Origin of the sequence: Sediminimonas qiaohouensis DSM 21189, from assembly GCF_000423645.1 — a bacterium.
Lineage (GTDB): Bacteria > Pseudomonadota > Alphaproteobacteria > Rhodobacterales > Rhodobacteraceae > Sediminimonas > Sediminimonas qiaohouensis.
Genome location: NZ_AUIJ01000004.1, coordinates 55,786 through 109,109, shown reverse-complemented (window position 1 = coordinate 109,109; position 53,324 = coordinate 55,786). Strand labels below are relative to the sequence as shown.

Annotated in this window: 65 protein-coding genes (2 of these 65 only partly in view); 50 read left to right on the top strand and 15 right to left on the bottom strand. The window is 62.9% G+C overall.

Annotation, left to right across the window (positions count from 1 at the left end; genetic code table 11):
* Nucleotides 1-1,539: the 3' portion of a TIGR02302 family protein gene (locus G568_RS0105625; protein WP_026757110.1), read on the top strand. 1,038 nt of this gene lie to the left of the window's left edge; 1,539 of the gene's 2,577 nt are visible here — the last part of the coding sequence; its start codon lies off the left edge, out of view; its stop codon occupies nucleotides 1,537-1,539.
* A gap of 69 nt (nucleotides 1,540-1,608) precedes the next feature.
* Here G568_RS0105625 and G568_RS18350 read toward each other — a convergent pair whose 3' ends face one another.
* Entirely contained in the window at nucleotides 1,609-2,445 is an 837-nt protein-coding gene (locus G568_RS18350; RefSeq protein WP_037373738.1) for a zinc-ribbon domain-containing protein, read from the bottom strand.
* A 166-nt stretch (nucleotides 2,446-2,611) separates the two neighbouring features.
* Here G568_RS18350 and G568_RS0105615 point away from each other — a divergent pair, with 166 nt between their 5' ends.
* From G568_RS0105615 to G568_RS0105605, 3 genes are read left to right on the top strand one after another with little or no spacing between them, the layout of a single operon-like run.
* Entirely contained in the window at nucleotides 2,612-3,289 is a 678-nt protein-coding gene (locus G568_RS0105615) for a cell division ATP-binding protein FtsE (RefSeq protein WP_026757109.1), read from the top strand.
* Nucleotides 3,289-4,197, top strand: a complete 909-nt coding sequence (locus G568_RS0105610; RefSeq protein WP_026757108.1) for a cell division protein FtsX — start codon at nucleotides 3,289-3,291, stop codon at nucleotides 4,195-4,197. The genes G568_RS0105615 and G568_RS0105610 overlap by 1 nt, the downstream gene beginning before the upstream one ends.
* Complete coding sequence (locus tag G568_RS0105605; RefSeq protein WP_026757107.1) at nucleotides 4,197-4,934, top strand: lysophospholipid acyltransferase family protein; 738 nt, start codon at nucleotides 4,197-4,199, stop codon at nucleotides 4,932-4,934. Before G568_RS0105610 ends, G568_RS0105605 begins: the two co-directional genes overlap by 1 nt.
* A 51-nt stretch (nucleotides 4,935-4,985) precedes the next feature.
* Here the strand turns inward: G568_RS0105605 and lpdA are convergent, their stop codons facing one another.
* From lpdA to mdh, 9 genes are all read right to left on the bottom strand, one after another.
* Nucleotides 4,986-6,374, bottom strand: a complete 1,389-nt coding sequence (lpdA, locus tag G568_RS0105600; RefSeq protein ID WP_026757106.1) for a dihydrolipoyl dehydrogenase — start codon at nucleotides 6,372-6,374, stop codon at nucleotides 4,986-4,988.
* Nucleotides 6,375-6,505: 131 nt separating this feature from the next.
* A complete protein-coding gene (locus G568_RS0105595; RefSeq protein WP_026757105.1) occupies nucleotides 6,506-6,901 on the bottom strand; it encodes an MAPEG family protein in 396 nt (131 codons plus the stop codon).
* A 3-nt stretch (nucleotides 6,902-6,904) separates the two neighbouring features.
* Nucleotides 6,905-7,468 carry a hypothetical protein gene (locus G568_RS20215; protein ID WP_157084305.1) on the bottom strand — a complete coding sequence of 188 codons (564 nt, stop codon included), beginning with the start codon at nucleotides 7,466-7,468 and terminating at the stop codon, nucleotides 6,905-6,907.
* Complete coding sequence (gene odhB, locus G568_RS0105590; RefSeq protein WP_026757104.1) at nucleotides 7,468-9,012, bottom strand: 2-oxoglutarate dehydrogenase complex dihydrolipoyllysine-residue succinyltransferase; 1,545 nt, start codon at nucleotides 9,010-9,012, stop codon at nucleotides 7,468-7,470. Before odhB ends, G568_RS20215 begins: the two co-directional genes overlap by 1 nt.
* Before the next feature lie 3 nt (nucleotides 9,013-9,015).
* Entirely contained in the window at nucleotides 9,016-11,976 is a 2,961-nt protein-coding gene (locus tag G568_RS0105585; RefSeq protein WP_026757103.1) for a 2-oxoglutarate dehydrogenase E1 component, read from the bottom strand.
* Nucleotides 11,977-12,034: 58 nt separating this feature from the next.
* Nucleotides 12,035-12,916 carry a succinate--CoA ligase subunit alpha gene (sucD, locus tag G568_RS0105580; protein WP_026757102.1) on the bottom strand — a complete coding sequence of 294 codons (882 nt, stop codon included), beginning with the start codon at nucleotides 12,914-12,916 and terminating at the stop codon, nucleotides 12,035-12,037.
* Between the two features lie 3 nt (nucleotides 12,917-12,919).
* A complete protein-coding gene (sucC, locus tag G568_RS0105575; RefSeq protein ID WP_026757101.1) occupies nucleotides 12,920-14,113 on the bottom strand; it encodes an ADP-forming succinate--CoA ligase subunit beta in 1,194 nt (397 codons plus the stop codon).
* 344 nt (nucleotides 14,114-14,457) lie between these two features.
* Entirely contained in the window at nucleotides 14,458-15,087 is a 630-nt protein-coding gene (locus G568_RS0105570; RefSeq protein WP_026757100.1) for a LysE family translocator, read from the bottom strand.
* A 241-nt stretch (nucleotides 15,088-15,328) separates the two neighbouring features.
* Nucleotides 15,329-16,291, bottom strand: coding sequence for a malate dehydrogenase (gene mdh, locus G568_RS0105565; protein ID WP_026757099.1), 963 nt, complete (start codon nucleotides 16,289-16,291; stop codon nucleotides 15,329-15,331).
* Between the two features lie 157 nt (nucleotides 16,292-16,448).
* Between mdh and G568_RS0105560 the strand changes: the two genes are divergently transcribed.
* Nucleotides 16,449-17,204, top strand: a complete 756-nt coding sequence (locus tag G568_RS0105560) for a sulfite exporter TauE/SafE family protein (protein WP_026757098.1) — start codon at nucleotides 16,449-16,451, stop codon at nucleotides 17,202-17,204.
* Nucleotides 17,205-17,211: 7 nt separating this feature from the next.
* On the opposite strand, the gene G568_RS0105555 is transcribed toward G568_RS0105560, so the two are convergent.
* The gene (locus tag G568_RS0105555; RefSeq protein ID WP_037373736.1) at nucleotides 17,212-17,514 is read right to left on the bottom strand and encodes a hypothetical protein; all 303 of its coding nucleotides are present in this window, start codon (nucleotides 17,512-17,514) and stop codon (nucleotides 17,212-17,214) included.
* Nucleotides 17,515-17,768: 254 nt separating this feature from the next.
* On the opposite strand from G568_RS0105555, the gene G568_RS0105550 reads away from it, so the two are divergent.
* From G568_RS0105550 to G568_RS0105505, 10 genes are all read left to right on the top strand, one after another.
* Nucleotides 17,769-18,617, top strand: coding sequence for an HpcH/HpaI aldolase/citrate lyase family protein (locus tag G568_RS0105550; protein ID WP_026757096.1), 849 nt, complete (start codon nucleotides 17,769-17,771; stop codon nucleotides 18,615-18,617).
* Between the two features lie 33 nt (nucleotides 18,618-18,650).
* Nucleotides 18,651-19,196, top strand: a complete 546-nt coding sequence (locus tag G568_RS0105545; RefSeq protein WP_026757095.1) for an NnrU family protein — start codon at nucleotides 18,651-18,653, stop codon at nucleotides 19,194-19,196.
* A 5-nt stretch (nucleotides 19,197-19,201) separates the two neighbouring features.
* Nucleotides 19,202-19,405, top strand: a complete 204-nt coding sequence (locus tag G568_RS0105540; RefSeq protein WP_026757094.1) for a DUF1737 domain-containing protein — start codon at nucleotides 19,202-19,204, stop codon at nucleotides 19,403-19,405.
* A 2-nt stretch (nucleotides 19,406-19,407) separates the two neighbouring features.
* The gene (locus G568_RS0105535) at nucleotides 19,408-20,439 is read left to right on the top strand and encodes a MaoC family dehydratase (protein ID WP_026757093.1); all 1,032 of its coding nucleotides are present in this window, start codon (nucleotides 19,408-19,410) and stop codon (nucleotides 20,437-20,439) included.
* A 176-nt stretch (nucleotides 20,440-20,615) separates the two neighbouring features.
* Nucleotides 20,616-20,999: a succinate dehydrogenase, cytochrome b556 subunit gene (gene sdhC / locus G568_RS0105530; protein ID WP_026757092.1), complete on the top strand. Its 384-nt coding sequence runs from the start codon at nucleotides 20,616-20,618 to the stop codon at nucleotides 20,997-20,999.
* An 11-nt stretch (nucleotides 21,000-21,010) separates the two neighbouring features.
* Nucleotides 21,011-21,382 carry a succinate dehydrogenase, hydrophobic membrane anchor protein gene (gene sdhD, locus G568_RS0105525; protein WP_026757091.1) on the top strand — a complete coding sequence of 124 codons (372 nt, stop codon included), beginning with the start codon at nucleotides 21,011-21,013 and terminating at the stop codon, nucleotides 21,380-21,382.
* Between the two features lie 11 nt (nucleotides 21,383-21,393).
* The gene (gene sdhA / locus G568_RS0105520) at nucleotides 21,394-23,199 is read left to right on the top strand and encodes a succinate dehydrogenase flavoprotein subunit (RefSeq protein ID WP_026757090.1); all 1,806 of its coding nucleotides are present in this window, start codon (nucleotides 21,394-21,396) and stop codon (nucleotides 23,197-23,199) included.
* Between the two features lie 11 nt (nucleotides 23,200-23,210).
* Nucleotides 23,211-23,990, top strand: coding sequence for a succinate dehydrogenase iron-sulfur subunit (locus tag G568_RS0105515; RefSeq protein WP_026757089.1), 780 nt, complete (start codon nucleotides 23,211-23,213; stop codon nucleotides 23,988-23,990).
* Nucleotides 23,991-24,102: 112 nt separating this feature from the next.
* Nucleotides 24,103-24,303 (top strand): hypothetical protein, encoded by a 201-nt coding sequence (locus G568_RS0105510; RefSeq protein ID WP_026757088.1) that lies wholly within the window; start codon nucleotides 24,103-24,105, stop codon nucleotides 24,301-24,303.
* A 207-nt stretch (nucleotides 24,304-24,510) separates the two neighbouring features.
* Complete coding sequence (locus tag G568_RS0105505) at nucleotides 24,511-25,683, top strand: type III PLP-dependent enzyme (RefSeq protein WP_026757087.1); 1,173 nt, start codon at nucleotides 24,511-24,513, stop codon at nucleotides 25,681-25,683.
* Nucleotides 25,684-25,794: 111 nt separating this feature from the next.
* Here the strand turns inward: G568_RS0105505 and G568_RS0105500 are convergent, their stop codons facing one another.
* The 3 genes from G568_RS0105500 to G568_RS0105490 form a co-directional block, all read right to left on the bottom strand.
* Entirely contained in the window at nucleotides 25,795-26,367 is a 573-nt protein-coding gene (locus G568_RS0105500) for a cob(I)yrinic acid a,c-diamide adenosyltransferase (protein WP_026757086.1), read from the bottom strand.
* A gap of 2 nt (nucleotides 26,368-26,369) precedes the next feature.
* Nucleotides 26,370-26,573, bottom strand: coding sequence for a twin transmembrane helix small protein (locus G568_RS0105495; protein WP_026757085.1), 204 nt, complete (start codon nucleotides 26,571-26,573; stop codon nucleotides 26,370-26,372).
* A gap of 84 nt (nucleotides 26,574-26,657) precedes the next feature.
* Nucleotides 26,658-27,488, bottom strand: a complete 831-nt coding sequence (locus tag G568_RS0105490; RefSeq protein WP_026757084.1) for an SDR family NAD(P)-dependent oxidoreductase — start codon at nucleotides 27,486-27,488, stop codon at nucleotides 26,658-26,660.
* 126 nt (nucleotides 27,489-27,614) lie between these two features.
* Between G568_RS0105490 and G568_RS0105485 the strand changes: the two genes are divergently transcribed.
* Nucleotides 27,615-29,924: a DNA topoisomerase IV subunit A gene (locus G568_RS0105485; protein WP_026757083.1), complete on the top strand. Its 2,310-nt coding sequence runs from the start codon at nucleotides 27,615-27,617 to the stop codon at nucleotides 29,922-29,924.
* Between the two features lie 108 nt (nucleotides 29,925-30,032).
* Here the strand turns inward: G568_RS0105485 and G568_RS0105480 are convergent, their stop codons facing one another.
* Nucleotides 30,033-31,385, bottom strand: a complete 1,353-nt coding sequence (locus G568_RS0105480; protein ID WP_026757082.1) for a cytochrome P450 — start codon at nucleotides 31,383-31,385, stop codon at nucleotides 30,033-30,035.
* 120 nt (nucleotides 31,386-31,505) lie between these two features.
* On the opposite strand from G568_RS0105480, the gene G568_RS18345 reads away from it, so the two are divergent.
* The 34 genes from G568_RS18345 to G568_RS0105310 form a co-directional block, all read left to right on the top strand.
* Complete coding sequence (locus G568_RS18345; protein WP_211222238.1) at nucleotides 31,506-32,186, top strand: hypothetical protein; 681 nt, start codon at nucleotides 31,506-31,508, stop codon at nucleotides 32,184-32,186.
* A 113-nt stretch (nucleotides 32,187-32,299) separates the two neighbouring features.
* Entirely contained in the window at nucleotides 32,300-33,475 is a 1,176-nt protein-coding gene (tuf, locus tag G568_RS0105470; protein ID WP_026757081.1) for an elongation factor Tu, read from the top strand.
* Nucleotides 33,476-33,552: 77 nt separating this feature from the next.
* Complete coding sequence (rpsJ, locus tag G568_RS0105465; RefSeq protein WP_026757080.1) at nucleotides 33,553-33,861, top strand: 30S ribosomal protein S10; 309 nt, start codon at nucleotides 33,553-33,555, stop codon at nucleotides 33,859-33,861.
* A gap of 14 nt (nucleotides 33,862-33,875) precedes the next feature.
* Nucleotides 33,876-34,718: a 50S ribosomal protein L3 gene (gene rplC / locus G568_RS0105460; protein WP_037373732.1), complete on the top strand. Its 843-nt coding sequence runs from the start codon at nucleotides 33,876-33,878 to the stop codon at nucleotides 34,716-34,718.
* Entirely contained in the window at nucleotides 34,715-35,332 is a 618-nt protein-coding gene (rplD, locus tag G568_RS0105455; protein WP_026757078.1) for a 50S ribosomal protein L4, read from the top strand. Before rplC ends, rplD begins: the two co-directional genes overlap by 4 nt.
* Nucleotides 35,329-35,625, top strand: a complete 297-nt coding sequence (locus G568_RS0105450; RefSeq protein ID WP_026757077.1) for a 50S ribosomal protein L23 — start codon at nucleotides 35,329-35,331, stop codon at nucleotides 35,623-35,625. Before rplD ends, G568_RS0105450 begins: the two co-directional genes overlap by 4 nt.
* 150 nt (nucleotides 35,626-35,775) lie before the next feature.
* Nucleotides 35,776-36,618, top strand: coding sequence for a 50S ribosomal protein L2 (gene rplB, locus G568_RS0105445; protein ID WP_026757076.1), 843 nt, complete (start codon nucleotides 35,776-35,778; stop codon nucleotides 36,616-36,618).
* A 3-nt stretch (nucleotides 36,619-36,621) separates the two neighbouring features.
* Entirely contained in the window at nucleotides 36,622-36,900 is a 279-nt protein-coding gene (rpsS, locus tag G568_RS0105440; protein ID WP_026757075.1) for a 30S ribosomal protein S19, read from the top strand.
* Between the two features lie 3 nt (nucleotides 36,901-36,903).
* The gene (gene rplV / locus G568_RS0105435; protein ID WP_037373731.1) at nucleotides 36,904-37,284 is read left to right on the top strand and encodes a 50S ribosomal protein L22; all 381 of its coding nucleotides are present in this window, start codon (nucleotides 36,904-36,906) and stop codon (nucleotides 37,282-37,284) included.
* Nucleotides 37,284-37,991 (top strand): 30S ribosomal protein S3, encoded by a 708-nt coding sequence (gene rpsC / locus G568_RS0105430; protein WP_026757073.1) that lies wholly within the window; start codon nucleotides 37,284-37,286, stop codon nucleotides 37,989-37,991. Before rplV ends, rpsC begins: the two co-directional genes overlap by 1 nt.
* Before the next feature lie 13 nt (nucleotides 37,992-38,004).
* Complete coding sequence (gene rplP, locus G568_RS0105425; protein ID WP_026757072.1) at nucleotides 38,005-38,418, top strand: 50S ribosomal protein L16; 414 nt, start codon at nucleotides 38,005-38,007, stop codon at nucleotides 38,416-38,418.
* A gap of 90 nt (nucleotides 38,419-38,508) precedes the next feature.
* Nucleotides 38,509-38,721, top strand: a complete 213-nt coding sequence (gene rpmC, locus G568_RS0105420) for a 50S ribosomal protein L29 (protein WP_026757071.1) — start codon at nucleotides 38,509-38,511, stop codon at nucleotides 38,719-38,721.
* Nucleotides 38,722-38,724: 3 nt separating this feature from the next.
* The gene (gene rpsQ / locus G568_RS0105415) at nucleotides 38,725-38,955 is read left to right on the top strand and encodes a 30S ribosomal protein S17 (RefSeq protein WP_026757070.1); all 231 of its coding nucleotides are present in this window, start codon (nucleotides 38,725-38,727) and stop codon (nucleotides 38,953-38,955) included.
* A 99-nt stretch (nucleotides 38,956-39,054) separates the two neighbouring features.
* Nucleotides 39,055-39,423 carry a 50S ribosomal protein L14 gene (gene rplN, locus G568_RS0105410; protein ID WP_009574016.1) on the top strand — a complete coding sequence of 123 codons (369 nt, stop codon included), beginning with the start codon at nucleotides 39,055-39,057 and terminating at the stop codon, nucleotides 39,421-39,423.
* 1 nt (nucleotide 39,424) lies between these two features.
* Entirely contained in the window at nucleotides 39,425-39,736 is a 312-nt protein-coding gene (rplX, locus tag G568_RS0105405) for a 50S ribosomal protein L24 (RefSeq protein WP_026757069.1), read from the top strand.
* Nucleotides 39,729-40,292, top strand: coding sequence for a 50S ribosomal protein L5 (gene rplE, locus G568_RS0105400; RefSeq protein ID WP_037373730.1), 564 nt, complete (start codon nucleotides 39,729-39,731; stop codon nucleotides 40,290-40,292). The genes rplX and rplE overlap by 8 nt, the downstream gene beginning before the upstream one ends.
* A gap of 19 nt (nucleotides 40,293-40,311) precedes the next feature.
* Nucleotides 40,312-40,617, top strand: a complete 306-nt coding sequence (gene rpsN, locus G568_RS0105395; protein WP_026757067.1) for a 30S ribosomal protein S14 — start codon at nucleotides 40,312-40,314, stop codon at nucleotides 40,615-40,617.
* 13 nt (nucleotides 40,618-40,630) lie between these two features.
* The gene (gene rpsH / locus G568_RS0105390) at nucleotides 40,631-41,023 is read left to right on the top strand and encodes a 30S ribosomal protein S8 (protein WP_026757066.1); all 393 of its coding nucleotides are present in this window, start codon (nucleotides 40,631-40,633) and stop codon (nucleotides 41,021-41,023) included.
* Nucleotides 41,024-41,034: 11 nt separating this feature from the next.
* A complete protein-coding gene (gene rplF, locus G568_RS0105385) occupies nucleotides 41,035-41,568 on the top strand; it encodes a 50S ribosomal protein L6 (RefSeq protein WP_026757065.1) in 534 nt (177 codons plus the stop codon).
* An 11-nt stretch (nucleotides 41,569-41,579) separates the two neighbouring features.
* Complete coding sequence (gene rplR / locus G568_RS0105380; protein WP_026757064.1) at nucleotides 41,580-41,939, top strand: 50S ribosomal protein L18; 360 nt, start codon at nucleotides 41,580-41,582, stop codon at nucleotides 41,937-41,939.
* A gap of 12 nt (nucleotides 41,940-41,951) precedes the next feature.
* Complete coding sequence (rpsE, locus tag G568_RS0105375; RefSeq protein WP_026757063.1) at nucleotides 41,952-42,524, top strand: 30S ribosomal protein S5; 573 nt, start codon at nucleotides 41,952-41,954, stop codon at nucleotides 42,522-42,524.
* A 12-nt stretch (nucleotides 42,525-42,536) separates the two neighbouring features.
* Nucleotides 42,537-42,725, top strand: coding sequence for a 50S ribosomal protein L30 (rpmD, locus tag G568_RS0105370; RefSeq protein WP_026757062.1), 189 nt, complete (start codon nucleotides 42,537-42,539; stop codon nucleotides 42,723-42,725).
* Between the two features lie 267 nt (nucleotides 42,726-42,992).
* Nucleotides 42,993-43,466 carry a 50S ribosomal protein L15 gene (rplO, locus tag G568_RS0105365; RefSeq protein WP_026757061.1) on the top strand — a complete coding sequence of 158 codons (474 nt, stop codon included), beginning with the start codon at nucleotides 42,993-42,995 and terminating at the stop codon, nucleotides 43,464-43,466.
* 110 nt (nucleotides 43,467-43,576) lie between these two features.
* Nucleotides 43,577-44,947: a preprotein translocase subunit SecY gene (gene secY, locus G568_RS0105360; protein ID WP_026757060.1), complete on the top strand. Its 1,371-nt coding sequence runs from the start codon at nucleotides 43,577-43,579 to the stop codon at nucleotides 44,945-44,947.
* On the top strand, nucleotides 44,944-45,585 hold the full coding sequence (locus G568_RS0105355) for an adenylate kinase (protein WP_026757059.1): 642 nt from the start codon (nucleotides 44,944-44,946) through the stop codon (nucleotides 45,583-45,585). The genes secY and G568_RS0105355 overlap by 4 nt, the downstream gene beginning before the upstream one ends.
* A gap of 253 nt (nucleotides 45,586-45,838) precedes the next feature.
* A complete protein-coding gene (gene rpsM / locus G568_RS0105350; protein ID WP_026757058.1) occupies nucleotides 45,839-46,207 on the top strand; it encodes a 30S ribosomal protein S13 in 369 nt (122 codons plus the stop codon).
* 15 nt (nucleotides 46,208-46,222) lie between these two features.
* Nucleotides 46,223-46,615 carry a 30S ribosomal protein S11 gene (rpsK, locus tag G568_RS0105345; protein ID WP_026757057.1) on the top strand — a complete coding sequence of 131 codons (393 nt, stop codon included), beginning with the start codon at nucleotides 46,223-46,225 and terminating at the stop codon, nucleotides 46,613-46,615.
* Nucleotides 46,616-46,727: 112 nt separating this feature from the next.
* Nucleotides 46,728-47,744, top strand: a complete 1,017-nt coding sequence (locus tag G568_RS0105340; protein ID WP_026757056.1) for a DNA-directed RNA polymerase subunit alpha — start codon at nucleotides 46,728-46,730, stop codon at nucleotides 47,742-47,744.
* A gap of 127 nt (nucleotides 47,745-47,871) precedes the next feature.
* Nucleotides 47,872-48,291: a 50S ribosomal protein L17 gene (gene rplQ / locus G568_RS0105335; protein ID WP_026757055.1), complete on the top strand. Its 420-nt coding sequence runs from the start codon at nucleotides 47,872-47,874 to the stop codon at nucleotides 48,289-48,291.
* Nucleotides 48,292-48,433: 142 nt separating this feature from the next.
* Nucleotides 48,434-49,822: a trypsin-like peptidase domain-containing protein gene (locus G568_RS0105330; protein ID WP_026757054.1), complete on the top strand. Its 1,389-nt coding sequence runs from the start codon at nucleotides 48,434-48,436 to the stop codon at nucleotides 49,820-49,822.
* A gap of 3 nt (nucleotides 49,823-49,825) precedes the next feature.
* On the top strand, nucleotides 49,826-51,157 hold the full coding sequence (locus tag G568_RS0105325) for a replication-associated recombination protein A (protein ID WP_026757053.1): 1,332 nt from the start codon (nucleotides 49,826-49,828) through the stop codon (nucleotides 51,155-51,157).
* An 83-nt stretch (nucleotides 51,158-51,240) separates the two neighbouring features.
* A complete protein-coding gene (gene crcB, locus G568_RS0105320) occupies nucleotides 51,241-51,618 on the top strand; it encodes a fluoride efflux transporter CrcB (protein ID WP_026757052.1) in 378 nt (125 codons plus the stop codon).
* Entirely contained in the window at nucleotides 51,615-52,658 is a 1,044-nt protein-coding gene (locus tag G568_RS0105315; protein WP_026757051.1) for an RluA family pseudouridine synthase, read from the top strand. The genes crcB and G568_RS0105315 overlap by 4 nt, the downstream gene beginning before the upstream one ends.
* Nucleotides 52,655-53,324, top strand: the 5' portion of a protein-coding gene (locus tag G568_RS0105310; protein ID WP_026757050.1) for an HAD-IA family hydrolase. The gene runs 14 nt beyond the window's last position; the window shows 670 of its 684 coding nt (coding positions 1-670); it begins with the start codon at nucleotides 52,655-52,657; its stop codon lies off the right edge, out of view. Before G568_RS0105315 ends, G568_RS0105310 begins: the two co-directional genes overlap by 4 nt.

The window sequence follows — 53,324 nt, the reverse complement described above, 5'->3', positions numbered from 1 at the left end:
CCAGAGCCGCGCGCGCCCGTCACGTTGGACCTGCCCATGCCAATTGCCGGGGACAAGGCGGATTTCACCGAGCACCTGATCGAGGATTTTTCCAAGCATCCCTGGGCGCACCTGCCCGTGAAGGTTGAGCTGTCCGCGACCGACGAGATTGAGCAGAAGGGCAAGATCGACGCGGAGGCAATGACCCTGCCCGCGCGTCGGTTCTTTGATCCACTCGCGTCCGCGATAATCGAACAACGCCGTGATCTTTTGTGGTCGCGCGAAAACGCAGGGCGCGTGGCGCGCGTCCTCAGGGCGCTGTCGCACCGCCCGGAAGAGAAGCTTTTCCGGTCAGATGCCGACTACTTGCGCCTGAGGGTGATTCTGCGCCGCCTCGAAGCCATGACCGAAGGCGGGCTGAGCAAGGCGCAGCGCGACGAGACGGCGCAGGCGCTGTGGGACTTGGCAATTTCGCTTGAAGAAGGAGATATCGATGACGCCCGAGAGCGGCTGAGCCGCGCGCAGGAGCGGTTGAACGAGGCGATGAGGAACGGAGCCTCGGACCAGGAGATCGCCCGCCTTATGCAAGAGTTGCGCGACGCAACGCAGGATTACATGCGCCAGCTTGCACAGCAGTCGCGCAAAGATGGCGATCAGCAGGCGCAGCAGTCTGACCCTGAAAACACAATGCAGATGACCCAGAATGATCTTCAGGAAATGATGGATCGAATCCAGGAGTTGATGGAACAGGGCCGCATGGCCGAGGCGCAGCAGGCGCTGCAGGAGTTGCAGCAGTTGATGGAGAATATGCGCGTCACCCAAGGGCAGGGCGGTCAATCGCAGGGCCAGCAGGCGATGGAGGGGCTTTCAAAGACGCTGCGCGAGCAGCAGGGCCTGTCTGATCAGGCGTTCCGCGACTTGCAGGAACAGTTCAACCCCGATGCCAAATCCGGCCAATCACAAGGCAACGAGGGCCGCAACGGCGGACAGGGCAGAGGCCAGAGCCATGACGGGCAAGGATCAGGGCAAGGGCAACAAGGCGCGGAGCCCGGCCAACAGAACGGTCAGGGCTCACTTGCCGAACGGCAGCGCGCTCTGCGCGAGGAGTTGAACCGTCAGCGCGGCAATCTGCCAGGTGCCGGGACGCCCGAGGGCGAGGCGGCGCGCGACGCGCTTGATAGGGCTGGCCGGGCAATGGACAGCGCAGAAGAGGCATTGCGCGACGACGATCTTGCTGAGGCGATCGACCAGCAATCGCAAGCAATGGAGGGCTTGCGGGAAGGCATGCGCAACTTGGGCGAAGCGATGGCCCAGGATCAACCCAATCAGGGCCGCGGGCAAGGGCAGCAACGCGGTGATGCCAATGGGCAAGCGCGCGATCCGCTAGGGCGTAGCCCGGGGAGAACCGGCCCTACAGGAACCCGCGAGAATGTGCTTCAGGGCGAGGATGTATATCGGCGGGCACGTGAGCTACTGGATGAAATCCGCCGCCGCTCTGGCGATAGGCAGCGCGATGAAAAAGAGCTGGAGTACCTCAAGAGGCTTCTTGAGCGCTTCTAGGGGTACATCAAGATCGGACGAGAATTGCGGATCAAGCCTCTGGATCAAGAGGCGGCATCGTTTCCCGGCCTAGAGCACGTCGTCGGCGGTCTGTTGCAGCCAGTTCAGAACCGTCTGCGCCTGTGTATCCAGCCAAAGTCGGGCTTGGGTTACAGCATCGACATATTGCGCCAGCGGGCCGCTTGCTTGGGGAAATTGCGCGGCGACCTGATCTGCGTACGCATACAGAGCAAGGAACCCGATCGCGATCAGAACGGCAATGGAAAAGCCAATTCTGAACCCTGATCCATTTGCCGCCGCCTCGGGGCGCGGCGCGGGTATATTGCCCGGCGTGTCATAATCATCGGCCTCGGATGGGCGCCTGTCGGATGTCGAGCGCAGGGACGAATTGATTTCATCGATATCCGGCAGCAACCCACGGCGCGATGATGACGTGCTTTCGGCCTCGACTGTCTGGGGCTCAGTATCCATGCCCTGCATCCGGGCCATGCGTTCGCGTGCCTCGCGGGCGCGGCGTGCTGCTTCGTTCGTATCCGGATCAGACAGGCCCAAGTCGGGTTGGCTTTCGATCCCGGCGCTCGCGCGTTCGGCTTCGCGGGCCTGGGCCTCGTGTTCGGCCTCTTCGCGCAGGATGTCGGCAACCGATGGGTCAAGACGTCGCTGAGCCGGGGTATCGGTTTGCTCTTCCTGGCTGGTGTCTTCGGGGTGCTGGGCCGTATCGTGCGCGGGCCGCTGATCTTCAGGAAGCGGTTGATCAAGCTCTTCGGCCAGACCGACGTCGTGATCGGGGTGCACCTGAAACCATGTGTTGCCGCAATTTGAGCATTGAACGTCTCGGCCGGTGCGTGGAATCACGTCATCGGACACCTCGTACTGGGCGCCGCAATTCGGGCAGATCAACCGCATGTCGCCCCCTTGACCCTCATTCCCATGGCTTTTTCCTTTGGCCTGTCCCTACATGTTGTAAACAATCGGCGCAATTGTGCAAAGCATTAGGCGCCATTGTCCGCAGCGATTGCAAGACTGTCCAAGCTGGGGCAAAAACAGGCGCAAAGAGAAAAAGGGGCCATCCGTGATCGAGCTGGAAAATGTTGCGTACAGCTATGGCGGGGGCGAGCTGCTCAGCGATATATCGCTTGAGCTTTCCTCGGGGTCATTTCATTTCCTTACCGGCCCCTCGGGGGCAGGCAAGACCACGTTCCTCAAGCTTTGTTATGGTGCATTGATGCCGACGGCCGGGCAGGTGCGCCTGTTCGGCGGGGATGTGCGCGATCTGGGGCGGGACGACATCGCGTTGATGCGCCGCCGCATCGGCGTCGTTCACCAGGATTGCCAATTCCTTGATCACTTGCCTGTGGCCGACAACGTGGCGCTGCCGTTGATGGTGTCCGGCTACGAAGGTGGTGAGCAAGCCGAGAACCTGCGCGAGTTGATGAGCTGGGTCGGCCTGAATGCCCGAGCCGGCGCCCTGCCGCCCGAACTGTCGGGCGGGGAGAGGCAGCGCGCAGCATTGGCGCGCGCCGTCATAATGTCGCCTGACGTTGTGCTGGCCGATGAGCCAACCGGCAATATCGATTGGGAAATGTCGCAGCGCCTTTTGCAATTGCTGATCGAGTTGAACCGCATGGGCAAGACGATCATGATCGCAACGCATGATCTCAACCTGATCCGCGCTGCAAAAAGCCAGGTTCAGGCGCGCGTGCTACGGATATCGCAGCGTCAGGTGCAATTGGCGGGGGCGGATTTGTGATGTGGTTGCGTTGGATCAAGCGTCTGATCGTTCTGCTGCTTGGAGACGCGAATGCAGATCGCGTCGTGCCGCCGACGGGGTATACTGCGCGGCTGACCCTGTTTAGCGCTGCGGCCATGTCCTTTCTGGCGGTGTTTGCGCTTGCGATGTCTCTGGCCACCGGGCGGTTGGCGGATCGTTGGGGCGAGGAATTGGCGCGGACATCGACCTTGCGCATATCCGCCCCGTCCGAGCAGATGGCGGCACAGACCCGGGCGGCAATTCGTGTTCTGGAAACCACACCCGGAGTGGAGCGCGCCCGCGCGCTCAGCGATGAGGAACAGCGCGCGCTTCTTGAGCCGTGGTTCGGTCCGGACCTTCCGGTGGAGAGCTTGCCGATCCCGCAACTGGTTGAGATCATTGAAACCGAAGATGGCTATGACGCTGCCGGTTTGCGCCTGCGACTGTCCGCCGAGGCGCCGGGCGCGGTTCTTGATGATCACACGAGGTGGCGGCGCCCTCTGATTTCGGCGGCGGCAGCGCTGCGATCGCTTGGGTGGTTTTCCATCGTTCTGATCGCGGGGACCGTGGCGGCAATGATCACCCTCGCCGCGAATGCGGCGCTGGCGGCAAATGCGCAGGTGATCTCGGTACTGAGGCTGGTGGGGGCGCGCGATGCATATATCGCCGGTGCGTTTGTGCGCCGGTTCACACAGCGCGCCCTTGGAGGGTCGGCTGCGGGGGCCGTTCTCGGTATGGGGGCGGTTGCCATGTTGCCGCGGGCCGATACCGCTGGCGGTTTCCTGACGGGCTTGGGTTTTGAGGGGCTGAACTGGTTCTGGCCGGTGCTCATTCCGCCTGCCGCTGCCGCGGTTGCATATGTCGCCACCCGGGCCGCGGCCCGACGAACCTTGAGGGAATTGCCTTGATGAAAACCGGCTGGCGCTGGCTTAGATCCTTGATCTTTGTCTTGCAGATATATCTGGCAATGGGGGTGCTGGGCCTGCTGTTCGCGCCTTGGGCCGCGGTTAGCGCACGGGGCGCGCGCATGGCTTGCAAGCTCTATTGTCGCTGGGTTCTGTGGACCGCGCGCTGGATGGTTGGGCTGCGCCACGAGGTGCGGGGAACGCCGCCTAAGGGCGAAGTGATGATCGCGGCGAAGCATCAGTCGTTCCTGGATATCCTGATCATCTTCAACTCGGTTCCCGCCGCCAAGTTTATCATGAAGCGCGAGTTGCTATGGGCGCCCGTTATCGGCATCTATGCCTACCGTATCGGGTGTGTGCCCGTGGACCGTGGGCAGCGCGGGCAAGCGATACGCAAGATGCTGGCCGATGTGGATGCGGGCCGGCAGCAGCCGGGGCAACTGGTGATCTACAGCCAGGGAACCCGCGTCGCGCCGGGGGTGCGCATGCCTTACAAGGCGGGAACCGGCGTTCTGTATCAACAGCTTGGCCAGTCCTGTGTGCCTGCGGCAACCAATGTCGGGGTGTTCTGGCCGCGCAAGGGGATCATGCGCAAGCCGGGGCTGGCCGTGGTGGAATTCCTTGAGCCGATCCCGCCGGGCCTGCCGCGCGACGAGATGATGAAAACTCTTGAGGAACGGGTGGAATCGACGTCTGATCGCCTCATGAAAGAGGCGGGCTTTGACCCGGATGCCGCGTAGCTATGAGGTGACCGAGGCGCTGTCGGGCCTCGGCCACCATCAATCGTCGTATCAGGAGTGGATCGGCCCGTCGCCGCACGCCAGGGCCGCCTCGCGGACAGCCTCGGAGTAGGTTGGATGCGCGTGGCAGGTTAGCGCGAGGTCCTGCGCAGAGGCGCCGAATTCCATTGCAACGCACACTTCGTGGATCAGATCGCCGGCCATTGGCCCGATGATATGCGCGCCCAGGATGCGGTCGGTTTCCTTGTCCGCAAGGATCTTGACGAACCCGTCGGCGGCAAAGTTTGCCTTGGCGCGGCCGTTGCCCATGAACATGAACTTGCCCGCCTTATATGCGCGCCCTTCTTCCTTGATCTCTTCCTCGGTCTGGCCGACGCTGGCCACTTCGGGGTGCGTATAGATGACCCCGGGGATGACGCCGTAGTTCACGTGGCCATGCTTGCCCGCGAGCACCTCGGCGACGGCCATGCCTTCGTCTTCGGCCTTGTGGGCCAGCATCGGGCCGTCGATGGCGTCGCCGATCGCGTAGACGCCCTTGACCGAGGTTTGCCAATGATCGTCGGTCTGGACCTGCCCGCGTTTGCTCAGCTCAACGCCGAGCTTCTCAAGACCCAAGCCGTCGGTATAGGGTTTGCGCCCCGTGGCCACGAGGACGGTGTCGGCATCCAGCGTTGCCTCGCTATCGTCCTTGCGCAGTTTGTAGTTGACCTTGGCCTTGGTCTTGAGGGCCTCGACCGACTGAACGGCGGCGCCCATGATGAAGGTAAGCCCTTGTTTCTTTAGGATTCTCTGGAAGGTCTTTTGCACCTCTCCATCCATGCCCGGCGTCACGGCGTCGAGGTATTCGATCACCGTGACCTCGCTCCCGAGGCGGGCATAGACGCTGCCGAGCTCCAGGCCGATGACGCCCGCGCCGATCACGCACATCTTCTTTGGAACCTTGGAAAGCTCCAGTGCGCCGGTCGAGGAGACGACGACCTTTTCGTCGATCTCGACCCCGGGCAGGGACGATGTTTCCGAGCCCGTGGCGATGACGATATTCTTGGCGCTATGGGTCTCGTCGCCCACCTTGACCTTGCCGGCTTCGGGGATTTCCCCCCATCCCTTGAGCCAGTCTATCTTGTTCTTTTTGAAAAGAAATTCGATCCCCTTGGTGTTGCCCTCCACGACCTCATCCTTGTAGCTGAGCATCTGCTTCCAATCGACCGAGGGGCTTTTGCCCTTGAGGCCCATCTTGGCGAAGTTGTGCTCGGCCTCGTGCAGTTGATGGGTGGCATGCAGCAGGGCCTTCGAGGGGATGCAGCCCACGTTGAGACAGGTGCCGCCGAGGGTTTCGCGGCCTTCCACACAGGCGGTTTTCAGGCCGAGTTGCGCGCAGCGAATTGCACAAACATAGCCGCCGGGGCCGGAGCCGATGACGATGACGTCATAGTTTGCCATGGGTCTGTTTCCTTCGATTTTAAGATGTCTGTAACACGTCGGTATTATGTCGGTATAGGGCCGGTGCTATTTCGGGGTGCGGCCGCTTCGCCTTCGGCGTCTGCCGGGGGGATATTTCGAGAAGAAGGAAGTCACAGGAGAGCAGCCAAAAGCAAGAGGGTGGTGGCCAGAAACCCCACCGCCCAGATGTAAGAGCGCCACGGGCGCAGCCCATAGGCATAGGCGGGAATGTAAAGGAGGCGCGCGGCGAGGTAGGTATAGGCGCAGGCGGCGGTCAGGTTGCCGGATTTGCCGGACAGCGTGACGGCGACGCAGGCGATGGTGAAGAGGATCAGCCCTTCGAAATGGTTGTCCATGGCGCGGCCAAGGCGGGCGGTGCGGTCGGACATCGGTTTCGACGGATCGCGGTCCCGCGCGGACGTGGTGTAGCCGGTGCCCAGCTCGAGGTTCGCCGGCACGGCGTAGAGGACGTATTGGACGACCTGAAGCAGCGCGGCGAGGGTGAGGGCGGTGAGTTCGGGGGTCATTTGCTAAGTCTCCGAAATCGCCGCGACGCCATTCACGGCGAGTACGCCCTTTAGGATCCAATGAGACTGTGGTCGGCTAACTGGCCTTATTCTAGAAGTTAGCCCCCGAAGTGTCGCAAATGGATTTTTCCCAGTTTCTTCTCTGATTTTATCGCCAAAGACTTCGATGAACCGCAAACAATTCGAGATCGCGTTTCGCTTATCTGCGTCGGATGCACTTCTTCCGTGGAAAATGGTGTCTCTGATGCCTTCTGCCCGCTCAAGTGCTCTGTAGTCGCCGCTCGATATATCCAATCCAATTAGTGATTTGATTGAAGCCCGAAACGACTTTCTTGAAAAGGCTCTCGATTTCAATTCTTCGTCAACCACGGATGTCATGCATTTCATGTTTCGAACAAGGATGCACTTCATTGAACGATAACGGCCCTGTTCTATTACCATGAAAAGGTAGGCAAGCGACAAATCCAAGTCCGCGTCGCCAAGAAGAGGCCCAAGGCCTCGAAGGTGAGTTTGCACCTCTTCAGGTAACGCCGCAAATTGATGGCGAATAGCGACAATTGTCGGCATCACAAATCCATCAACAGCCGCCGCGGATCTTCCAGCGCTTCCTTGACGCGCACGAGGAATGTCACCGCGCCTTTGCCGTCGACGATGCGGTGGTCGTAGCTGAGTGCGAGGTACATCATCGGGCGGATCTTGATCTCGCCGTTCACGACCATTGGGCGTTCCTGGATCTTGTGCATGCCCAGGATCCCCGATTGCGGCGGGTTCAGGATCGGCGAGGACATGAGCGAGCCGTACACGCCGCCGTTGGAGATGGTAAAGCTGCCGCCCTGCATCTCGGCCATGCTCAGCTTGCCGTCGCGGGCGCGCGCGCCCAGCTCGTTGATCTTTTTCTCGATCGCGGCGAACGAGAGCTGATCGGCGTCGCGCACCACGGGCACAACAAGGCCGTTCGGGGTGCCCACGGCGATCCCCATATGCACGAAGTTCTTGTAGACGACATCGGTGCCGTCGATCTCGGCGTTGACCTCGGGCACCTCCTTGAGGGCGTGGCAGCATGCCTTGGCGAAGAAGGACATGAAGCCCAGTTTCACGCCGTGCTTTTTCTCGAACAAGTCCTTGTATTCGCGTCGCAAATCCATGGTCGCGGTCATGTCCACCTCGTTATAGGTGGTCAACATGGCGGCCGTGTTTTGCGCGTCCTTCAGGCGGCGCGCGATGGTCTGGCGCAGGCGGGTCATCTTGACGCGTTCTTCGCGCGCCGCGTCGTCGGCGGGCACCGGGGCGCGCGGCGCGGTGGCGGCGGGCGCCTCGCTGCTGGGGGATGCGGCGGCCTTGTCGCCGGAGGCGGCGGCCTTTTGCACGTCTTCCTTCATGATGCGGCCATCGCGGCCGGTGCCGGTGACCTGATCGCGGGTCAGGCCCGCCTCGGCCATCGCCTTTTTGGCGGCGGGGGCGTCTTCGACATCCTTGCCCTCTGCGGTGTCCTTGGGCTTGGCCTCGGCTTTGGGTTCGGCCTGCTCCTCGGATTTGGCGGCTGGGGCGTCGCCGGAGGCCACGACCGCGATCTTGGCGCTGGCTTGGACGGTGGTCCCTTCCTCGGCCAGGATTTCCGACAGGGTGCCCGATGCGGGGCTGGGCACCTCGACCGAGACCTTGTCGGTTTCCAGCTCGCACAGCATTTCGTCTTGCGCGACGGAATCGCCGACCTTCTTGAACCACGTGGCGACCGTGGCCTCGGACACGGACTCGCCCAGGGCGGGCACGATGACATCGACGCTTTCGCCTTTCGCGCCGTCATCCGCGGGCGCGTCTGCCTTGGCTTTGCCGCTGCTGGCGGGTTTGGCCGACGCTGCCTCGGCGTCGGCGGCGCCTTCGGTCATGGTGGCCAGAAGGGCATCGACGCCAACGGTTTCGCCCTCTTGCGCGACGATCTCGCTCAGGGTGCCTGACGCGGGGCTGGGCACTTCGACGGTGACTTTGTCGGTCTCCAGCTCGCACAGCATTTCGTCGGCGGCGACCTGGTCGCCGGGTTTCTTGAACCACGTGGCGATCGTAGCCTCGGTCACGGATTCGCCAAGCGTGGGAACGCGAACTTCGGTGGTCATGGATTATTTCCCCTTGATGGTCAGCGCTTCGTCAACCAGCGCCTGTTGTTGTGCCTTGTGCTGGCTGGCCAGCCCGGTTGCGGGTGAGGCGCTCGCGGGGCGGCCGACGTAGTGAGGCCTTCCATGCTTGGCCTTGATGCGGGTGAGCACCCATTCAAGGTTCGGCTCCATGAAGATCCACGCGCCTTGGTTCTTGGGCTCTTCCTGGCACCAGATCATTTCGGCCTTCTTGAAGCGCTCAAGCTCCTTGACGGACGATTGTGCCGGGAACGGGTAGAACTGTTCGAACCGCATCAGGTAGACGTCGTCGATGCCGCGCGCGTCGCGTTCTTCGAGCAGGTCATAGTAGACCTTGCCGGAGCACATGACGACGCGCTTGATCTTGTCGTCATCGACCAGTTCTGTGTCCGAGTGGCCCTTTTGCGCGTCGTCCCACAGGACCCTGTGGAAGCTGGAGCCGGTGGTGAAATCCTCGGCGTTCGAGACGGCGAGCTTGTGGCGCAGGAGCGACTTCGGCGTCATCAGGATGAGCGGTTTGCGGAAGGTGCGGTGCAACTGCCGGCGCAGGATGTGGAAGTAGTTGGCCGGGGTGGTGCAGTTGGCCACGATCCAGTTGTCGCCGCCGCACATGGTCAGGAACCGCTCCAACCGCGCGCTGGAGTGTTCGGGGCCTTGGCCTTCGAACCCGTGCGGCAGGAGGCAGACGAGGCCGGACATGCGCAGCCATTTGCTTTCGCCCGAGCTGATGAACTGGTCGAACATGATCTGGGCGCCGTTGGCGAAATCGCCGAACTGCGCCTCCCACAGGGTGAGGGCGTTGGGTTCGGCCAAGCTGTAGCCGTATTCGAACCCGAGAACGGCGTATTCCGACAGCATCGAGTCGATGGCCTCGTAATGCGCCTGGCCCTCGCGGATGTTGTTGAGGGGGAAATACCGCTCTTCGGTGTTCTGGTCGATCAGGCCCGAGTGTCGTTGGCTGAAGGTGCCGCGGGTGCTGTCCTGACCTGACAGGCGGACCGGGTAGCCTTCGGTCAGCAGCGAGCCAAACGCCAGCGCCTCGCCGGTGGCCCAGTCGAAGCCGCTGCCGTTTTCAAACATCTTGCGCTTGCTTTCGAGGAGCCGCTCGACGGTGCGGTGCAGTTTCACGCCCTCGGGCGCCGTCGTCAGGGCGCGACCGACCTCTTCGAGGGTTTCGGGCGCGATGGCGGTTTCGCCGCGCTGATACTTGCCTTCTTCCAGCCGGTCCATGTGCGACCAGCGGCCATCCAACCAATCGGCCTTGTTGGGTTTGTATTCCTTCCCGGCCTCGAATTCCTCGTTGAGAAACGATTGGAACGACGCCTTCATGTCCTCGATCTCGCCCTCGGGGATCAGGCCATCGCGGACCAGCCGCTCGGTATAGAGGCTGAGCGTCGTTTTCTGCGTCTTGATCTTCTTGTACATGAGCGGGTTGGTGAACATGGGCTCGTCGCCCTCGTTATGCCCGAACCGGCGGTAGCAGAAGACATCAAGCACCACGTCCTTGGCGAATTTCTGGCGGAACTCGGTTGCGACCTTGGCGGCGTGCACCACCGCTTCGGGATCGTCGCCGTTGACGTGGAAAATCGGCGCCTCGACCATGAGGGCGATGTCCGTGGGGTAGGGCGACGAGCGCGAGAAGTGCGGCGCGGTGGTAAAGCCGATCTGGTTGTTCACGATGATATGCATCGTGCCGCCCGTGCGGTGCCCTTTGAGGCCCGACAGGCCGAACCCTTCGGCGACCACGCCCTGCCCGGCAAAGGCGGCATCGCCATGCAGCAAAACGGGCAGAACGGCAGTGCGTTCGGCATCGTTATACTGGTCCTGCTTGGCGCGGACCTTGCCCAGAACCACAGGATTCACCGCCTCGAGGTGCGAGGGGTTGGCCGTCAGCGACAGGTGCACGGAGTTGCCGTCGAACTCGCGATCCGATGACGCGCCGAGGTGATATTTCACGTCCCCCGAGCCATCGACATCCTCGGGTTTGAAGCTGCCGCCCTGGAACTCGTGAAAGATCGCGCGGTAGGGTTTCTCCATGACGTTGGCCAACACGCTCAGGCGGCCGCGGTGTGGCATGCCGATGACGACCTCCTTGACGCCCAGCGATCCGCCGCGCTTGATGATCTGCTCCATCGCGGGGATCAGGGCCTCGCCGCCATCAAGCCCGAACCGCTTGGTGCCCATGTATTTCACATGCAGGAACTTCTCGAATCCCTCGGCCTCGACCAGCTTGTTGAGGATGGCCTTGCGACCGCGGCGGGTGAACTTGATCTCTTTGCCGAGACCCTCGATCCGTTCCTTGAGCCAGGCGGATTGCACGGGGTCCGAGATGTGCATGTATTGCAGCGCGAATGTGCCGCAGTAGGTGCGGCGCACGATATCGACGATCTGGCGCATGGTTGCGAACTGCAGGCCCAGCACGTTGTCGATAAAGATCGGCCGGTCCAGATCGGATTCGGTGAAGCCGTATGATTTCGGGTCCAACTCGGGGTGCGGGGTCTGATCGCGCATTCCAAGCGGGTCCAGGTCGGCAACCAGGTGGCCCCGGATCCGGTAGGCGCGGATGATCATGAGGGCGCGGATACTGTCCAGAACGGCGCGTTTCACGGCCTCGTCGCTGACGCTTATGCCCTTTTCGGCGGCCTTGGCGGCGATCTTGTCGCCGGCGCCCTTGGCCTCGGCGGTGGGCCATTGCCCGTCGAGGGCGGCGGTCAGATCATCGTTTGGCGTGGGCGGCCAGTCGGCGCGCGCCCAGCTTGGCCCCTGTGCCTCTTGTTTGACCGATCCATCGTCATCGCCCATGGATTGGAAAAACTCGGCCCAGGCCTCGTCGACCGCGGCCGGGTCATCGGCGTAGCGGGCGTAAAGCTGCTCCAGGTATTCCGCATTGTGCCCCTGCATGAAAGAGGAGGCGGCGAACTGGTCGTTTGGGGATTGGTCGGTCATGGTGTCACCTGGACTTGTGGAGAAGGTCCGGCGCCCGCGCGCCGGACCCGCTATCTGTCTACCCGATCGCCTTGAGCACGGCCTCGCCCAGTGTGGCGGGGCTGTCGGCGACGACGATCCCGGCGGATTTCATCGCCTCGATCTTGTCTTCGGCGCCGCCCTTGCCACCCGCGACGATGGCGCCGGCATGGCCCATGCGGCGGCCCGGGGGGGCGGTGCGCCCGGCGATGAAGCCGGCCACGGGTTTCTTGCGGCCGCGCTTGGCCTCGTCCTTGAGGAACTGCGCGGCGTCTTCTTCGGCCTGGCCGCCGATCTCGCCGATCATGATGATGCTTTGCGTCTCGTCATCGGCGAGGAACCGCTCCAGCACATCGACGTGCTCGAGCCCCTTGATCGGGTCGCCGCCGATGCCCACGGCGGTGGATTGGCCCAGGCCGCTATCGGAGGTCTGCTTGACCGCCTCGTAAGTCAGCGTGCCCGAGCGCGACACCACGCCGACGCTGCCGCGCTTGTGGATGTGGCCGGGCATGATGCCGATCTTGCACGCATCGGGCGTGATGACGCCGGGGCAGTTGGGGCCGACCAGCGTGGTTTTCGAGCCGTCCAGCGCGCGCTTGACGCGGGTCATGTCCAGCACCGGGATGCCTTCGGTGATGCACACGATCAGGTCCATTTCGGCATCGATCGCCTCGAGGATACTATCGGCCGCGAAGGGGGGCGGCACGTAGATCACGGACGCGGTCGCCTCGGTCTTGGCCTTCGCCTCGTGCACCGAGTTGAAGACCGGCAGGTCAAGGTGCGTCGTGCCGCCCTTGCCCGGTGTCACGCCGCCGACCATTTGGGTGCCATAGGCGATGGCCTGTTCCGAATGGAACGTGCCCTGTGAGCCGGTGAAGCCCTGGCAGATGACTTTGGTGTTTTCGTCTACGAGAATGGCCATGTCTTACCCCTTCACCGCTTTCACGATCTTTTCGGCGGCGTCGCTGAGGTTGTCAGCCGCGATAACGTTCAGTCCGGATGAGTTGATGATCTCTTTGCCCTGCTCCACGTTGGTGCCCTCAAGGCGCACCACCAGCGGCACCTCAAGGCCCACCTCCTTGACCGCGGCGACCACGCCCTCGGCGATCACATCGCAGCGCATGATGCCGCCGAAGATGTTCACGAGGATGCCTTTGACGTTGCTGTCGGAGGTGATGATCTTGAACGCCTCGGTGACCTTGTCCTTGGTGGCGCCGCCGCCCACGTCGAGGAAGTTGGCCGGCTCGGCGCCATAGAGCTTGATGATGTCCATCGTCGCCATGGCAAGGCCTGCGCCGTTGACCATGCAACCGATCTCGCCATCGAGCGCGATGTAGTTCAGATCGTATTTGCTGGCTTCCAGCTCTTTCGAGTCCTCCTCGGACTCGTCGCGCAGCGAGGCGATGTCGTTGTGCCGGTAGAGCGCGTTGGAATCGAAGCCTACCTTGGCGTCGAGCACCTTCAACTCGCCGCTATCGGTGATGATCAGGGGGTTGATCTCGAGCATCTCCATGTCTTTTTCGACGAAGGCGCGGTAGAGGGTGCCCATCAGGCCGACGCATTGCTTGATCTGCTTGCCTTCAAGCCCAAGGGCAAAGGCAATGCGGCGCCCGTGGAAGGGTTGGTACCCGGTGGCGGGATCGACACTGAACGACAGGATCTTTTCGGGGGTCTTGGCGGCGACCTCCTCGATGTCCATGCCGCCCTCGGTCGAGCAGACGAAGGAAATGCGGCTGGTTTGGCGGTCTACCAGCAGGGCGAGGTAAAGCTCGCGTTCGATGCCGCTGCCGTCTTCGATGTAGATGCGGCCGACCTGCTTGCCGGTGGGGCCGGTTTGATGCGTGACGAGGGTGCGGCCCAGCATTTTCTTGGCTTCTTCGGCGGCTTCTTCCACCGATTTGGCCAGCCGAACGCCGCCCTTGTCGCCTGCGCCGGCCTCTTTGAAGTGGCCCTTGCCGCGTCCGCCGGCGTGGATTTGTGCCTTGACCACCCAAAGGGGGCCGTCCAGCTCGCCCGCGGCGGTTTTCGCTTCTTCGGCCTTGAAGACGACACGACCGTCCGAGACCGGGGCCCCGTACGAGCGAAGCAACGCCTTCGCCTGATATTCATGGATATTCATGAAACTGTCCCGTTTTGCTACGATTGTCATAGGTATAGGCACAAGTGCGCATGCCGCTTAAACGGTTTTCTGCGCTTCGCCCCTGGTTTTGGTAAAAAATACCGCATTTGTGATCACATGATTTTGCCGTGTGATCACAAATGCGAAAATATAGGATTTGCAGCATGTTTGTGGGAATCAGGTGTGCGCGCGTCTTGAGGTCGGGCAAGTGGAAGCGGCCGGTGTGAGAAAATCCGCGCCTTGTTTGGCTTTAGGACTGAAACGTTGGCATTGCTGGGGATTCCGGACGCAAGAGCGCGTCGCAGGGCGCTGTATCCGACTGGCCGCTTCGAGCCCGAAAGCGGTTACTGTCGCGAAACCGACTTGAAACCCATCAAGATCGCCGCAACGATCATTAAGCTTCCCCCGATGCGTTCGATCCAGACTTTCGCCGCTCCTTTGAAGCGAGTCGTAATCCAACTTGCCCCAGCCCCGTAAGCTGAAAGAAACAGACCATCCATGATGATGTAGGTCACGGACAAAATGAGGAATTGGGGCCAGAACGCGTGGTCATCAGATATGAATTGTGGAAACAGAGCTGCGAAGAAGACAACAGCCTTTGGGTTGGCTGCCGACGTAAGAAACCCTTGCATCCAGAGATTGCCGAGCGACACGCTGCGTTCCGTATCTCTGACCCCGGCATCATCGGGTTTTGCCTTTCGTATCATGCGAATACCAAGCCAAATCAGGTAAGCTACCCCGGCCCATTTAATGGTTGCGAGAGCGGCACCCGAAGCCGCGATGATCGCGGCCAGGCCCAATCCTGCTGCCAGCATTTGCAAAGCATTTGCTGAAAGATCGCCTGCCGCTGTAGAGAGTGATCTTCGAAGCCCGTGCGCGCCGCTATTGGACAACATGAGAAGTTGGCTCGGCCCAGGTGTGCTCATCAAAGCAAGCACGGTTGCGGCGTAAATCGTCCAGGCTTCAATTGTCATGGGCAGCTCTCCTTTTGCCTACGCAAGCTACCATCTGATTTAAGAATTACCACCGCCAACCAAGTGGTGAAATGGCAGCTTAGTCCGCATAGCCGACACTCAGGTACAAGCGCGCCCGAATTTATCCTCGGGAGCGTTGCAGTCAGAGCGCCCCACGCCTGACCTTGCAGCGCGAAATGCAAAGGGCGCCCCTTGGGGCGCCCTTGCCATACCTTTACGCCGTTGGCGCCTTGCGCGCGGGTCAGGCGAGCGCGGGGTCGATTTCCTTGCACGCCGCGACGAGGCCTTTGACGGCCTCCACCGATTTGTCGAACATGGCCTGCTCGTCCTTGGTCATCTGGATATCGACGATGCGCTCAATGCCGCCCGCGCCGATCACCGTGGGCACGCCCACGTAGAACCCGTCGAGCCCAAGTGCGCCGTCCACGTAGGCCGCGCAGGGCAGGACGCGCTTTTGGTCCTTGAGATACGCCTCGGCCATCTCGATGGCGGACGTGGCGGGTGCGTAGAAGGCCGAGCCGGTTTTCAGCAGGCCGACGATTTCCGCGCCGCCGTCGCGGGTGCGCTGCACGATCGCGTCAAGCTTGTCTTGCGTGGTCCAGCCCATCTTGATCAGGTCGGGCAGCGGGATGCCGGCGACCGTGGAATAGCGCACGAGCGGCACCATGGTGTCGCCGTGGCCGCCCAGCACGAAGGCGCTGACATCCTTCATCGACACGCCGAACTCGACGCTGAGGAAATGGCGGAAGCGCGCGCTGTCCAGAACGCCGGCCATGCCGCAGACCTTTTCGCGGGGCAGGCCGCTGAACTCGCGCAGGGCCCAGACCATCGCATCGAGCGGGTTGGTGATGCAGATGACGAACGCGTCGGGAGCGTTGGCGGCGATGCCTTCGCCCACGGCCTTCATGACCTTGAGGTTGATGCCAAGCAGGTCATCGCGGCTCATGCCCGGCTTGCGCGGCACGCCGGCGGTCACGATGCAGACATCCGCACCGGCGATGTCTGCGTAATCCTGAGTGCCCTTGAGCGTCGCGTCGAACCCTTCGGATGGACCGGATTCGGCGATATCAAGGGCTTTGCCCTCGGGCGTGCCCTCGGCAATGTCAAAGAGGACGACATCGCCCAATTCCTTGATTGCTGCGAGGTGGGCGAGTGTGCCCCCGATCTGTCCTGCGCCGATCAGCGCGATCTTGGGTCTGGCCATTGGAGTGTCTCCGGTCCGTTGAATTTCGGCGAAGGGGTAGCCCCATCCGCCGCGCCGCGCAAGGGTGCTGCGGCAGGGGTGCGGGGCGCGGGGGCCTGTGCGCGCGGCCTCAATTGGGCTAAAGCAGAGGACAGACAGGATTTTTTGGACCCCGCAGATGCCGCAGCCCGACATTGCATTTTGGCTTGTTGCCGCGTTCTCCGTCGTGTTCGCGGGGATTTCCAAGGGTGGCTTCGGGTCCGGGGCGGCCTTTGCGGCGGCGTCGATTCTATCGATCGTAATCCCGCCGGGGCAGGCGCTTGGGCTGATGCTGCCGCTACTTATGCTTGTCGACCTGGTCACGCTGCGCCCCTATTGGCGCGGGTGGAGCTGGCCTGATGCGCGCCTGTTGATATTGGGGGCGGTTCCCGGTGTTGCGCTGGGCGCGGCGCTTTACCGGGTGGCGAACGATGATCTCTTGCGCCTATTGATCGGGGTTATTTCGCTGACCTTCGTGGCGTGGCAATTGGCGCGGCAGCAGGGGTGGCTGGCGCTGTCGCGGCGGGCCGTGCCGATGTGGGGCGGGGCGTTGGCGGGGGTTACCGCCGGGTTTACCAGCTTCATCAGTCACGCGGGCGGGCCGCCGGCGGCGGTTTGGTTGCTGTCGCGCAGGTTGGACAAGACGCGGTTTCAGGCGACGACGGTTCTGGTGTTCTGGGCCATAAACATCATGAAATTCGTGCCCTACGCGTTCTTGGGGATCTTCACGCAGCAGACCTTCCTGCTGGACCTGGCGTTGGCGCCGTTTGCGTTGGTGGGCGCGTGGCTGGGCGTGCTGGCGCATCGGCGTGTGCCCGAGCGGGTGTTTTTCGCGATCACGTATGTTTTGCTAAGCCTGACGGGGCTCAAGCTGATTTACGAGGCACTTGTTTAGGGAGGCGTCATGCCCCTTCGTCCGCTGTCGCGGGAAGGGGGGCCGCGAAGGCGTCGCCGCTGGCGATCAGGCAAGTGCGGCCGTCGGGGCGTGTCGCGATGATGGACCAGCTTCCTGTCTCGGCCGATGCGAACAGCTCGATTATGGCACCACCGCCGGCCGATAATCCGATCGCGCGTCGGGTCTCCTGGTACTGCCCTGACAGGCGTTCAAGGACGCGGTCGCGGTCGCTGCAGGGGGGCTCGGCCCCGGCCGGACACGCGCTCAGGGTTGCTATTGCCGCAACCGTTCCGACACGCAGGTAGTTCATGGCCGCCTCCACCGTTTGACACCGTGAAACGATCCGCGCCGGTGGTGAAGCCTTGGTAAACAGGGCGCGCCTTGGGCGGTCATGGGGTAGTCGGTTGAGGGGCGCGCAGTGCCCGACCGCCGGGTGGGCGCTGCGCGGCGCCCTGCGGGCGCTATTGCGCGCAAGGCCCTCTTTTCTGCGTCGCGGCAAATCGCCTCTTGAATTTTTCTGAGAAAAAGCGACATTCCGGCGCAACAAAATTACGGGAGAGACTCATGCACATCGATGCCCGCCCTTACCGCTCCGTGCTTTATATTCCTGGCTCAAAAGAGCGCGCGTTGGACAAGGCGCGCCAATTGCCGGCGGATGCGATCATTTTCGATCTTGAGGATGCGGTGACCCCCGACGCGAAAGAGGCCGCGCGCGAGACGTTGGCGGCGGCGCTGGCGCAGGGGGGATATGGCGCGCGGGCGCGAATCGTGCGGATCAACGCGTTGGATACCGATTGGGGCGCGGCGGATGTTGCGGCGCTCAAGGGCGCGGATGTCGATGCGTTCTTATTGCCCAAGGTCAACAGCGCCGCGGATGTGCAGGCGCTTGCCGATCTGGTCGAAGACGTGCCGATCTGGGCGATGATCGAGACACCGATGGGGGTTCTGAACGCGGCGGAGATCGCGGCGCACCCGCGCCTGACCGGGTTCGTGTCCGGGACCAACGACCTGGCGAAGGAGTTGAACTGTCGCCACCGGGCGGACCGTTTGCCGATGCAGGTGGCACTGCAGACGATCCTGCTCGCGGCGCGGGCGCACGACGTGATTGCCATCGATGGGGTGTATAACCAGTTCAAGGATGACGAGGGGCTGCGCGCCGAGTGCGAGCAGGGGCGCGATTTGGGCTTTGACGGAAAGACCTTGATCCACCCCGCGCAGATCGAGGTGACGAACACCGCCTTTTCCCCGTCGCAAGAGGAAATCGAGCTGGCGCAACGCCAGATCGCCGCGTTCGAAGAGGTACAAAGGACCGGGCAGGGCGTGGCGGTTGTCGATGGCAAGATCGTCGAGAACCTGCATGTCGATACCGCACGCAAAATTCTTGCCATGGCATCGAGCGTTGCCGCGCTGTAGCGTGCAACCTGCAACTTTGAGACGGAGCGCGACATGACCAACCTTATCCTCGGCCTGATCCTGTGGTCCGGCTTTCACCTGTTCAAACGCCTTGCCCCCGATGCGCGGGCGCGCTCGGGCATGCGTGGCAAGGGGTTCGCGGCGATCGGGATCCTGGCGGGCCTTGTCCTGATGATCATCGGGTACCGCGAAGCGGAAGGTGCGTTTTTCTGGGGGCGTCACCCGGCGACGGCGGGGATCAACAACCTGTTGATGGTGTTGTCGGTCTACCTGTTCGCGGTCAGCGGCATGCAGACACGGCTGGCCCGGCGGATGCGTCATCCGATGCTGGTGGGCGTCAAGGTTTGGGCGCTGGGCCACCTGTTGGTGAATGGCGACGTGCCGTCGTTTGTCCTGTTCGGCGGGCTATTGGCCTGGGCGGTGGTCCAGATGATAGCGATCAACCGGGCCGAGCCGAATTGGACCCCGCCGCCCCCTGCGCCGATGAGCAAAGAGGTGATCGCGGTGGTGGCGACCGTGGTCGTGTTCGGTGTGATCACAGTGATACACACCTGGCTTGGATATTACCCGTTTGGATGAGGCTCATGAAACTATATCGCTTTCTTTCCGCTGACGACACGTCGGAGTTCTGCCACAAGGTTACCGAGGCCCTGAACGCCGGCTGGGACCTGCATGGCGGTCCAACCTATGCGTTCGATGCCGCGAACGGCGTGATGCGCTGCGGGCAGGCCGTGATCAAGGAGGTGGAGGGCACCTATTCCCCTGACCTCAAGCTGGGGGCGCAGTGACCATGGCAAAGACCAACCCGGGCCGCTTTTTCGAGGATTACCGATTGGGCGAGGTGATCCGCCACGCCGTGCCACGCACCGTTGGGGGCGGTGAGCGGGCATTATATCATGCGCTCTATCCGGCGCGGCATGCGCTATATTCGTCGGACGCGTTCGCGCGTGCCTGCGGCTTGCCCGGTAGCCCGCTGGACGATCTGGCGGCGTTTCACGTGGTGTTCGGCAAGACGGTGCCGGACATATCCCTGAATGCGGTGGCGAACCTTGGCTATGCCGAGGGGCGGTGGCTTCGGCCGGTGTGGCCGGGCGATACGCTCAGGGCGGAATCCGAGGTGATCGGCCTCAAGCAGAACTCAAACGGCAAGTCGGGCGTGGTGTGGGTGCGCACGCGCGGCCTGAACCAGCATGACGACGTGGTGATCAGCTACGTGCGCTGGGTCATGGTGCGCAAGCGCGACCTTGACGCGCCGGCGCCCGAAACGGTTGTGCCCGAGCTGAAGGCGGCGCTTGCCTCGGCGGATTTGCGTGTGCCCGAGGGCCTGGATTTTTCGCGCTACGATTTCGCGTTGGCCGGAGAGCCGCACCGCTGCGCCGACTACGAGATCGGAGAGCAGATCGACCACGTCGATGGCGTGACCGTCGAGGAGGCCGAGCACATGATCGCCACGCGCCTGTGGCAGAACACGGCCAAGGTGCATTTCGACGCCACGTTCCGTCCCGACGGCACGCGGCTGATTTACGGCGGGCACGTGATTTCGATGGCGCGGGCGCTGTCGTTCAACGGGTTGGCGAACGCGCAGATGGTGGTGGGCCTCAATGGCGGGGCGCATGCGAACCCTTGTCATGCGGGCCAGACGATCAGGGCCTGGTCCGAGGTTCTTGATCGTGCCGACACTGTTGCGCCCGGTGTGGGGGCGCTTCGGCTGCGGCTGGTGGCGACGTCGGGGGGCGCGCCATTTCGACTCAAGGATGACGATGGCAAGTACCTGCCCGAGGTGTTGCTTGATCTAGATTACTGGGTTCTGGCGCCGCTTTGAATTATTTGTGATCACGCAGGCAAAGTGTGTGATCACAAAGTGGCATTACATCCGCGCAAGGCGAAATTTTCTGGCTTGCGGGGCTGTGCTGGCGTGACAGCGGCGCTAAAAGGAGTCAAAACTCCGATAGGAAACGCACGTATACAATCGTGTGCAAACCGAAAGGGACCGGACCTATGGCTGATGCGAAACCTGTGGAGCGCCCGCTCTCGCCGCACTTGCAGATATATCGCCCACAATTGACGTCGATTACATCGATCCTGACCAGGATCACGGGCAATGCCCTGATCGTGGCGGTGGTATTGGTGGTGTGGTGGCTGCTTGCGGCGGCGACGAGTCCCGAATATTTCGCGACGGCCGATGCAGTGATCACATCGTGGTTTGGTGACCTGGTGATGACGCTATCGCTCTGGGCGATTTGGTATCATTACCTTGCCGGGTTGCGTCATCTGTATTTCGACGCGGGCAAGGGGCTGGATATTCCGACCGCCGAGAAACTTGGCTGGATCCTGATCGGTGGCTCGGTGATCCTTACAATCATAACCCTTTTGTTGATCTGAGGAGGCCGGCAATGCGCTATCTGACCGCCCGCAAGCGTGCCGAGGGCAAGGGAGCCTCCGGGACGGGAACCGAACACCACTGGTACATGCAGGTTAGCGCCGTGGGCCTGGCGTTGATCGTGCCAACGTTTCTTTATGTCTTTGGCAGCGCGTTGGGCAGTAGCCATGAGACCGTGATCAACACGTTCTCACGGCCGGTTCCGGCGCTTTTGACGGGGCTTGTCCTGTTTGTCGGGCTACAGCATTTCCGCAAAGGGGCCCAGATCATGATCGAGGATTACGCGCGCGGGATTACCCGCAAGATCCTGGTTATGTTCCTGATCATCTTTTCCTACGGACTGACCGCTACCGGGCTATATGCCCTTGCCAAGATCGCGCTGTGAGGACCTGACAAATGGCTGCATACGAATACGAAACGCATGACTATGACGTGGTCGTTGTCGGGGCTGGCGGCGCGGGCCTCAGGGCAACGCTTGGGATGGCCGAGCAGGGGTTGCGCACCGCCTGCGTGACCAAGGTGTTCCCGACCCGGTCGCACACCGTGGCTGCGCAGGGGGGTATCGCCGCGTCCCTGTCCAACATGGGCCCGGACCATTGGCAGTGGCACATGTACGATACGGTAAAGGGATCGGACTGGTTGGGCGATACCGACGCGATGGAATACCTCGCGCGCGAGGCGCCCAAGGCCGTTTACGAGCTTGAGCATTACGGCGTGCCGTTTTCCCGGACCGAAGAGGGTGAGATTTATCAGCGGCCGTTTGGCGGCCACACCACCGAGTTTGGCGAGGGCCCTCCGGTGCAACGGACCTGCGCCGCCGCGGACCGGACCGGGCATGCGATCTTGCACACGCTTTATGGTCAGTCGCTTAAGCAGAAGGCCGAGTTTTTCGTCGAGTATTTCGCCATTGACCTGCTGATGTCGGATGATGGGCAGTGCACCGGCGTCGTTTGCTGGAAGCTGGACGATGGCACGATGCATGTGTTCAACGCCAAGACGGTCGTGCTGGCGACTGGCGGGTACGGGCGCGCGTATTTCAGTGCTACTTCGGCGCATACCTGCACGGGCGATGGCGGCGGGATGGTCGCGCGAGCCGGTTTGCCGCTCCAGGATATGGAGTTCGTGCAATTCCACCCCACCGGCATTTATGGCGCGGGGTGCCTGATTACTGAGGGCGCGCGCGGCGAGGGCGGATACCTGACCAACTCGGAAGGCGAGCGGTTCATGGAGCGCTATGCGCCCACCTACAAGGACCTGGCGCCGCGTGACTACGTGAGCCGGTCGATGACCATGGAAATCCGCGAGGGGCGGGGCGTTGGGCCGAATGGCGATCACATTCACCTCAACCTGAGCCACCTGCCGCCCGAGGCGCTGCAATTGCGGCTGCCGGGTATTTCGGAAAGCGCGCGCATCTTTGCGGGCGTGGACGTGACCAAGGAGCCGATCCCGGTTCTTCCGACGGTGCACTACAACATGGGCGGTATCCCGACCAATTACTGGGGCGAGGTGTTGAACCCCACCGCCGACGATCCCAACGCCGTGGTGCCGGGTCTTATGGCCGTGGGCGAGGCGGCCTGCGCGTCGGTGCACGGGGCGAACCGGCTTGGCTCTAACAGCTTGATCGACCTGGTCGTGTTCGGCCGTGCGGCGGCGATCCGCGCGGGCGAGGTGGTTGATGCGGGCGCGGCGGTGCCAGAGACCAACACGGCCCAGGTGGACAAGGCGTTTGATCGCTTTGACAGCCTGCGCAACGCCGACGGCGGCACGCCGACGGCCGAGCTACGGTTGGAGATGCAGAAAACGATGCAAGAGGATGCCGCCGTTTTCCGCACCGAGAAGACGCTTGCCGAAGGCGTCAAGAAGATGGACGCGATCGCGGGCAAGGTTGACGACCTGAAGGTGACCGACCGTAGCCTTGTGTGGAATTCGGACCTGATGGAGACGCTTGAGCTGACGAACCTCATGCCCAATGCACTGGCGACGATTGCCGGTGCGGACGCGCGCAAGGAATCGCGCGGCGCGCATGCGCACGAGGATCACCCCGATCGCGACGACAAGACATGGCGGGTTCATACGATCGCGCGCGTCGACGGCAAGAAAACCGTGCTTAGCTATCGGCCCGTGATCGAAGACCCCCTGACCACCGAAACCGAGGGTGGCATCAGCCTGAAAAAGATCGCGCCCAAGGCGCGGACCTTCTGAGGAGAGACGACATGGTTCAACTGACGCTCCCCAAGAACAGCCGGATGCGCACGGGCAAGACGTGGCCCAAACCCGACGGTGCCAAGAACCTGCGCAAGTTCCAGATCTACCGCTGGAACCCGGATGACGGCGAAAACCCCCGTGTCGACACCTATTTCGTCGACATGGACACCTGCGGTCCGATGGTTCTGGATGCGCTGATCAAGATCAAGAACGAGATTGACCCGACGCTGACGTTCCGCCGGTCCTGCCGCGAGGGCATTTGCGGGTCGTGTGCGATGAATATCGACGGGATCAACACGCTGGCGTGTATCTACGGCATGGACGAGATCAAGGGCGACGTGAAGATCTATCCGCTGCCGCACATGCATGTGGTCAAGGACCTGATCCCGGACATGACGCATTTCTACGCGCAGCACGAGAGCATCATGCCGTGGCTGGAAACCAAATCGAACACGCCCGCGAAGGAATGGAAGCAGTCGATCGAGGATCGCGCCAAGCTGGACGGGCTATATGAGTGCGTGATGTGCGCCTGCTGCTCGACCTCCTGCCCGAGCTATTGGTGGAACTCGGATCGGTATCTTGGGCCGGCGGCGCTGCTGCATGCGCATCGCTGGATCATCGATAGCCGCGACGAGGCAACGGGCGAGCGGCTGGATGATCTGGAGGATCCGTTCAAGCTCTATCGGTGTCACACGATCATGAATTGCGCCAAGGCGTGCCCCAAGGGGTTGAACCCGGCCAAGGCGATCGCGGAGATCAAGAAGATGATGGTGGATCGCCACGTTTGATCGCGCTGGAGTATCGGCAAGGGGCCCCGCGCATGGCATGACCGCGTGGGGCCTTTGCCGTTTTTGGCTGGCCCGGGGGGATCAACATGGCGTTTGACGGAGTGCGCGTGCGATGTTCGTGATTGTCGGCTTTATCGTGGCGATTGTCCTGATCATCGTGTTTTCCAACCCGCGCATGCGCGGGTGCCGCTGGCGCGAGGATCGGCGGGCCGGGCCGGGCGCCTATCGCTGTGCCGCTTGCGGCGCGACGACGGTGACGCCGGATGGAAAACCCCCGCGCAGGTGCATGGCAAAGGACGCGCCGCCGCGATGAACGCGATGAAAATGCCGCGGCGGTCACATTTTTCGCGAGTGCGAAAAAATGTCTTGATCGAGTCGGGGTTCTGTATCAAACGCGCCGCCAAGACGCCAACGCACGCGCCTCTGTTCCAAGGGCCACAGGTCCTCAGGCTCACGTAGCGACGGTAACGTCTCTGATCGAAATGAGTTGCCGCAAGGCCCAGGTCCTTTGGAGATGACCATGAACGCTACTGTGACCGAATTTTCGGCGTGTGATGTCGCGCCTGCGCTTTCCCGTCTCGACGCCTATGTGCGCCACGCGCGGTTTGATCGCCCCACGCTGGTGATCGACACCGACGCGATTGTTCAGCGCTATGACGCGCTGGCCAGGGGGTTGGGGCGTGCGCATGTTCACTATGCGGTCAAGGCCAACCCGGAGCCCGAGATCATCGCGGCCCTGGTTGCGCAGGGCGCGGGGTTCGATGCGGCGTCGCGCGCGGAGATCGAGCTGTGCCTCGCGCAGGGCGCGCGCTCGGAGAATATATCGTTCGGCAACACGATCAAGCGCGCGTCCGACATCGCGTTTGCGCATGCGTCGGGGATTACCCTGTTCGCGGCGGATGCCGAGGAAGAGCTTGAGAAGATCGCAGACAACGCGCCGGGCGCCGAGGTCTACATCCGTCTTCTGGTCGAGGCGAGCAGCGCCGACTGGCCGCTGAGCCGCAAGTTTGGCTGTGCACCGGGTAAGGCGCGGTCGCTGATGGCACGGGCGCGGGAGCTGGGCCTTCGACCGGTTGGCCTGTCGTTCCACGTGGGCAGCCAGACCCGGCAGGCCGCGATGTGGGCGCCTGTTCTCGATCAGGTGGCCGAGGTTTGGCATGCGGTGCGCGGCGAGGGGTTTGATTTGCAGCTGTTGAACATCGGCGGCGGGTTCCCGGCGTTCTATGACGACGCCGTCGAGGCGCCGACGCCCTACGCCGCGCAGGTCATGGCGATGGTCAAGGCCCGCTTTGGCGAAGTGCCGCAGATCATGGCAGAGCCGGGTCGCGGCCTGGTGGCCGAGGCGGGGGCGATCTTGGCCGAGGTGCTGCTGGTTTCGCGCAAGTCCGACAGCGATTTGCATCGGTGGGTCTACCTGGACATCGGGAAGTTCTCGGGGCTGGCGGAAACGATGGACGAGGCGATCCGCTACGCCTTTGTCACCGACCGCGATCACGAGCCGACGGGGGCGTGCATCCTGGCCGGTCCGTCGTGCGACAGCGCCGATGTGCTGTATGAGCGCCAGCCGGTGCAACTGCCGCTGGGTTTGCGCGCGGGGGATCGCATCGTGATCCGGTCCTGCGGGGCCTATACGTCGACCTATGCCTCGGTTGGGTTCAACGGGTTCCCGCCGCTGGATGTTGTTGTGATATAGGGGAATTCGCCGAGTGGACGGTTGAGGGGCCGCGCATCGATGGGCCTCGGTGCGGCGATCCACCGTTGGTGATATGCACTTGATTCTGCACCTTGTGCCCTGTGACGGACTCTAGCGATTCGCGCCGGGGGTCCAGAGCACATCGGCGAGGCCCTGGTCGTTGGCGGCGCGGGAGGCGACGAAGAACCAGTCCGACAGGCGGTTGAGGTATTTTACCGCCTCGGGGTTCACCGGCTCGGCCTGCGCCAGTTCGACGCAGAGCCGTTCGGCCCGGCGCGACACGGTGCGGCACAGGTGCAGGTGCGCGGCCAGCGGCGTGCCGCCGGGCAGAATGAAGCTGCGCAGCGGCTCGAGCAGGGCGTTCATCGCGTCGATCTCCGATTCGAGGCGCGCGACCTGCGGGGCGACCACCCGAAGGGGCGTGTATTCTGCCTCGGCGTCGCGGTCCATGTCGGGGGTGCACAGGTCGGCGCCCAAATCGAACAGGTCGTTCTGGATGCGGGCGAGGGCGTCGTCGATATCGCCCTCGGCATGCAGGCGGGCCAGGCCGAGGGTGGCGTTCACCTCGTCCACGGTGCCGTAGGCCGTAACGCGCAGCGCGTGCTTGGGCACCCGCGCCCCGTTGCCAAGCGCGGTTTCGCCCTTGTCGCCGCCCTTGGTGTAGATCTTGTTGAGAACAACCATTGTCAGCCTCCTCGCCGGAACCATACGAACAGAAGAATTAGGATGACGGCGATGAACTGCGCAATGATGCGCCACCGCATCAGCCGGTTGGCGTGCTTGCGGTTGAATTCGCCGCCCTTGGCGAAGCCGCCGATGCCGATCATCAGGATGACCACAACCGCAAGGCAGGCCACGGCCACCACGTAGAACAGCGGGTCATCCCTCATCGTTGCGATCCTTGTGTCATGCGTTTGGCTCCGATGTAGAGGCTATGGCGCAAAAAGCGAACCGAAAATTTGCCGGGCGGCCCCTTACCCTTTGGCCAGCAGCCAATCGAGCGCGCGCACCGGCAGGATACGGCGCAGCGCGCCCATCAGGTAGGTCGGCGTGGTGACATAGTAGCGCGCGGCGGGGCGCGGCGTGTTCAGCGCACGGATCAGCTTGGCCGTGACGGCGGAGGCGGGCAGCTCGAACCGGTCGGGGCCATTGTCGCGATAGAGCCGCTTGATCAGGGTGGTGCGGTATTGGTCGGCGCGGGCGGAGTTTTGCCAGTCCACCCATCGCTCGAAGTGGGGGATCGCATTGCGGCGGAACCGGGTGGTGATCGGGCCCGGCTCGATCAGAACGATGGAAATGGGCGTGTCGCGCATTTCCACGCGCAGGGTATCGGTCAGCCCCTCCAGCGCGAACTTGGTGGCGTTGTAGGCGCCGCGCCACGGCGCCGCCACCAGCCCCAGCACCGAGGAGCAGTTCACCACGTGCCCGTGCCCCTGTGCGCGCATCACCGGCAGCACCCGCGCCGTCAGGTCGTGCCAGCCAAATAGGTTGGCTTCGAAAATCTCCCGCAAGGCCCCGCGCGGCAGATCCTCAACCGCGCCGGGGCAGGCAAAGGCGCCGTTGTTGAACAGCGCATCCAGCGTGCCGCCGGTGGCCTCCAGAACCTGCGCAAGCGCGGCCTCGATGCTGTCAGGGTCGGCATAATCGAGGTGCAGCGCCTCCAGCCCCTCGTTGCGCAGCGCTGCCGCATCGGCGGGCTGCCGGCAGGCGGCGAACACGCGCCAGCCTTGGGCGTGCAGGGTGAAGGCCGCATCGCGGCCGATGCCGCTTGAGCAACCAGTGATCAGAATGGATTTGCGCGTCATGGCCGCGACCATGCCCCGCCGCGCGGGTGGGTGCAACGTGGCGAAGCGGTGAAATTCGCGCCTTGGGCGGTCCATTGGCGCGATGCCTGCTTTACGCACCCGGCGCGCGCGGCTATCACCGCAGCCATGAGTGACATGTCCGACGATGCCCCGGCCCCCGTGCCGGACCTGACCGAGCCGCTGCGCCGCGCCATTGGCGAGCGGTATCTCAGCTATGCAATGTCCACCATCATGGGGCGGGCGCTTCCTGATGCGCGCGACGGGTTGAAGCCGGTGCATCGGCGTATCCTGTTCGCCATGCGCGAGCTGAAGCTGTCCTCGTCGGGGGGGTTCCGCAAATCGGCCAAGATTTCGGGCGACGTGATGGGGAACTATCACCCGCACGGCGATGCCGCGATCTATGACGCAATGGCGCGCCTGGCGCAGGATTTCAACGTGCGCTACCCGTTGGTGGACGGGCAGGGCAATTTCGGCAATGTCGACGGCGACAACCCCGCCGCCAGCCGCTATACCGAGGCCCGCATGACCGCCGCCGCCGAGGCCCTGCTGGAGGGGCTGGGCGAGGATGCGGTCGATTTCCGCGACAACTACGACGGCACCCTGCGGGAGCCGGTGGTGCTACCGGCGCGGTTTCCCAACCTGCTGGCCAATGGGTCGTCGGGCATCGCGGTGGGCATGGCCACCAACATCCCGCCACATAACATAGAGGAACTGATCGGCGCCTGCCTGCACCTGATCAAGGCGCCGAACGCGCGCGACGAGACGTTGCTCGATCATATCCCCGGCCCCGATTTTCCCACCGGCGGCGTCATCGTCGAGCCGCGCGAGAATATCGCCGAGGCCTACCGCACTGGGCGCGGATCGTTCCGCCTGCGCGCCCGATGGGAGAGCGAGGAGCTAAATCGCGGCCAATGGCAGATCGTCCTGACCGAAATCCCGTTCCAGGTTGCCAAATCGCGCCTGATCGAAAAGATCGCCGATCTGATCCAATCCAAGAAGGTACCGATCCTGGCCGATGTGCGCGACGAATCGACCGACGATATCCGCATCGTGCTTGAGCCGCGCTCGCGCAATGTCGATCCGCAGGTGTTGATGGGGATGCTGTTCCGGCAATCCGACCTGGAGGTGCGGTTCAGCCTCAACATGAACGTGCTGATCGACGGGCTGACGCCGCGGGTGTGCAGCCTGCGCGAGGTGCTGCGCGCCTTCCTCGATCACCGGCGCGAGGTGTTGCTGCGGCGCACGCGCTACCGGCTGGGCAAGATCGATCACCGGCTGGAGGTGCTGGAAGGGTTGATCGTGGCCTTCCTCAACCTCGACCGGGTGATCGACATCATCCGCTACGACGACGACCCCAAGGCGGCCCTGATGGCCGAGGATTGGGGCCGCACACATGTGCGTGCCACGTCCGAGGCGGATTACGTCTCGCCCCTGCCCGCCAAGGGCGAGGGTGAGCTGTCGGACGTGCAGGCCGAGGCGATTCTCAACATGCGCCTGCGGTCCTTGCGGCGGCTGGAGGAAATCGAGCTGACGCGCGAGCGCGACGCATTGATGGAAGAGCGCGCCGAGCTTGAGGACCTGATGGAGGACGAGGGCCGCCAATGGGGCCGTATCGCCGAGGAGCTGCGCGAGACCCGCAAGCAGTTCGGCCACGGCGCACCGGGCGGCGTGCGGCGCACCACTTTCGCCGATGCCGAGGACGCCCCCGATGTCCCGATCGAGGCGATGATCGAACGCGAGCCGATCACCGTCGTGTGCTCGCAAATGGGGTGGATAAGGGCGCTGTCGGGGCATGTCGCGCTGGACAAGGAGCTCAAGTTCAAGGATGGCGACGGGCCGCGCTTCATGTTCCACGCGCAGACGACCGATCGCCTGCTTATCTTCGGCTCGAACGGGCGGATCTATACCCTGCCGGCGGTCAACCTGCCGGGCGGGCGCGGCATGGGCGATCCGCTGCGCCTGATGGTGGATTTGCCCAACGAGGCGCAGATCGTGGCGCTGTTCGTGCACGTGCCCGGGCGCAAGCTTCTGGTGGCGTCCAGCGCCGGCGACGGCTTCATCGTGCCCGAGGATGACGTGGTGGCGCAGACTCGCAGCGGCAAACAGGTGCTCAACCTGCGCGGCGAGGCGCGCGCGCTGGTGTGCAAGCCGGTCGCAGGCGATCACGTCGCCTGCGTGGGCGAAAACCGCAAGGTGGTCGTGTTCGCGGCGGAGGAACTGCCGGAAATGGCGCGCGGCAAGGGCGTGCGGCTACAGAAATTCCGCGATGGCGGGCTATCGGATGCGACCACGTTCAACCTGGCGGACGGGCTGTCGTGGAAAGACCCCGCCGGGCGCACCCGCACCGAGACCGACCTGACCGAATGGCTGGGCAAACGCGCGAGCGCCGGGCGCATGGCGCCCCGCGGCTTCCCGCGCGACAACCGCTTTACCTGACACTTAGGCAATTCATCTTGCCACAAATACTCCGGCCGGAGGCCCGAGACGGCCGCCAAGGGCGGACGGCGAGACGACATGCATGCGCGACAGCGCATTCCACTTATCTCATGCGGGTTCTGCCTGTAGCCACACGCCGCCCTCGGGGCGCAGGGTCAGGATCATCACGGGGCTTGGCGCGCGTCCCTCAACCGGGGAAAACCGGTGCCGCGCCAGCAGGGTCGCCAGGATGATCACCGCCTCCTGCAGGGCAAAGGACGCCCCGATGCACACCCGCGGCCCGTCGCCGAACGGCAGGTAGGCGTAGCGATCAATCGCCTTGCGATCGGCAAAGCGATCGGGGCGAAACGCGTCGGGCTCGTCCCACAGCAGGTGATTGCGGTGCAGGGCGTAGATCGGGATCATCACCGTATCGCCGCGGCGCACCTCGCGCCCGCACAGGGTGTCGGGCGTCTGGGCGGTACGGCTGATGATGCCCGCCGGCGGATAGAGGCGCAGGGCCTCGTCCACGATCTGACGTATAAAGGGCAGGTTGGCGACGTCCTCGCCCGTGGCGGCGCGTTGGCCCAGCACGCCCTGCGCCTCGGCGCGCGCGCGCTCTTGCACGTCCTGATCGAACGCGCACAGGTAAAGCGACCAGCCAAGCGCCAGCGCGGTGGTCTCGTGCCCCGCCACGATGAAGGTCAACAAGTTATCCCGCAGCTCACCCGTATCCATCCGGCGCCCCGTTTCCGGGTCTTCACCCGATAGCAGCAGATCCAGTAGATCGGGCATTTCCGCGCCGCCGGCGTCGCGGCGTGCATCGATGGCCGCGTCGGCGACGGATTTCATCTCGCGCAGGGCGGCGCCGGACATCATCCGCCCCGGCCGCGGGATCCAGTCGGGTAGGCCCAGCATGTCAAACAGGCTGATCTTGCCGGCATCGGCGATATAGGCGTCGATGGCGCGGTGTACCGCGTCCCTGTCGAAACCCTCTTCGCCGGAAAAGGTGACATCGCTGATCACGTCAAAGGTGGCGCGCACCATTTCGGCGGCCATGTCCACGGCACGCGGCCCGGCCTGCGCCACGCGGTCCGAGGCGCCCTCGGCGGCGCGGGTCATCACCGGCGACAGGTTCATCACGTTGCGGTGCGAGAATGCAGGCGCGGCAGCGCGGCGCTGCCAGCGCCAATGCGCGCCCTCGGCCACGAACAGGGATTCGCCGATCGCGGGGCGAAGCAGGTTCTTGGTGACATCCGACTTGGGGTAATCGTCCAGCCGCTCCAGCAGGATGCGCCGGATCGCGGCCGGGTCCATCACCATGTGCCAGCGCTTGCCGGTCTTGCCCGACACCATCGGCTGCTTGGTGGCGATGGCGGGAATGATCGACAGAACATTGCTCCGCGCGGCGTTCAGCGACCGCAGGATGCCCCACGGCTCGCGCACCAGCGGGACATGAACGGGCAGATCGGGATCGGGCATGGCGCATCTCCTGTCGTGTCACGATATAGGCAGGGGCGGGGGCGGGGCAATGCGCGGCGATTGCGCGGGGCGGGGGGCTACGATATGCAGGACGGGAAAACGAACCTCGGGGGGCGCTGCATGCTGCGTATCTTATCTGCTTTGCTGTTTGTGGCCGGCGTGGCCGCGTGCACCAATGCCAACGACCTGGAAGAGGCGCCCACCGATCTGGGTGACTTCCGTCTTGGCCACAACATCGTGGTGGCGCCCAAGATGCAGAAAGGGCCGCTGTCGCGCGAGGCCAGCAAGGAAGAGTGGATCGCATCGCTGACCGGCGCGATAGCCGAGCGGTTTGATCGCTACGAGGGGGATCGGCTCTATCATTTCGGGGTGAGCGTGGAAGGCTACGTTCTGGCGCAGCCGGGCGTGCCGGTGGTTCTGTCGCCGAAGTCGGTGCTGATCATCTACCTCACGGTCTGGGACGACGCGGCGCAGAAAAAGCTGAACCCCGAGCCCAAGCAGATCACGATTCTGGAATCGCTGTCGGGCGAGACGATGGTCGGCTCGGGCCTGACCCAGACCGCCGAGCAGCAAATGCAGAACCTCAGCCGCAATGCCGCCAAGCAGATCGAGGTCTACCTGACGCGCATGAACAACGCCGAGGGGTGGTTCACCACCGGCGAGGCCGACGACGAGACCGCGGAGACGGAAGAGACCACCGAGGATGAGGACGCCCTCAGCATGGAAGCGCCCGAGGCGCAAGAGCCCGAGACGCAGGGGCCGGGCGATATCACCGTTGCACCACTGGACGAGGACGCATAGCGCGCAGGATCAGGCGGCAACGTCACGCTTGATTTTCCTTTCTCAACCAAATAAATGGCGCGCGGAGAAGAAACGGGTCCGTGTTGGCCCCCCAACCGCGAGGCGCCTTTGATATGGCTAAGGAAAAGTTTGACCGTTCTAAACCGCACGTGAACATCGGGACAGTTGGTCACGTTGACCACGGCAAGACGACGCTGACGGCTGCGATCACGAAGTATTTTGGCGATTTCCAGGCGTATGACCAGATTGACGGCGCGCCGGAGGAGAAGGCGCGCGGGATCACGATCTCGACGGCGCACGTGGAATACGAGACCGACAAGCGCCACTATGCGCACGTCGATTGCCCTGGCCACGCGGACTACGTGAAGAACATGATCACGGGTGCGGCGCAGATGGACGGCGCGATCCTGGTTGTGAACGCCGCCGACGGCCCGATGCCGCAGACGCGCGAGCACCTTCTTCTGGCGCGCCAGGTCGGCGTTCCTGCGATCGTGGTCTTCCTCAACAAGGTTGACCAGGTTGACGACCCCGAGCTTCTGGAGCTGGTCGAGATGGAAGTGCGCGAGCTTCTGTCGGAGTACGAGTTCCCGGGCGACGACATTCCGATCATCTCGGGTTCCGCGCTGGCGGCGATGGAGGGCACCAACCCCGAGATCGGCGAAGATAAGATCCGCGAGCTGATGGCGGCGGTTGACGACTACATCCCGACGCCCGAGCGCGCGATCGATCAACCGTTCCTGATGCCGATCGAGGACGTGTTCTCGATTTCCGGGCGCGGCACGGTTGTGACCGGCCGTGTCGAGCGCGGCGTGATCAACGTCGGCGACGAGATCGAGATCGTGGGGATCAAGGACACGCAGAAGACGACCTGCACGGGTGTCGAGATGTTCCGCAAGCTTCTGGATCGCGGCGAGGCGGGCGACAACATCGGCGCGCTGCTGCGCGGTGTCGGGCGCGACGACGTCGAGCGCGGCCAGGTTCTGTGCAAGCCCAAGTCGGTGACGCCGCACACGAACTTCGAGGCCGAGGCCTACATCCTGACCAAGGACGAGGGCGGTCGCCACACGCCGTTCTTCGCCAACTACCGCCCGCAGTTCTACTTCCGCACGACGGACGTGACGGGCACGGTGACGCTGCCCGAGGGCACGGAAATGGTGATGCCGGGCGACAACCTGAAGTTCACGGTCGAACTGATCGCGCCGATCGCGATGGAAGACGGCCTGCGCTTCGCCATCCGCGAAGGCGGCCGCACCGTCGGCGCGGGCGTCGTCTCGAAAATCCTGAAGTAATCTACCCGGGTTCGAAGAGGGTCACCGGATGAGCCGGTGATCCTCCTATCAACTCCAACGCCGCGAAAGGCTCAAAAATGCAAAGCCAAAATATTCGCATTCGGCTGAAGGCATTTGACTATCGCGTGCTGGACACCAGCACGCAAGAGATCGTCAACACCGCCAAGCGGACGGGCGCGCAGGTGCGCGGCCCCATCCCGCTGCCGAACAAGATCGAGAAGTTCACGGTTCTCCGTGGCCCGCATATCGACAAGAAATCCCGTGAACAGTTCGAGATCCGCACGCACAAGCGTCTGCTCGATATTGTTGATCCGACCCCGCAGACGGTGGACGCGCTGATGAAGCTCGACCTCGCCGCCGGCGTGGATGTCGAGATCAAGGTTTGAGGGGGGCAGTAGGTATGTTGCGCTCTGGAGTAATCGCAAAAAAGGTCGGGATGACCCGGCTGTTCATGGAAGACGGCAAGCAGGTTCCGGTGACGGTGCTGCAGCTTGACGGTCTTCAGGTCGTCGCGCAGCGCACGGCCGAGAAAGATGGCTACTCGGCTGTTCAACTGGGTGTCGGCACGGCAAAGCCCAAGCGCGTGACCAAGGCCATGCGCGGCCATTTTGCCGTGGCCAAGGTGGCGCCCAAGCGCAAGCTGGCCGAGTTCCGCGTGGACCCCGAGAACCTGATCAATGTCGGTGAGGAAATCACCGCCGATCATTATTTCGAGGGTCAGTTCGTGGACGTCTGCGGCACCTCGATCGGTAAAGGCTTTGCCGGTGGCATGAAGCGGCACAACTTCCGCGGCCTCGAGGCAACGCACGGTGTGTCGATCAGCCACCGCTCGCACGGCTCTACTGGTCAGTGTCAGGACCCCGGAAAGGTGTTCAAGGGCAAGAAGATGGCCGGCCACATGGGCGCTGCGCGGGTAACCACGCAGAACCTTCAGGTGGTTCGCACGGATTCCGACCGTGGCCTGATCATGGTCAAGGGTGCGGTTCCGGGCTCCAAGGGGGGCTGGGTGACGGTCAAGGACGCGGTGAAGAAACCCTTCCCCGATAACGCGATCCTGCCCGCCGCGCTGAAGTCCGCCGCCGAGGAAGCCGCGCGCGCTGCAGAAGAGGCCGCCGCACAGGCCGCCGCCGAAGCCGAGGCCGCCGAGAAGGCCGCCGCGGAAGAAGCCGCTGCCGCTGAGGAAGCCGCCCTGAAAGAGGCCGAGGCCGATATTCAGGCCGAGAAGAAGGACAGCGACGAATGAAACTCGACGTGATCAAACTGGACGGCGGCAAGGCCGGCACCGTTGATCTCGGCGACGAGATCTTCGGCCTGGAACCGCGTACCGACATCCTGCACCGTGTGGTGCGCTGGCAGCGCAACAATGCGCAGGCCGGCACTCACAAGGTCAAGACCCGCTCGGAGACGTCCTATTCCAGCAAGAAGATCTATCGCCAGAAGGGCACCGGCGGCGCACGCCACGGTGACCGCAACGCGCCGATCTTCCGCAAGGGTGGTATCTACAAGGGGCCGACCCCGCGTAGCCACGGCCACGAGCTGACCAAGAAGTTCCGCAAGCTGGGCCTGCGCCATGCGCTGTCGGCCAAGGCCAAGGCGGGCGAATTGGTCGTGCTGGAGGACGCGCAAGCCGAAGGCAAGACCGGCGCGCTGGCGCGTCAGGTCAAGAACCTGGGCTGGAAGCGGGCGCTGGTCATCGATGGGACCACCGTGGATGAGGGCTTTGCCAAGGCGGCCCGCAACATCGACGGTCTGGATATCCTGCCGTCGGTGGGCGCAAACGTCTATGATATCCTCAAGCGTGACACGCTGGTGATCACCAAGGCGGGTATCGAAGCACTGGAGGCTCGGTTGAAATGAGCGCTAAGCCAGAACATTACGATGTGATCCGCCAGCCGGTCATCACCGAAAAGGCCACCATGGCCTCGGAAGCCGGTGCGGTTGTGTTCGAAGTGGCGATCGACGCCAACAAGCCGCAGATCAAGGAGGCCGTCGAGGAACTCTTTGGTGTCAAGGTCAAGGCGGTGAACACCACGATCACCAAGGGCAAAACCAAGCGCTTCCGCGGTCAAGCGGGCCGGCGCAAGGATGTCAAAAAGGCTTATGTTACCCTCGAAGAGGGAAACACTATCGACGTGACCACGGGTCTCTGATAGGTAGCCGCGAATCCATCATGGCCCCGGTGCTGCCGGGGCCATGACTTTTCAGTCGGGGACCCGAAAGGGGCCCTATATCCCGGGCACCCAAGGGGGCCTGAAAATCGGGCGGCACGGCCGCCTCATAGCAAACGGAAGACAGAAAGCATGGCACTCAAGTCGTATAAGCCGACGACGCCGGGCCAGCGCGGGCTGGTGCTGATCGACCGTTCGGAGCTTTGGAAAGGACGTCCGGTCAAGTCCCTCACCGAGGGTTTGACCAAGAACGGCGGCCGAAACAACTCCGGGCGAATTACGATGCGCCGCAAGGGCGGCGGGGCAAAGCGCCTCTATCGCATCGTCGATTTCAAGCGCAACAAGTCCGAGATCCCGGCCACCGTCGAGCGCATTGAATATGACCCGAACCGCACCGCGTTCATCGCGCTGATCAAGTACGAGGACGGCGAACAGGCCTATATCCTCGCGCCGCAGCGCATGGCGATCGGTGACAAGGTCATCTCGTCGGCCAAGGCCGACATCAAGCCCGGCAACACGATGCCGTTCTCGGGCATGCCGATCGGGACGATCGTCCACAACATCGAACTCAAGCCCGGCAAGGGCGGCCAGATCGCGCGCGCCGCAGGCACTTATGCGCAGTTCGTCGGCCGCGATGGCGGCTACGCGCAAATCCGCCTCAGCTCGGGCGAGTTGCGCATGGTGCGGCAGGAATGCCGGGCCACGATCGGTGCCGTGTCGAACCCCGACAACAGCAACCAGAACCAGGGTAAAGCCGGCCGTATGCGCCACAAAGGCATCCGCCCCAGCGTTCGCGGTGTTGTCATGAACCCGATCGACCACCCCCACGGCGGCGGCGAAGGCCGTACCTCGGGCGGCCGGAACCCGGTCACCCCATGGGGCAAGCCGACCAAGGGTGCGCGCACCCGCAACAAGAACAAAGCGTCGAGCAAGCTGATTGTCCGCTCGCGGCACGCTAGAAAGAAAGGGCGTTAATCCATGGCTCGTTCTGTTTGGAAAGGCCCCTTTGTCGACTCTTACGTGCTTAAGAAAGCCGAAGCGTCGCGCGAATCGGGTCGTAACGAGGTGATCAAGATCTGGTCGCGTCGCTCGACCATCCTGCCTCAGTTCGTTGGGCTGACGTTCGGCGTCTACAACGGCAAGAAGCATATCCCTGTCAACGTCACGGAAGACATGATCGGTCAGAAGTTCGGTGAGTATTCACCGACCCGTACCTATTATGGTCATGCCGCCGACAAGAAAGCGAAGCGGAAGTAAGTCATGGGCAAGGAAAAGAACCCCCGCCGCGTGGCCGACAACGAAGCTATGGCAAAATTGCGCATGCTTCGCACAAGCCCGCAAAAGCTGAACCTGGTGGCGGCGATGATCCGCGGCAAGAAGGTGGACCAAGCGCTGACCGACCTGGCGTTTTCGAAAAAGCGCATCTCGGAAGACGTGCGCAAGTGCCTTCAGTCGGCCATCGCCAATGCCGAGAACAATCATGACCTCGATGTCGACGAGCTGATCGTGGCCGAGGCCTATGTTGGCAAGAACCTGGTCATGAAGCGCGGTCGCCCGCGTGCCCGTGGCCGGTTCGGCAAGATCATGAAGCCGTTCTCGGAGCTTACCATCAAGGTGCGTCAAGTTGAGGAGCAAGCCTAATGGGTCAGAAAATCAATCCGATCGGCATGCGTCTTCAGGTCAACCGCACCTGGGATAGCCGCTGGTACGCCGACACGAAGGATTATGGCGATCTTCTGCTGGAAGATCTCAGAATCCGGGATTTCATCAAGAAAGAGGCCAAGCAGGCCGGGATCAGCCGCGTCATCATCGAGCGTCCGCACAAGAAGTGCCGCGTCACGATCCATGCCGCGCGCCCCGGTGTCATCATCGGCAAGAAAGGCGCGGACATCGAGACGCTGCGCAAGAAGCTGGCGGCGATGACGGCAAGCGAATTGCACCTCAACATCGTTGAGGTTCGCAAGCCCGAGCTGGACGCCGCCCTTGTTGGTGAAAGCATCGCGCAGCAGCTTGAGCGCCGCGTTTCGTTTCGCCGCGCCATGAAGCGTGCCGTGCAGAACGCCATGCGCATGGGCGCGCTTGGTATCCGCGTCAACGTCGCGGGCCGCCTTGGCGGCGCCGAGATCGCGCGGACCGAATGGTACCGCGAGGGCCGCGTGCCCCTGCATACCTTGCGTGCCGACATCGATTACGCGCATTCCGAGGCGTCCACCGCCTACGGGATCATCGGGATCAAGGTCTGGATCTTCAAAGGCGAGATCATGGAACATGACCCGAGCGCACGCGACCGCAAGGCACAGGAACTCCAGGATGGTCCCGCGCCCCGTGGCGCCGGCGGCCGCCGCTAAGGAGGAATGACAGATGCTTCAACCAAAGCGCACGAAATACCGCAAGCAGCATAAGGGCCGCATTCACGGCCTGGCCAAGGGCGGTAGCGATCTCAACTTCGGCACCTATGGCCTGAAGGCCACGCAACCCGAGCGGATCACGGCACGTCAGATCGAGGCGGCTCGCCGCGCGATGACGCGCCACATGAAGCGCCAGGGCCGTGTCTGGATCCGTATCTTCCCCGACACCCCCGTGACCTCGAAACCTACCGAGGTTCGTATGGGTAAGGGTAAGGGCTCGGTCGATTTCTGGGCGGCCAAGGTCAAACCTGGCCGGATCATGTTTGAGATTGACGGGGTGGACGAATCTGTGGCAAAGGAGGCACTCCGCCTCGCCGCGATGAAGTTGCCGATCAAGACCCGCATCGTGGTCCGCGAGGACTGGTAAGAATTTTCGGACCCCCGGAAGCCGTTCGGGGGTTCGTTTTGTTGGAAAAGCGCCGGCGTGTCCGGCGACTTCTGATGGAAGGAACTGGCGATGAACGCCCAGGAACTACACCAAAAAACACCCGATCAGCTCCGTGAGGATCTGGCGGCCCTGAAGAAAGAAGCATTCAACCTGCGCTTTCAACAGGCCACGGGGCAGCTCGAGACGACCGCCCGTATCAAGGCGGTTCGCCGTGATGTCGCGCGTGTGAAAACCGTGCTGAACCAAAAGGCCGTTGGTGCGGCCGCAGAGCAAGGAGCCTGATAGATGCCCAAACGTATCCTCCAGGGCACCGTGACCAGCGATTCCAACCCGCAGTCCGTAACGGTCTCGGTCGAACGCCGCTTCACGCACCCTGTTCTGAAAAAGACGATCCGTAAATCCAAGAAGTACCGGGCCCATGATGAGGCCAACACCTTCAAGGTTGGTGACAGCGTGCGCATCATCGAATGCTCACCTAAATCGAAATCGAAACGCTGGGAAGTGATCGAAGCCTGATAGCGCCGCGCGCGTTATCAGCCGGATATTACATTCCGGTTTTATCGAAACCCTGGGGAAACGGGCAAGAACGCCCCCCCAAAGGTCGGGAGAAACCAAATGATCCAGATGCAGACCAATCTGGATGTCGCTGACAACTCCGGCGCCCGCCGGGTTCAGTGCATCAAGGTCCTCGGCGGCTCTCATCGCCGCTACGCATCGGTCGGCGATATCATCGTCGTCTCGGTGAAAGAGGCCATTCCGCGCGGCCGCGTGAAGAAGGGCGATGTCCGCAAGGCCGTCGTCGTGCGCACCGCCAAGGAAGTTCGCCGCGAAGACGGCACCGCGATCCGGTTCGACCGGAACGCCGCCGTGATCCTCAACAACAACAACGAGCCGGTCGGCACCCGTATCTTCGGGCCCGTTGTGCGTGAGCTGCGCGCCAAGAACTTCATGAAAATCATCTCGCTCGCCCCGGAGGTGCTGTAAGATGGCTGCCAAACTGAAAAAGGGTGACAAGGTTGTCGTTCTTGCCGGCAAGGACAAGGGCAAGCAGGGCACCATCTCGAGCGTCGATCCCAAGGCCGGCAAGGCCATCGTGGACGGCGCGAACACCGCTATCCGCCACACCCGCCAGAGCCAAACCAGCCAGGGCGGACGTATTCCGCAGGCGATGCCCATCGACCTGAGCAACCTGGCGATTGTGGACAAGAACGGCAAACCCACGCGCGTCGGCTTCCGCATGGAAGGCGACAAGAAGGTGCGTTTCGCCAAAACCACGGGGGACGTGATCGATGCTTGATAACGCGAGCTACACCCCGCGCCTGCGCAGCCTCTACGACCAGACGGTGCGCGCCGCGCTGAAAGAAGAATTCGGCTACAAGAACGAGATGGAAATTCCCCGTCTCGACAAGATCGTGCTGAACATCGGCTGCGGCTCCGAGGCCGTGAAAGACAGTAAGAAGGCCAAGTCGGCCGTTGAAGAGCTGTCGATCATCGCCGGTCAGCGCGCGGTCACGACTTTGGCCAAGAACTCGATCGCGGGTTTCCGCGTGCGTGAGGGCATGCCGATGGGGGCCAAGGTCACCCTGCGCGGTGCCCGCATGTATGAATTCCTCGACCGTTTGATCACGATCGCAATGCCCCGCATCCGCGACTTCCGCGGTGTGTCGGGCAAGAGCTTTGACGGCAATGGCAACTACGCCACCGGCCTGAAAGAGATCATCGTCTTTCCCGAGGTGAACTTCGACAAGATCGAAGAAAACTGGGGGCTGGACATCGTGATTGCCACCACCGCGAAAACCGACGCGGAAGCCAAGGCGCTGTTGAAGCACTTCAACATGCCCTTCAACAGCTGAAGCCGCGGGAGAGAGAATTATGGCCAAGAAAGCAATGATCGAACGCGAGAAGAAGCGCGAAAGAATGGTGGCGAAATACGCCGCCAAGCGCGCCGCGTTGAAAGAGATCGTCAACGACGAATCCAAGCCGATGGAAGAGCGCTTCCGCGCCTCCCTGAAACTGGCGAAACTGCCGCGCAACAGCTCGGCCGTCCGCCTTCACAACCGCTGCCAGTTGTCCGGCCGGCCCCATGCTTACTACCGTAAGCTAAAGGTGTCCCGGATCGCGATGCGGGATCTCGGCTCGATCGGTCAGATCCCCGGTCTGGTGAAATCGAGCTGGTAAGGGAGAGAGTGATATGAACGATCCTATCGGCGATATGCTCACCCGTATCCGCAACAGCCAGATGCGCGGCAAGTCCGTCGTGTCCACCCCGGCCTCCAAGCTGCGTGCGTGGGTTCTGGATGTGCTTGCGGACGAGGGTTATATCCGCGGCTACGACAAGGGCACGGATGCCAAGGGGCACCCGACGCTTGAAATTAGCCTCAAGTACTTCGATGGCACCCCCGTCATTCGCGAGCTGAAGCGGGTCTCGACCCCTGGCCGCCGCGTTTACATGGGCGTCAAGGACATCCCGTCGGTCCGTCAGGGCCTGGGCGTGTCGATTGTCAGCACACCCAAGGGTGTGATGTCGGATGCAGCAGCGCGTACCGCCAATGTTGGCGGTGAAGTGCTCTGCACGGTCTTTTAAGGAGGAAGGCAATGTCTCGTATTGGCAAAAGACCGGTCGAGCTGCCCGCAGGCGTAACCGCCTCTGTGTCCGGCCAGACCGTCGAAGTGAAGGGCCCGAAGGGCGCTCACACCTTCAATGCAACCGACGACGTGACCATCACGCTCGAGGACAATGTCATCACCGTGAAGCCGCGCGGCAAGTCCAAGCGCGCGCTGCAGCAGTGGGGCATGTCGCGCACCATGGTGGCCAACATGGTCACCGGCGTGACCACCGGCTTCAAGAAAGAGCTTGAGCTGACCGGCGTTGGCTACCGTGCACAGATGCAGGGCAACACCCTGAAGCTGTCGCTCGGCTACAGCCACGACGTCAACTTCGAAGTGCCCGAGGGCGTCACCATCACCTGCCCCAAGCAGACCGAGGTGATGATCGAGGGCGACGATGTGCAGCTTGTCGGTCAGGTTGCGGCGAAAATCCGCGGCTGGCGCGAGCCCGAACCCTACAAGGGCAAAGGCATCAAGTACAAGGGCGAGTACGTCTTCCGTAAGGAAGGCAAGAAGAAGTAAGGACGCAAAAGATGGCAAACAGCAAAAGAACCCTGTTTCTGAAGCGCCGCTTGCGCGTTCGGAACAAACTGCGCAAGGCGAATGCCGGGCGCGCGCGCCTGTCGGTGCATCGCAGCAACAAGAACATCAGCGTACAGCTGATCGACGACGTCAAAGGCGTGACCTTGGCTGCGGCTTCGTCGCAGGAAAAGGCCCTTGGCATCCCCGGCAAGAACAATGTCGAGGCAGCCGCCAAGGTTGGCGCGGCGATCGCAGAGCGTGCGAAAAAGGCCGGTGTCGAAGATTGTTACTTCGATCGTGGTGGTTTCCTCTTTCACGGCAAAGTGAAGGCCCTGGCCGACGCTGCGCGTGAATCTGGCCTCAAGTTCTAAGGAGACGACGAAATGGCAAGAGAAGATAACCGCCGCGACCGTCGCAACCGCGATGAGGCGCCGGAATTCGCCGATCGTCTCGTGGCGATCAACCGCGTGTCGAAGACCGTCAAGGGCGGTAAGCGCTTTGGCTTTGCCGCGCTGGTCGTCGTAGGCGACCAAAAAGGCCGCGTTGGCTTTGGCAAGGGGAAGGCCAAGGAAGTTCCCGAGGCGATCCGCAAGGCCACCGAGCAAGCCAAGCGCCAGATGATCCGCGTGCCGCTGCGCGAGGGCCGGACCCTGCACCACGACATGGAAGGGCGCCACGGTGCCGGCAAGGTCGTGATGCGCACCGCACCGGAAGGGACCGGGATCATTGCGGGCGGCCCGATGCGCGCCGTGTTCGAGATGCTGGGTGTGAAGGACGTCGTGTCCAAATCGACCGGCACGCAGAACCCCTACAACATGATCCGCGCAACGCTGGACGGCCTGAAGAAAGAATCCAGCCCGCGCAATGTGGCTCAGCGCCGTGGCAAGAAGGTGTCGGACATCCTGCACAAGGATGACGCACCCGCATCGGCCCCGGCCGAGAGCGCAGAAGCGTAAGGAGACGGAGCAATGGCAAAAACCATAGTGGTCAAGCAGATCGGCTCGCCGATCCGTCGCCCCGAAAAGCAGCGCCAGACGCTGATCGGCCTGGGGCTGAACAAGATGCACAAGACCCGTGAGCTGGAAGATACCCCTGCCGTGCGCGGCATGATCGCCAAGATCCCGCACATGGTCGAGATCATCGAAGAGCGCGGCTGAGGCATGAGTGGGTTCTGTGCCCACTGATCACCAATTCGAAGCGCCCCTGCTATTGGCAGGGGCGTTTTGCATTCCGGGCGGCGCCAGATGTGCCACGGACCTGCATGAATCGGCCGTTTCGGCCGTGGCGTATACTCGCCACTTGAACCGCGCTGCCATCCCGTCTATATGCGCCCGGTGGCCTCAATGGGCCGCGACTCGACACTGCAACGCCGCGTTCGGCCGCTCCCGTCGCTGGGGGCCGCATCCGGCACAAGGAGAAGCGACATGAAACTCAATGAACTGCGCGATAACGACGGCGCCACCAAGAAACGCAAGCGCGTTGGCCGTGGCCCCGGCTCCGGCACCGGCAAGATGGGTGGCCGTGGTATCAAGGGCCAGAAATCCCGTTCGGGTGTGGCCATCAAGGGCTACGAGGGTGGCCAGATGCCGCTCTATCAACGCCTGCCGAAACGTGGCTTCAACAACCCCGGCCGCAAGAAATATGCCGTGGTGAACCTCGGCCTGGTGCAGAAGTTTATCGACGCCGGCAAGATTGACGCGAAATCCCCTATCACCGAGGATGTCCTGGTGGATTCCGGCCTCGTGCGGCGCAAGCTCGACGGCGTGCGCATCCTTGCCAAGGGTGATTTCTCGGCCAAGGTCACGCTGGACGTTACCGGCGCATCGCGCTCTGCCGTTGAAGCGGTGGAGAAGGCTGGCGGTGCGCTCAAGGTTGCGGCGGCTCCGGCGGCTGAATGAAACGGGTTGTGAGCGGCCCCCGCGCCGCTTACATATACCCACAGTTTTCCATGAACGCCGCCTGAGCCGGAAAACCGCTCTGGCGGCGTTGTCACATGAAAGAGACCCGCATGGTATCTGCAGCAGAACAAATGGCGGCGAATACGAGTTGGGCCGCCCTTGGCAAGGCGACCGACCTTCGCAACCGCATCCTGTTCACCCTTGGCCTGTTGATGGTTTACCGGCTGGGCACCTTCATCCCCGTGCCGGGGATCGAGGGGGCGGCCCTGCGCGACTTCATGGAAGGCGCGGCTGCGGGTCTTGGCGGCATCCTGTCGATGTTCACCGGCGGCGCGCTTGGTCGCATGGGGATCTTCGCGCTCGGGATCATGCCTTATATTTCGGCCTCGATCATCGTGCAGCTTCTGGCGTCGATGGTGCCGAAGCTTGAGCAGCTCAAGAAAGAGGGCGAGCAGGGGCGCAAGAAGATCAACCAGTACACGCGCTACGGCACGGTGTTCCTGGCCACGCTGCAGGCCTATGGCCTCGCGCGCAGCCTTGAGGCGGGCGATCTGGTGACCGATCCCGGCCTGTTCTTCCAGATGTCCTGCGTTATCACGCTGGTTGGCGGCACGATGTTCCTGATGTGGCTGGGCGAGCAGATCACCGCGCGCGGTATCGGCAATGGCATCTCGCTTATCATCTTTGTCGGCATCGTTGCCGAGATCCCCGCCGCGCTGGCGCAATTCCTGAGCCAAGGGCGCTCGGGCGCAATCAGCCCCGCGGTGATCGTCGGTGTCCTGGTGATGGTGGTCGCCGTGATCGCGTTTGTCGTGTTCATGGAGCGCGCCCTGCGCAAGATCCATATTCAGTATCCGCGCCGGCAGGTCGGCATGAAGGTCTATGATGGCGGCTCCAGCCACTTGCCGGTCAAGGTGAACCCGGCGGGCGTGATCCCGGTGATCTTCGCCAGTTCGCTGTTGTTGCTGCCGACGACGATCAGCACGTTCTCGGGCAACCAGACCGGGCCGGTTATCTCGACGATCCTGGCCTATTTTGGGCCGGGGCAGCCGCTTTACCTGCTGTTTTTCGTGACGATGATCGTGTTCTTCGCGTTCTTCTACACCTTCAACGTGTCATTCAAACCCGAGGAAGTGGCCGAGAACCTGAAGAACCAGAACGGGTTCGTTCCCGGAATCCGGCCCGGCAAAAAGACCGAGGCCTACCTCGATTACGTCGTCAAGCGGGTTCTGGTGCTTGGCTCTGGCTACCTTGCGCTGGTCGCCCTCCTGCCCGAGATCCTGCGCAGCCAGCTCGCGATCCCCTTCTATTTTGGCGGCACCTCGGTTCTCATCGTGGTCTCGGTGACCATGGATACGATCCAGCAGGCACAAAGCCATCTTTTGGCGCACCAATATGAGGGCCTGATCGAAAAATCGCAGCTGCGCGGCAAATCTCGCAAGCGTGGCAAAGGCGGCAAGAAAGGGACAGCACGCAGATGAATATCATACTCCTTGGCCCCCCCGGGGCCGGTAAGGGCACGCAGGCCCGCCACTTGGTCGACACCCGCGACATGATCCAGCTAAGCACCGGCGACATGCTGCGCGAGGCCAAGGACAGCGGCACGGAAATGGGCAACAAAGTTGCCGAGGTCATGGCGCGTGGCGATCTGGTGACCGACGATATCGTGATCGGCCTGATCCGTGAAAAACTTGAGGGCGACAGCAAGGGCGGCTTCATTTTTGACGGTTTCCCGCGCACCCTGGCGCAGGCCGATGCATTGGCCGACCTGATGGAAAGCACGGGGCAGAGCCTCGATGCCGTGATCGAGATGCAGGTGGATGACGCCGCGTTGGTCGAGCGGATCACCGGGCGCTACAGCTGCGGCGAGTGCGGCGAGGTTTATCACAACGTCACCAAGCGCCCAAAGGTCGAAGGCGTGTGCGACAATTGCGGCGCCAGCAACATGAAGCAGCGCGCCGATGACAACGAGGAAAGCCTTCGGCAGCGGCTGATGGAATACTACAAGAAGACCTCGCCGCTGATCGGCTATTACTATGCCAAGGGGCAGCTGCACACGGTTGACGGCTTGGCCGATATCGATGACGTGCGCGCCTCCATCGCGTCGGTTCTGGACTGAACCAACGCGGTTAACGCCCCATATCGGAGGGCGAGCATGTTATTGCGCAAAAACGGCACGGCCGGGGCTTGACGCCCCGGCTTTTTGCTCATACGCACCGCAGTCTGTATCGCGATTTGATTCTGGTGGGCATATCCCGTCCGGGAATCATATTACCTCAATCAGCTGCGGCCCGTTGGCGTGAATGCCCGCGGGTCACCGTTGTGAAAAAAGGTTCTGGAACTACGGAACCGCAACGAAAGGAACGTATATCGTGGCACGTATTGCCGGCGTGAACATCCCGACCCACAAGCGGGTCCCGATCGCACTGACCTACATCACCGGAATTGGCCCTTCTTCGGCTCGTGACATCTGTGAGGCGCTCAGCGTCGATCAGGCGCGCCGTGTGAACGAACTGTCGGATTCCGAAGTCATGGCCATCCGCGAACATATCGACGCGAACTATACCGTTGAAGGCGATCTGCGCCGCGAGCGGCAGATGAACGTCAAGCGCCTGATGGACCTGGGCTGCTACCGCGGCCTGCGCCATCGCCGCAACCTCCCCGTGCACGGCCAGCGCACGCATACCAACGCTCGCACACGCAAGGGCCCCGCAAAGGCCATTGCTGGCAAGAAGAAATAAGGGAGGACGCAGTCAATGGCACGTGATACCCGCCGCGGGACCAAGAAAAAGGTCTCAAAGAACATCGCCACGGGCGTGGCGCATGTGAACTCTTCGTTCAACAACACCAAGATCCTGATCTCGGACGTGCAGGGCAACGCGATTGCGTGGTCCTCCTCCGGCACCATGGGCTTCAAGGGGTCGCGTAAATCGACCCCGTACGCGGCTCAGTTGGCGGCAGAAGATGCCGGCAAGAAGGCGCAGGATCATGGCGTCAAGACACTTGAAGTCGAAGTGCAGGGGCCCGGTTCGGGCCGCGAGTCGGCGCTGCGCGCGCTGGCAGCTGTCGGCTTCAACATTACTTCGATTCGCGACGTGACCCCGATTGCGCATAACGGCTGCCGTCCGCCGAAGCGCCGCCGGGTCTGACTGGACACATACGAGGTGGGGCCGCGCAATCCGTGCGGCCCCATTCCGTCATTATTAAACCTCGGGCGTTCTGGCCTTTGGACATGGGGACAGGACAGGAATGGAGGGACGCATGATCCACAAGAATTGGGCAGAATTGATCAAGCCGGGCCAGCTGGTGGTGCAGCCGGGCAGTGATCCATTGCGTCAGGCCACGATCGTGGCCGAGCCGCTTGAGCGTGGCTTCGGCCTGACGCTGGGCAACGCCCTGCGCCGGATTCTGATGTCGTCGCTGCAAGGCGCCGCGATCACCTCGGTGCAGATGGACAACGTGCTGCACGAGTTTTCCAGCGTCGCAGGCGTGCGCGAGGACGTGACCGACATCATCCTCAACCTCAAGGGCATCGCCCTGCGCATGGAGGTCGAAGGCCCCAAGCGTCTGACGATCAACGCCAAGGGCCCTGGGGCCGTGACCGCGGCCGACATGAGCGACAGCGCCGGGATCGAGGTTCTCAACCCTGATCACGTGATTTGTCACCTTGATGAAGGTGCGGATCTCTACATGGAACTGACGGTCAACACCGGCAAGGGCTACGTTCCCGCCGACAAGAACAAGCCCGAGGACGCCCCCATCGGCCTGATCCCGATCGACGCGATCTATTCGCCGATCCGCAAGGTGTCCTACGACGTGCAGCCCACCCGCGAGGGGCAGGTGCTGGACTATGACAAACTGATGCTGAAGGTGGAAACCGACGGGTCCATCACCCCGGACGATGCCGTGGCCTTCGCCGCGCGCATCCTGCAGGACCAGCTGTCGATCTTCGTCAACTTTGACGAGCCCGAAGCAGCCAGCCGCCAGGACGACGACGACGGCCTGGAGTTCAACCCGCTTCTGCTCAAGAAGGTTGATGAGTTGGAACTCAGCGTTCGTTCGGCCAACTGCCTCAAGAACGACAACATCGTTTACATCGGCGATCTGATCCAAAAGACAGAGGCCGAGATGCTGCGCACGCCCAACTTCGGGCGCAAGTCGCTCAACGAGATCAAAGAGGTTCTCTCGGGCATGGGCCTGCACCTTGGCATGGATGTCGAGGACTGGCCGCCGGACAACATCGAGGACCTGGCAAAGAAATTCGAAGACGCCTTCTAAGGCACTTCGCACGCACGGGGCGGGCCTTCCTGCCTCGTGCCGACCACCCCGGGCATTCCGCCCCAAGGAGAGCGGCTGACACGCATCAGACCGCCGGACAAAGCAAAACACTTTAGGAGACAACACAATGCGTCACGCAAGAGGATACCGCCGCCTGAACCGCACCCATGAGCACCGCAAGGCGCTGTGGGCGAACATGGCCGGCTCGCTCATTGAACATGAGCAGATCAAGACCACACTGCCCAAGGCTAAGGAACTGCGCCCGATCGTGGAAAAGCTGATCACGCTGGCCAAGCGCGGCGATCTGCATGCCCGCCGTCAGGCCGCATCGCAGCTCAAGCAGGACAAGTACGTGGCCAAGCTGTTTGACGTACTGGGCGAACGCTACAAGGAACGCCAGGGTGGCTATGTGCGCATCCTCAAGGCGGGCTTCCGCTATGGTGACATGGCGCCGATGGCGATCATCGAATTCGTCGATCGCGACACAGACGCCAAAGGCGCAGGCGACCGCGCACGCGTTGCCGCCGAAGAGGCCGCCGAGGACTGATAGCGCCTCCGGCATTGCCGATTGAATTTACCCCTGTCCCGCGCGCGCGTGGGCAGGGGTTTTTCATTTCCCGGGCCCGGCGGCCAAAGCTTGCAATCATCCGCCGTGGGCCGCATATCTTCGCCACAGACGGAGGAACCCCATGGCCCGAATTCTGCTTGCAGTGCTATGCTTGGCCCTATTGCCCCTTCAAACCGGCGCGCAACAGGCGCGTGTGCCGCAAAGCCGCGCGGAGGTGCAGCTTAGCTTCGTTCCCCTGGTCAAGGAGGCGACGCCGGCGGTGGTGAACATCTACGCCCGCCGCGTCGTGAAAGAGCGCACCAGCCCATTCATGAACGATCCGTTCTTTCAGGGGCTGTTTCGCGATTTCGGCACCGTGCGTCCGCGCGTGCAAAACTCGCTCGGTTCGGGGGTGATCCTGTCCGAGGATGGGATCGTGGTATCGAACTACCACGTTGTCGCCCAAGCGACGGATATTCGCGTCGTGCTGAATGACCGGCGCGAGTTTGACGCCAAGGTGCTGCTGTCCGACGAGGAAAGCGATCTTGCCGTTCTGCGCCTGGAAAAGGCGGGCAAGATGCCGTTCCTGAACCTGCGCGACAGCGACAGCGTCGAGGTGGGCGAGTTGACCCTTGCCATCGGCAACCCGTTCGGCGTGGGTCAGACGGTCAGCAGCGGTATCGTTTCGGGCCTTGCACGGTCAGGCACGGCCACCGGCAGCGCGCGGGGCTACTTCATCCAAACCGACGCGCCGATCAACCCGGGCAATTCGGGCGGAGCCCTGATCGACACGCAGGGGCGGCTGATCGGGATCAACACGTCGATCCTGACGCGCTCGGGTGGGTCGAACGGGATCGGGTTCGCGATCCCCGCCAACCTGGTGGCGCAGTTCGTCGATCAGGCGCGCGCGGGCAACGAAAACTTTGAACGCCCCTGGGCCGGGATGAGCGGGCAGCCCGTGGATGCCGACATCGCGGCATCCTTGGGCCTCGGGCGGCCCGGCGGCATGCTGATTTCGCAGCTTCACCCGCTGAGCCCTTTCGGCGATGCCGGGTTCGAGGCGGGCGATGTCGTCCTTGCGGTTGATGGCGAGCCGGTGAACACCCCCGCCGAAATGCTATTTCGGCTTTCGGTCACGGGCATTGGCGAGACGGCGACTATTGAGCGGTTCCGGCGGGGCAAGCGCCGCGAGGTTGACGTGAAGATGATCGCCGCGCCCGACACGCCGCCGCGCGATACGCGTGTCTTGGATGGGAATAGCGCGCTGCCGGGCCTGCGGATCAGCACCGTCAACCCGGCCGTGATCGGCGAATATGGATTGCCGCTCAGCGCGCAAGGCGCCCTTGTCGAAGAGCCCGGGCAATACGGCGCGCGGATCGGGTTGCGCAAGGGCGATGTCATCCTTGAGATCAACGCGACCCAGATTGCTACCAGCAATGATGTCACCCGCGCGCTGCGTGACAGGGTCGGCATGGTCTCGATGGCGGTGCAGCGCGGGGCGGAACGTTTCGTCACCCGGTTCAGGCTATAGCCGATGGCGGATCTGTTCGACCCCAAGGGCGATGACGCGCCCAAGCCCAAAAAGGATAACGCGCCCCGGCCCTTGGCGGATCGCTTGCGCCCGCGCGCATTGTCCGACGTCATCGGTCAGGATCAGGTGCTGGGGCCGGACGCACCGCTTGGCGTGATGCTGGCATCGGGGAGCCTGTCATCGCTGGTGTTCTGGGGCCCGCCGGGGGTTGGCAAGACCACCATTGCGCGGCTCCTGGCCGACGAAACGGACCTGCATTTCGTACAGATCAGCGCAATCTTCACCGGCGTGCCGGAACTGCGCAAAGTGTTCGACGAGGCCAAGCATCGCCGCGCGAACGGGCAGGGCACGCTGTTGTTCGTGGACGAGATACACCGTTTCAACAAGGCGCAACAGGACAGCTTCCTGCCGCACATGGAGGATGGCACGATCCTCTTGGTCGGGGCGACAACGGAAAATCCCAGTTTCGAATTGAACGCCGCGCTTCTCAGCCGTGCGCAGGTTTTGGTGCTCGAGCGCCTGGGGCTCGCCGATCTTGAACTGCTCGCGCAGCGCGCCGAACAAGAGATCGGTCGCGCGCTGCCGCTGACGGGCCCCGCGCGCGAGGCGCTGTTGGAGATGGCCGATGGCGACGGCCGCGCCGCGCTGAACCTGATCGAACAGGCGGCGGCATGGAAAACTGACAAACCGCTGGACACCGACGCGCTATCGGCGCGGCTGATGCGGCGCGCGGCGCAATACGACAAGTCGGGCGAGGCGCATTACAACCTGATTTCGGCGCTGCACAAATCGGTGCGCGGCTCGGACCCTGACGCCGCGCTTTATTGGCTGGCGCGGATGCTGGAGGGGGGCGAAGATCCCCGTTATCTGGCGCGGCGCATCACGCGCATGGCGGTCGAGGATATCGGCCTGGCGGACCCACAGGCGCAGACGCATTGCCTGCATGCGTGGGAAACCTATGAACGGCTCGGTAGCCCCGAGGGCGAATTGGCACTGGCGCAGGCGGTGACCTACCTGGCCCTCGCGCCCAAATCGAACTCGGCCTACACCGCCTACAAGGCCGCGCGCGCATTGGCCCGCAAAACCGGAAGCGCCCCGCCGCCCAAACACATCCTCAACGCCCCAACATCGCTGATGAAGGAGCAGGGGTACGGCCAGGGCTATGCCTATGACCACGACGCCGAAGAGGGGTTTTCGGGGCAGGATTATTTCCCCGAGGACATGAAGCGCCCGGTTCTCTATCAGCCCGTCGAAAGGGGCTTTGAGCGCGAGTTGAAGAAGCGGCTGGATTTCTTCGTCAACCTGCGCGCCAAACGCGGAGGCAGCGCGCATTGAGGCCCGTCTCGCTGGCCCTGGGTGGCCTGCATGAAAAGGCTGTGTAGCTTGACATTCCGCGCGCTCGGGGTCACAGACGCGCCATGTTTGCAACCCTTCTTCAGGTCGCCATCGGCGGCGCAATCGGGGCCTCGGCCCGATACCTGACCAATGTCGGCGCGATGCGCCTGATTGGTCCGGGGTTCCCTTGGGGCACGCTTGCCGTGAATATCCTCGGCTCGTTCCTGATGGGGGTGCTGGTGGTCATCCTTGCGCACAAGGACGCGACGCGGCTCGCGCCGTTCATGGTGACGGGCATCCTTGGCGGGTTCACGACCTTTTCGGCCTTTTCGCTGGATGTGATGACGTTGATTGAACGTGGTCAGATCAACCTGGCGCTTTTCTATGGGTTTGCGTCTGTTCTGTTGTCCCTGGGGGCTATTGCCATGGCGCTTGTGCTGTTTCGCGGTGTTCTCCAATGAGCCGCGTTCAAATCCTGCCGGTCGCGCCCGATGACGCCGATCAACGGCTGGATCGCTGGCTGCGCCGGATGTTTCCGCATGTGCGTCAGGGCGCGATCGAGAAGATGTGCCGCAAGGGCGAGCTGCGCGTCGATGGCGGACGGGTCAAAGCCAACACCCGCCTGCAAGCCGGCCAAAGCGTGCGCATCCCGCCGCTGCCCGATCCGGGCGCGTCCCCGCAGCCTTCGCAGGCATATGTGTCCGATGCCGATGCCCGCATGATCCGCGACTGCGTGATTTACCGCGACGACCACATCATCGCGATCAACAAGCCGCCGGGCCTGCCCACGCAGGGCGGAAGCAAGCAAACCCGGCATGTCGACGGCATGACTGAGGCGCTACGCTTCGGGCTGGAGGAAAAGCCGCGCCTTGTTCATCGGCTGGACAAGGACACGTCGGGCGTCCTGGTCCTGGCGCGCACCCGCAGCGTGGCCAGCGGCCTGACCGCGGCATTCCGGCACCGCGAGACGCGCAAGCTCTATTGGGCGGCGGTGGCTGGTGTACCCAGCCCGCAGATGGGCACGATCAAGTTCGGCCTGGTCAAGGCGCCCGGCCACGGCGCGCGCGGCGAGGGCGAGAAGATGCATTGCGTCCACCCCCGCGACGTGGACGCCACCGAGGGCGCCAAGCGTGCGGTGACGGATTACGCGGTGCTGTCGGCTCTGGCCCGGCGCGCGGCCTGGGTGGCGCTGGTGCCGGTGACGGGGCGCACGCACCAACTGCGCGCCCACATGGCCGAGATTGGGCACCCGATCATCGGCGACGGCAAATATGGCGGCTCGGGGCAAGAGAACCTTGGCGACGGATGGGGCGCGCAACTGGGCGGTGAGATCAGCAAGAAGCTGCACCTGCACGCGCGGTTCCTGCGGTTCGAACATCCGGTGACCAAGCGCACCATCACCCTGACCGCGGCACTGCCCGAGCACATGCGCCAAACGTGGAAAACGCTGCAGTGGCGCGAAGACGAGGTGCCCGTTGATCCCTTCGAGGAGTTGGAATGACGCGCCCGCTGCGTCTGATCGTGTTTGATGTCGACGGTACGCTGGTAGACAGTCAGGCCGACATCATCGCGGCGATGAGCTACGCCTTTGGCGCGGTTGGCATGACTGTTCCGCCGCAAAACGACATCCTGGCAATCGTCGGCCTGTCGCTTGACGTGGCAATGGCCCGCCTTGCGCCGGACCGGGATGCCGTGACCCGGGCCGAGATGGTCGCGGCCTACAAAAACGCGTATGCGGACCTCAGGGCGCAAAGCGATGTCGCCGACAGCTCGCCCTTCTACCCGCATGCGCGCGCCACGCTGGACCGGCTATCCGAGACCCCGGAAAACATCCTTGGAGTGGCCACGGGTAAATCAAGGCGCGGCCTTGATGCCTTGCTGTCCGGGCATGGGCTGTCGGGGTTTTTCACCACCGAACAGGTCGCGGATCACCACCCTTCCAAGCCGCACCCTTCGATGCTACAGGCCGCGATGCAAGAGACCGGCACAACGCCCGAGAACGCGGTCATGATCGGGGACACCGCGTTTGACATGCAGATGGCCCGCGCCGCCGGCATGCGCGCCATCGGTGTCAGCTGGGGCTATCACCCGCCGGAGGCCATGGGCGAGGCGGATCATCTTGTGCATGATTTTCGCGACCTTCTTGGCGTTCTGGACAATCTTTGGG

What these genes read in the sequence shown, in the direction of transcription:
- rpsK (WP_026757057.1), top strand. Translation starts at nt 46,223, where the DNA reads ATGGCACGTGATACCCGCCGCGGGACCAAGAAAAAGGTCTCAAAGAAC.
- rplR (WP_026757064.1), top strand. Translation starts at nt 41,580, where the DNA reads ATGGCAAACAGCAAAAGAACCCTGTTTCTGAAGCGCCGCTTGCGCGTT.
- G568_RS0105605 (WP_026757107.1), top strand. Translation starts at nt 4,197, where the DNA reads ATGAAAACCGGCTGGCGCTGGCTTAGATCCTTGATCTTTGTCTTGCAG.
- sdhA (WP_026757090.1), top strand. Translation starts at nt 21,394, where the DNA reads ATGGCTGCATACGAATACGAAACGCATGACTATGACGTGGTCGTTGTC.
- G568_RS0105535 (WP_026757093.1), top strand. Translation starts at nt 19,408, where the DNA reads ATGGCAAAGACCAACCCGGGCCGCTTTTTCGAGGATTACCGATTGGGC.
- rplE (WP_037373730.1), top strand. Translation starts at nt 39,729, where the DNA reads ATGCTTGATAACGCGAGCTACACCCCGCGCCTGCGCAGCCTCTACGAC.
- G568_RS0105585 (WP_026757103.1), bottom strand. Translation starts at nt 11,976, where the DNA reads ATGACCGACCAATCCCCAAACGACCAGTTCGCCGCCTCCTCTTTCATG.
- rplV (WP_037373731.1), top strand. Translation starts at nt 36,904, where the DNA reads ATGGGCAAGGAAAAGAACCCCCGCCGCGTGGCCGACAACGAAGCTATG.
- G568_RS0105555 (WP_037373736.1), bottom strand. Translation starts at nt 17,514, where the DNA reads ATGAACTACCTGCGTGTCGGAACGGTTGCGGCAATAGCAACCCTGAGC.
- rplF (WP_026757065.1), top strand. Translation starts at nt 41,035, where the DNA reads ATGTCTCGTATTGGCAAAAGACCGGTCGAGCTGCCCGCAGGCGTAACC.
- G568_RS0105450 (WP_026757077.1), top strand. Translation starts at nt 35,329, where the DNA reads ATGAGCGCTAAGCCAGAACATTACGATGTGATCCGCCAGCCGGTCATC.
- rplP (WP_026757072.1), top strand. Translation starts at nt 38,005, where the DNA reads ATGCTTCAACCAAAGCGCACGAAATACCGCAAGCAGCATAAGGGCCGC.
- G568_RS0105550 (WP_026757096.1), top strand. Translation starts at nt 17,769, where the DNA reads ATGCACATCGATGCCCGCCCTTACCGCTCCGTGCTTTATATTCCTGGC.
- G568_RS0105340 (WP_026757056.1), top strand. Translation starts at nt 46,728, where the DNA reads ATGATCCACAAGAATTGGGCAGAATTGATCAAGCCGGGCCAGCTGGTG.
- G568_RS0105355 (WP_026757059.1), top strand. Translation starts at nt 44,944, where the DNA reads ATGAATATCATACTCCTTGGCCCCCCCGGGGCCGGTAAGGGCACGCAG.
- G568_RS0105595 (WP_026757105.1), bottom strand. Translation starts at nt 6,901, where the DNA reads ATGACCCCCGAACTCACCGCCCTCACCCTCGCCGCGCTGCTTCAGGTC.
- G568_RS0105610 (WP_026757108.1), top strand. Translation starts at nt 3,289, where the DNA reads ATGTGGTTGCGTTGGATCAAGCGTCTGATCGTTCTGCTGCTTGGAGAC.
- rplB (WP_026757076.1), top strand. Translation starts at nt 35,776, where the DNA reads ATGGCACTCAAGTCGTATAAGCCGACGACGCCGGGCCAGCGCGGGCTG.
- rplD (WP_026757078.1), top strand. Translation starts at nt 34,715, where the DNA reads ATGAAACTCGACGTGATCAAACTGGACGGCGGCAAGGCCGGCACCGTT.
- rpmD (WP_026757062.1), top strand. Translation starts at nt 42,537, where the DNA reads ATGGCAAAAACCATAGTGGTCAAGCAGATCGGCTCGCCGATCCGTCGC.
- rpsH (WP_026757066.1), top strand. Translation starts at nt 40,631, where the DNA reads ATGAACGATCCTATCGGCGATATGCTCACCCGTATCCGCAACAGCCAG.
- sucC (WP_026757101.1), bottom strand. Translation starts at nt 14,113, where the DNA reads ATGAATATCCATGAATATCAGGCGAAGGCGTTGCTTCGCTCGTACGGG.
- G568_RS0105485 (WP_026757083.1), top strand. Translation starts at nt 27,615, where the DNA reads ATGAGTGACATGTCCGACGATGCCCCGGCCCCCGTGCCGGACCTGACC.
- crcB (WP_026757052.1), top strand. Translation starts at nt 51,241, where the DNA reads ATGTTTGCAACCCTTCTTCAGGTCGCCATCGGCGGCGCAATCGGGGCC.
- G568_RS20215 (WP_157084305.1), bottom strand. Translation starts at nt 7,468, where the DNA reads ATGCCGACAATTGTCGCTATTCGCCATCAATTTGCGGCGTTACCTGAA.
- G568_RS0105480 (WP_026757082.1), bottom strand. Translation starts at nt 31,385, where the DNA reads ATGCCCGATCCCGATCTGCCCGTTCATGTCCCGCTGGTGCGCGAGCCG.
- G568_RS0105315 (WP_026757051.1), top strand. Translation starts at nt 51,615, where the DNA reads ATGAGCCGCGTTCAAATCCTGCCGGTCGCGCCCGATGACGCCGATCAA.
- G568_RS0105495 (WP_026757085.1), bottom strand. Translation starts at nt 26,573, where the DNA reads ATGAGGGATGACCCGCTGTTCTACGTGGTGGCCGTGGCCTGCCTTGCG.
- rpsQ (WP_026757070.1), top strand. Translation starts at nt 38,725, where the DNA reads ATGCCCAAACGTATCCTCCAGGGCACCGTGACCAGCGATTCCAACCCG.
- rpsC (WP_026757073.1), top strand. Translation starts at nt 37,284, where the DNA reads ATGGGTCAGAAAATCAATCCGATCGGCATGCGTCTTCAGGTCAACCGC.
- rplN (WP_009574016.1), top strand. Translation starts at nt 39,055, where the DNA reads ATGATCCAGATGCAGACCAATCTGGATGTCGCTGACAACTCCGGCGCC.
- G568_RS0105515 (WP_026757089.1), top strand. Translation starts at nt 23,211, where the DNA reads ATGGTTCAACTGACGCTCCCCAAGAACAGCCGGATGCGCACGGGCAAG.
- G568_RS0105505 (WP_026757087.1), top strand. Translation starts at nt 24,511, where the DNA reads ATGAACGCTACTGTGACCGAATTTTCGGCGTGTGATGTCGCGCCTGCG.
- G568_RS18350 (WP_037373738.1), bottom strand. Translation starts at nt 2,445, where the DNA reads ATGCGGTTGATCTGCCCGAATTGCGGCGCCCAGTACGAGGTGTCCGAT.
- G568_RS0105510 (WP_026757088.1), top strand. Translation starts at nt 24,103, where the DNA reads ATGTTCGTGATTGTCGGCTTTATCGTGGCGATTGTCCTGATCATCGTG.
- rpsN (WP_026757067.1), top strand. Translation starts at nt 40,312, where the DNA reads ATGGCCAAGAAAGCAATGATCGAACGCGAGAAGAAGCGCGAAAGAATG.
- rplO (WP_026757061.1), top strand. Translation starts at nt 42,993, where the DNA reads ATGAAACTCAATGAACTGCGCGATAACGACGGCGCCACCAAGAAACGC.
- rplC (WP_037373732.1), top strand. Translation starts at nt 33,876, where the DNA reads ATGTTGCGCTCTGGAGTAATCGCAAAAAAGGTCGGGATGACCCGGCTG.
- G568_RS0105560 (WP_026757098.1), top strand. Translation starts at nt 16,449, where the DNA reads ATGCCGCAGCCCGACATTGCATTTTGGCTTGTTGCCGCGTTCTCCGTC.
- G568_RS0105540 (WP_026757094.1), top strand. Translation starts at nt 19,202, where the DNA reads ATGAAACTATATCGCTTTCTTTCCGCTGACGACACGTCGGAGTTCTGC.
- sdhD (WP_026757091.1), top strand. Translation starts at nt 21,011, where the DNA reads ATGCGCTATCTGACCGCCCGCAAGCGTGCCGAGGGCAAGGGAGCCTCC.
- rpsJ (WP_026757080.1), top strand. Translation starts at nt 33,553, where the DNA reads ATGCAAAGCCAAAATATTCGCATTCGGCTGAAGGCATTTGACTATCGC.
- tuf (WP_026757081.1), top strand. Translation starts at nt 32,300, where the DNA reads ATGGCTAAGGAAAAGTTTGACCGTTCTAAACCGCACGTGAACATCGGG.
- G568_RS0105500 (WP_026757086.1), bottom strand. Translation starts at nt 26,367, where the DNA reads ATGGTTGTTCTCAACAAGATCTACACCAAGGGCGGCGACAAGGGCGAA.
- rpmC (WP_026757071.1), top strand. Translation starts at nt 38,509, where the DNA reads ATGAACGCCCAGGAACTACACCAAAAAACACCCGATCAGCTCCGTGAG.
- rpsS (WP_026757075.1), top strand. Translation starts at nt 36,622, where the DNA reads ATGGCTCGTTCTGTTTGGAAAGGCCCCTTTGTCGACTCTTACGTGCTT.
- sucD (WP_026757102.1), bottom strand. Translation starts at nt 12,916, where the DNA reads ATGGCCATTCTCGTAGACGAAAACACCAAAGTCATCTGCCAGGGCTTC.
- mdh (WP_026757099.1), bottom strand. Translation starts at nt 16,291, where the DNA reads ATGGCCAGACCCAAGATCGCGCTGATCGGCGCAGGACAGATCGGGGGC.
- G568_RS0105490 (WP_026757084.1), bottom strand. Translation starts at nt 27,488, where the DNA reads ATGACGCGCAAATCCATTCTGATCACTGGTTGCTCAAGCGGCATCGGC.
- G568_RS18345 (WP_211222238.1), top strand. Translation starts at nt 31,506, where the DNA reads ATGCTGCGTATCTTATCTGCTTTGCTGTTTGTGGCCGGCGTGGCCGCG.
- odhB (WP_026757104.1), bottom strand. Translation starts at nt 9,012, where the DNA reads ATGACCACCGAAGTTCGCGTTCCCACGCTTGGCGAATCCGTGACCGAG.
- rplQ (WP_026757055.1), top strand. Translation starts at nt 47,872, where the DNA reads ATGCGTCACGCAAGAGGATACCGCCGCCTGAACCGCACCCATGAGCAC.
- secY (WP_026757060.1), top strand. Translation starts at nt 43,577, where the DNA reads ATGGTATCTGCAGCAGAACAAATGGCGGCGAATACGAGTTGGGCCGCC.
- rplX (WP_026757069.1), top strand. Translation starts at nt 39,425, where the DNA reads ATGGCTGCCAAACTGAAAAAGGGTGACAAGGTTGTCGTTCTTGCCGGC.
- lpdA (WP_026757106.1), bottom strand. Translation starts at nt 6,374, where the DNA reads ATGGCAAACTATGACGTCATCGTCATCGGCTCCGGCCCCGGCGGCTAT.
- G568_RS0105545 (WP_026757095.1), top strand. Translation starts at nt 18,651, where the DNA reads ATGACCAACCTTATCCTCGGCCTGATCCTGTGGTCCGGCTTTCACCTG.
- G568_RS0105325 (WP_026757053.1), top strand. Translation starts at nt 49,826, where the DNA reads ATGGCGGATCTGTTCGACCCCAAGGGCGATGACGCGCCCAAGCCCAAA.
- rpsE (WP_026757063.1), top strand. Translation starts at nt 41,952, where the DNA reads ATGGCAAGAGAAGATAACCGCCGCGACCGTCGCAACCGCGATGAGGCG.
- G568_RS0105570 (WP_026757100.1), bottom strand. Translation starts at nt 15,087, where the DNA reads ATGACAATTGAAGCCTGGACGATTTACGCCGCAACCGTGCTTGCTTTG.
- G568_RS0105330 (WP_026757054.1), top strand. Translation starts at nt 48,434, where the DNA reads ATGGCCCGAATTCTGCTTGCAGTGCTATGCTTGGCCCTATTGCCCCTT.
- sdhC (WP_026757092.1), top strand. Translation starts at nt 20,616, where the DNA reads ATGGCTGATGCGAAACCTGTGGAGCGCCCGCTCTCGCCGCACTTGCAG.